Origin of the sequence: Sulfurimonas sp. (genome assembly GCF_023228785.1) — a bacterium.
Taxonomy (GTDB): Bacteria; Campylobacterota; Campylobacteria; order Campylobacterales; family Sulfurimonadaceae; genus Sulfurimonas.
The window spans coordinates 1-57,671 of sequence record NZ_JALOAN010000010.1; the positions used below are offsets into that span (position 1 = coordinate 1).

54 protein-coding genes, 4 tRNA genes and 1 pseudogene (1 of these 59 running past the window's edge) are annotated in these 57,671 nt (G+C 34.8%); 23 read left to right on the forward strand and 36 right to left on the reverse strand.

Going from position 1 to position 57,671, the window contains the following annotated elements; genetic code table 11:
- Positions 1–175 precede the first annotated feature (175 nt).
- The 6 genes from M0Q24_RS03775 to M0Q24_RS03800 all read right to left on the reverse strand — a co-directional run bounded on the left by M0Q24_RS03775 (position 176) and on the right by M0Q24_RS03800 (position 6,392).
- On the reverse strand, positions 176–709 hold the full coding sequence (locus M0Q24_RS03775) for a transposase (RefSeq protein ID WP_295047496.1): 534 nt from the start codon (positions 707–709) through the stop codon (positions 176–178).
- A 370-nt stretch (positions 710–1,079) separates the two neighbouring features.
- On the reverse strand, positions 1,080–1,511 hold the full coding sequence (locus M0Q24_RS03780) for a glycine zipper 2TM domain-containing protein (protein WP_295047498.1): 432 nt from the start codon (positions 1,509–1,511) through the stop codon (positions 1,080–1,082).
- A 156-nt stretch (positions 1,512–1,667) separates the two neighbouring features.
- Positions 1,668–2,150, reverse strand: a complete 483-nt coding sequence (locus M0Q24_RS03785; RefSeq protein ID WP_295047500.1) for a hypothetical protein — start codon at positions 2,148–2,150, stop codon at positions 1,668–1,670.
- 39 nt (positions 2,151–2,189) lie between these two features.
- Entirely contained in the window at positions 2,190–2,819 is a 630-nt protein-coding gene (locus tag M0Q24_RS03790; RefSeq protein WP_295047504.1) for an NAD(P)H-dependent oxidoreductase, read from the reverse strand.
- Between the two features lie 9 nt (positions 2,820–2,828).
- Entirely contained in the window at positions 2,829–5,651 is a 2,823-nt protein-coding gene (gene uvrA, locus M0Q24_RS03795) for an excinuclease ABC subunit UvrA (protein ID WP_295047507.1), read from the reverse strand.
- Between the two features lie 9 nt (positions 5,652–5,660).
- Complete coding sequence (locus tag M0Q24_RS03800; protein ID WP_295047510.1) at positions 5,661–6,392, reverse strand: sulfite exporter TauE/SafE family protein; 732 nt, start codon at positions 6,390–6,392, stop codon at positions 5,661–5,663.
- 122 nt (positions 6,393–6,514) lie between these two features.
- Between M0Q24_RS03800 and M0Q24_RS03805 the strand changes: the two genes are divergently transcribed.
- The 3 genes from M0Q24_RS03805 to M0Q24_RS03815 are packed head-to-tail and all read left to right on the forward strand — an operon-like array spanning position 6,515 to position 8,152.
- Complete coding sequence (locus M0Q24_RS03805) at positions 6,515–6,934, forward strand: chemotaxis protein CheX (protein ID WP_295047513.1); 420 nt, start codon at positions 6,515–6,517, stop codon at positions 6,932–6,934.
- 1 nt (position 6,935) lies between these two features.
- Entirely contained in the window at positions 6,936–7,277 is a 342-nt protein-coding gene (gene fliN / locus M0Q24_RS03810; protein WP_295047516.1) for a flagellar motor switch protein FliN, read from the forward strand.
- Positions 7,274–8,152: a hypothetical protein gene (locus M0Q24_RS03815; protein ID WP_295047518.1), complete on the forward strand. Its 879-nt coding sequence runs from the start codon at positions 7,274–7,276 to the stop codon at positions 8,150–8,152. Before fliN ends, M0Q24_RS03815 begins: the two co-directional genes overlap by 4 nt.
- A gap of 7 nt (positions 8,153–8,159) precedes the next feature.
- Here the strand turns inward: M0Q24_RS03815 and M0Q24_RS03820 are convergent, their stop codons facing one another.
- The 9 genes from M0Q24_RS03820 to gltB form a co-directional block, all read right to left on the reverse strand.
- Positions 8,160–9,302 carry a hypothetical protein gene (locus M0Q24_RS03820; protein WP_295047521.1) on the reverse strand — a complete coding sequence of 381 codons (1,143 nt, stop codon included), beginning with the start codon at positions 9,300–9,302 and terminating at the stop codon, positions 8,160–8,162.
- Between the two features lie 10 nt (positions 9,303–9,312).
- Positions 9,313–10,266 carry a tRNA dihydrouridine synthase DusB gene (gene dusB, locus M0Q24_RS03825; protein ID WP_295047524.1) on the reverse strand — a complete coding sequence of 318 codons (954 nt, stop codon included), beginning with the start codon at positions 10,264–10,266 and terminating at the stop codon, positions 9,313–9,315.
- Entirely contained in the window at positions 10,266–11,282 is a 1,017-nt protein-coding gene (locus M0Q24_RS03830; RefSeq protein ID WP_295047526.1) for a hypothetical protein, read from the reverse strand. The genes dusB and M0Q24_RS03830 overlap by 1 nt, the downstream gene beginning before the upstream one ends.
- 17 nt (positions 11,283–11,299) lie before the next feature.
- The gene (gene dksA, locus M0Q24_RS03835; RefSeq protein WP_295047529.1) at positions 11,300–11,650 is read right to left on the reverse strand and encodes an RNA polymerase-binding protein DksA; all 351 of its coding nucleotides are present in this window, start codon (positions 11,648–11,650) and stop codon (positions 11,300–11,302) included.
- An 11-nt stretch (positions 11,651–11,661) separates the two neighbouring features.
- Complete coding sequence (locus tag M0Q24_RS03840) at positions 11,662–12,120, reverse strand: 23S rRNA (pseudouridine(1915)-N(3))-methyltransferase RlmH (RefSeq protein WP_295047532.1); 459 nt, start codon at positions 12,118–12,120, stop codon at positions 11,662–11,664.
- Positions 12,121–12,678: a thiamine phosphate synthase gene (locus tag M0Q24_RS03845; RefSeq protein ID WP_295047535.1), complete on the reverse strand. Its 558-nt coding sequence runs from the start codon at positions 12,676–12,678 to the stop codon at positions 12,121–12,123.
- On the reverse strand, positions 12,678–13,523 hold the full coding sequence (gene accD / locus M0Q24_RS03850; RefSeq protein ID WP_295047538.1) for an acetyl-CoA carboxylase, carboxyltransferase subunit beta: 846 nt from the start codon (positions 13,521–13,523) through the stop codon (positions 12,678–12,680). The genes M0Q24_RS03845 and accD overlap by 1 nt, the downstream gene beginning before the upstream one ends.
- Before the next feature lie 169 nt (positions 13,524–13,692).
- Entirely contained in the window at positions 13,693–15,075 is a 1,383-nt protein-coding gene (locus M0Q24_RS03855; protein WP_295047541.1) for a glutamate synthase subunit beta, read from the reverse strand.
- A 2-nt stretch (positions 15,076–15,077) separates the two neighbouring features.
- Positions 15,078–19,517 (reverse strand): glutamate synthase large subunit, encoded by a 4,440-nt coding sequence (gene gltB / locus M0Q24_RS03860; protein ID WP_295047544.1) that lies wholly within the window; start codon positions 19,515–19,517, stop codon positions 15,078–15,080.
- Positions 19,518–19,692: 175 nt separating this feature from the next.
- Here gltB and recO point away from each other — a divergent pair, with 175 nt between their 5' ends.
- Positions 19,693–20,313 (forward strand): recombination protein RecO, encoded by a 621-nt coding sequence (gene recO, locus M0Q24_RS03865; protein WP_295047546.1) that lies wholly within the window; start codon positions 19,693–19,695, stop codon positions 20,311–20,313.
- Here the strand turns inward: recO and M0Q24_RS03870 are convergent.
- From M0Q24_RS03870 to M0Q24_RS03910, 9 genes are all read right to left on the reverse strand, one after another.
- Positions 20,310–20,864 (reverse strand): methyltransferase domain-containing protein, encoded by a 555-nt coding sequence (locus M0Q24_RS03870; protein WP_295047549.1) that lies wholly within the window; start codon positions 20,862–20,864, stop codon positions 20,310–20,312. The two genes, recO and M0Q24_RS03870, sit on opposite strands and share 4 nt — an antisense overlap.
- Before the next feature lie 3 nt (positions 20,865–20,867).
- The gene (locus M0Q24_RS03875) at positions 20,868–23,144 is read right to left on the reverse strand and encodes an EAL domain-containing protein (protein ID WP_295047551.1); all 2,277 of its coding nucleotides are present in this window, start codon (positions 23,142–23,144) and stop codon (positions 20,868–20,870) included.
- 45 nt (positions 23,145–23,189) lie between these two features.
- Positions 23,190–24,320 carry a carboxynorspermidine decarboxylase gene (nspC, locus tag M0Q24_RS03880; RefSeq protein WP_295047554.1) on the reverse strand — a complete coding sequence of 377 codons (1,131 nt, stop codon included), beginning with the start codon at positions 24,318–24,320 and terminating at the stop codon, positions 23,190–23,192.
- Positions 24,321–24,324: 4 nt separating this feature from the next.
- Positions 24,325–25,509 carry a saccharopine dehydrogenase family protein gene (locus M0Q24_RS03885; protein WP_295047555.1) on the reverse strand — a complete coding sequence of 395 codons (1,185 nt, stop codon included), beginning with the start codon at positions 25,507–25,509 and terminating at the stop codon, positions 24,325–24,327.
- Between the two features lie 90 nt (positions 25,510–25,599).
- Entirely contained in the window at positions 25,600–25,971 is a 372-nt protein-coding gene (locus M0Q24_RS03890) for a diacylglycerol kinase (RefSeq protein ID WP_295047558.1), read from the reverse strand.
- Positions 25,952–27,772, reverse strand: a complete 1,821-nt coding sequence (locus tag M0Q24_RS03895) for an MFS transporter (RefSeq protein WP_295047678.1) — start codon at positions 27,770–27,772, stop codon at positions 25,952–25,954. Before M0Q24_RS03895 ends, M0Q24_RS03890 begins: the two co-directional genes overlap by 20 nt.
- A 12-nt stretch (positions 27,773–27,784) precedes the next feature.
- Positions 27,785–28,495: a DUF695 domain-containing protein gene (locus M0Q24_RS03900; protein ID WP_295047561.1), complete on the reverse strand. Its 711-nt coding sequence runs from the start codon at positions 28,493–28,495 to the stop codon at positions 27,785–27,787.
- 56 nt (positions 28,496–28,551) lie between these two features.
- Positions 28,552–30,222, reverse strand: a complete 1,671-nt coding sequence (locus tag M0Q24_RS03905) for a response regulator (RefSeq protein ID WP_295047563.1) — start codon at positions 30,220–30,222, stop codon at positions 28,552–28,554.
- Between the two features lie 23 nt (positions 30,223–30,245).
- Entirely contained in the window at positions 30,246–31,274 is a 1,029-nt protein-coding gene (locus M0Q24_RS03910) for a bifunctional 3,4-dihydroxy-2-butanone 4-phosphate synthase/GTP cyclohydrolase II (protein WP_295047566.1), read from the reverse strand.
- A 210-nt stretch (positions 31,275–31,484) separates the two neighbouring features.
- On the opposite strand from M0Q24_RS03910, the gene M0Q24_RS03915 reads away from it, so the two are divergent.
- From M0Q24_RS03915 to proB, 4 genes are all read left to right on the forward strand, one after another.
- Positions 31,485–31,561: transfer RNA gene (locus M0Q24_RS03915), tRNA-Met, on the forward strand.
- 18 nt (positions 31,562–31,579) lie between these two features.
- Positions 31,580–31,654 (forward strand) — tRNA-Gln (locus tag M0Q24_RS03920).
- Positions 31,655–31,677: 23 nt separating this feature from the next.
- A tRNA-Met gene (locus M0Q24_RS03925) sits at positions 31,678–31,754 on the forward strand.
- A 239-nt stretch (positions 31,755–31,993) separates the two neighbouring features.
- Positions 31,994–32,776 (forward strand): glutamate 5-kinase, encoded by a 783-nt coding sequence (gene proB / locus M0Q24_RS03930; protein WP_295047569.1) that lies wholly within the window; start codon positions 31,994–31,996, stop codon positions 32,774–32,776.
- 17 nt (positions 32,777–32,793) lie between these two features.
- Here proB and M0Q24_RS03935 read toward each other — a convergent pair whose 3' ends face one another.
- Complete coding sequence (locus tag M0Q24_RS03935; protein WP_295047571.1) at positions 32,794–33,933, reverse strand: hypothetical protein; 1,140 nt, start codon at positions 33,931–33,933, stop codon at positions 32,794–32,796.
- Positions 33,934–34,057: 124 nt separating this feature from the next.
- Here M0Q24_RS03935 and M0Q24_RS03940 point away from each other — a divergent pair.
- Positions 34,058–34,132: transfer RNA gene (locus M0Q24_RS03940), tRNA-Gln, on the forward strand.
- 145 nt (positions 34,133–34,277) lie between these two features.
- On the opposite strand, the gene M0Q24_RS03945 is transcribed toward M0Q24_RS03940, so the two are convergent.
- The 9 genes and pseudogenes from M0Q24_RS03945 to M0Q24_RS03985 form a co-directional block, all read right to left on the reverse strand.
- A complete protein-coding gene (locus tag M0Q24_RS03945) occupies positions 34,278–34,775 on the reverse strand; it encodes an HIT domain-containing protein (protein ID WP_295047574.1) in 498 nt (165 codons plus the stop codon).
- A gap of 332 nt (positions 34,776–35,107) precedes the next feature.
- Positions 35,108–36,390, reverse strand: a pseudogene (locus M0Q24_RS03950) (TRAP transporter large permease subunit).
- Positions 36,387–36,878 (reverse strand): TRAP transporter small permease subunit, encoded by a 492-nt coding sequence (locus M0Q24_RS03955; protein WP_295047577.1) that lies wholly within the window; start codon positions 36,876–36,878, stop codon positions 36,387–36,389. Before M0Q24_RS03955 ends, M0Q24_RS03950 begins: the two are co-directional and overlap by 4 nt.
- 2 nt (positions 36,879–36,880) lie before the next feature.
- Positions 36,881–38,326, reverse strand: a complete 1,446-nt coding sequence (gene murF, locus M0Q24_RS03960) for a UDP-N-acetylmuramoyl-tripeptide--D-alanyl-D-alanine ligase (RefSeq protein ID WP_295047681.1) — start codon at positions 38,324–38,326, stop codon at positions 36,881–36,883.
- The gene (locus M0Q24_RS03965) at positions 38,323–39,060 is read right to left on the reverse strand and encodes an alpha/beta hydrolase (protein WP_295047580.1); all 738 of its coding nucleotides are present in this window, start codon (positions 39,058–39,060) and stop codon (positions 38,323–38,325) included. The genes murF and M0Q24_RS03965 overlap by 4 nt, the downstream gene beginning before the upstream one ends.
- On the reverse strand, positions 39,060–40,097 hold the full coding sequence (locus tag M0Q24_RS03970) for a D-alanine--D-alanine ligase (RefSeq protein ID WP_295047583.1): 1,038 nt from the start codon (positions 40,095–40,097) through the stop codon (positions 39,060–39,062). Before M0Q24_RS03970 ends, M0Q24_RS03965 begins: the two co-directional genes overlap by 1 nt.
- Complete coding sequence (locus M0Q24_RS03975; protein WP_295047586.1) at positions 40,094–40,429, reverse strand: arsenate reductase family protein; 336 nt, start codon at positions 40,427–40,429, stop codon at positions 40,094–40,096. The genes M0Q24_RS03970 and M0Q24_RS03975 overlap by 4 nt, the downstream gene beginning before the upstream one ends.
- 37 nt (positions 40,430–40,466) lie before the next feature.
- On the reverse strand, positions 40,467–41,033 hold the full coding sequence (ruvA, locus tag M0Q24_RS03980) for a Holliday junction branch migration protein RuvA (protein ID WP_295047589.1): 567 nt from the start codon (positions 41,031–41,033) through the stop codon (positions 40,467–40,469).
- On the reverse strand, positions 41,034–42,941 hold the full coding sequence (locus M0Q24_RS03985) for a flagellar assembly protein A (RefSeq protein WP_295047592.1): 1,908 nt from the start codon (positions 42,939–42,941) through the stop codon (positions 41,034–41,036).
- Between the two features lie 115 nt (positions 42,942–43,056).
- Between M0Q24_RS03985 and murJ the strand changes: the two genes are divergently transcribed.
- Complete coding sequence (gene murJ, locus M0Q24_RS03990) at positions 43,057–44,457, forward strand: murein biosynthesis integral membrane protein MurJ (RefSeq protein ID WP_295047594.1); 1,401 nt, start codon at positions 43,057–43,059, stop codon at positions 44,455–44,457.
- Between the two features lie 743 nt (positions 44,458–45,200).
- Positions 45,201–46,601 carry a cysteine--tRNA ligase gene (gene cysS, locus M0Q24_RS03995; RefSeq protein WP_295047597.1) on the forward strand — a complete coding sequence of 467 codons (1,401 nt, stop codon included), beginning with the start codon at positions 45,201–45,203 and terminating at the stop codon, positions 46,599–46,601.
- Positions 46,602–46,634: 33 nt separating this feature from the next.
- Here the strand turns inward: cysS and M0Q24_RS04000 are convergent, their stop codons facing one another.
- Together M0Q24_RS04000 and M0Q24_RS04005 are read right to left on the reverse strand one after the other, a co-directional pair.
- A complete protein-coding gene (locus M0Q24_RS04000; protein ID WP_295047600.1) occupies positions 46,635–47,549 on the reverse strand; it encodes an aldolase/citrate lyase family protein in 915 nt (304 codons plus the stop codon).
- Positions 47,539–47,877 (reverse strand): c-type cytochrome, encoded by a 339-nt coding sequence (locus tag M0Q24_RS04005; protein WP_295047603.1) that lies wholly within the window; start codon positions 47,875–47,877, stop codon positions 47,539–47,541. Before M0Q24_RS04005 ends, M0Q24_RS04000 begins: the two co-directional genes overlap by 11 nt.
- A gap of 59 nt (positions 47,878–47,936) precedes the next feature.
- Here M0Q24_RS04005 and folD point away from each other — a divergent pair, with 59 nt between their 5' ends.
- The 12 genes from folD to ychF all read left to right on the forward strand — a co-directional run.
- Complete coding sequence (gene folD / locus M0Q24_RS04010) at positions 47,937–48,806, forward strand: bifunctional methylenetetrahydrofolate dehydrogenase/methenyltetrahydrofolate cyclohydrolase FolD (RefSeq protein WP_295047606.1); 870 nt, start codon at positions 47,937–47,939, stop codon at positions 48,804–48,806.
- The gene (lepB, locus tag M0Q24_RS04015; protein ID WP_295047610.1) at positions 48,806–49,615 is read left to right on the forward strand and encodes a signal peptidase I; all 810 of its coding nucleotides are present in this window, start codon (positions 48,806–48,808) and stop codon (positions 49,613–49,615) included. The genes folD and lepB overlap by 1 nt, the downstream gene beginning before the upstream one ends.
- The gene (locus tag M0Q24_RS04020; RefSeq protein WP_295047612.1) at positions 49,602–50,276 is read left to right on the forward strand and encodes a site-2 protease family protein; all 675 of its coding nucleotides are present in this window, start codon (positions 49,602–49,604) and stop codon (positions 50,274–50,276) included. Before lepB ends, M0Q24_RS04020 begins: the two co-directional genes overlap by 14 nt.
- Before the next feature lie 9 nt (positions 50,277–50,285).
- Complete coding sequence (rpiB, locus tag M0Q24_RS04025) at positions 50,286–50,717, forward strand: ribose 5-phosphate isomerase B (RefSeq protein WP_295047615.1); 432 nt, start codon at positions 50,286–50,288, stop codon at positions 50,715–50,717.
- 129 nt (positions 50,718–50,846) lie between these two features.
- A complete protein-coding gene (locus M0Q24_RS04030) occupies positions 50,847–51,179 on the forward strand; it encodes a hypothetical protein (protein WP_295047617.1) in 333 nt (110 codons plus the stop codon).
- Between the two features lie 12 nt (positions 51,180–51,191).
- Positions 51,192–51,740, forward strand: a complete 549-nt coding sequence (locus tag M0Q24_RS04035; RefSeq protein ID WP_295047683.1) for an adenine phosphoribosyltransferase — start codon at positions 51,192–51,194, stop codon at positions 51,738–51,740.
- Positions 51,740–52,939 (forward strand): tryptophan synthase subunit beta, encoded by a 1,200-nt coding sequence (trpB, locus tag M0Q24_RS04040; RefSeq protein ID WP_295047620.1) that lies wholly within the window; start codon positions 51,740–51,742, stop codon positions 52,937–52,939. The genes M0Q24_RS04035 and trpB overlap by 1 nt, the downstream gene beginning before the upstream one ends.
- A 58-nt stretch (positions 52,940–52,997) precedes the next feature.
- Entirely contained in the window at positions 52,998–53,600 is a 603-nt protein-coding gene (locus M0Q24_RS04045) for an STAS/SEC14 domain-containing protein (protein WP_295047623.1), read from the forward strand.
- A gap of 42 nt (positions 53,601–53,642) precedes the next feature.
- Positions 53,643–55,055 (forward strand): leucyl aminopeptidase, encoded by a 1,413-nt coding sequence (locus tag M0Q24_RS04050; RefSeq protein ID WP_295047626.1) that lies wholly within the window; start codon positions 53,643–53,645, stop codon positions 55,053–55,055.
- Positions 55,052–55,927 carry a DMT family transporter gene (locus M0Q24_RS04055; RefSeq protein WP_295047629.1) on the forward strand — a complete coding sequence of 292 codons (876 nt, stop codon included), beginning with the start codon at positions 55,052–55,054 and terminating at the stop codon, positions 55,925–55,927. Before M0Q24_RS04050 ends, M0Q24_RS04055 begins: the two co-directional genes overlap by 4 nt.
- Positions 55,928–56,428: an RNase H family protein gene (locus M0Q24_RS04060; protein ID WP_295047632.1), complete on the forward strand. Its 501-nt coding sequence runs from the start codon at positions 55,928–55,930 to the stop codon at positions 56,426–56,428.
- Positions 56,429–56,573: 145 nt separating this feature from the next.
- Positions 56,574–57,671, forward strand: the 5' portion of a protein-coding gene (gene ychF / locus M0Q24_RS04065) for a redox-regulated ATPase YchF (RefSeq protein ID WP_295047635.1). It continues 3 nt past the right edge of the window; only the first 1,098 of its 1,101 coding nucleotides appear in the window; its start codon is at positions 56,574–56,576; the stop codon falls past the right edge of the window.

The following is a 57,671-nucleotide window of genomic DNA, read 5'->3' on the forward strand; positions in this document are numbered from 1 at the left end:
ATATCACCAATAGTATGCAATATACGGTCTTTATTTTCAATAAAAATATCATATACAGATTTAGAAATAATTGTCTTATTTATTTAGAAAAATGAGACTGCAAAGAAGAAGTTCTTTCACAGTCTCAAAACTTGGGAACGAGAGGAAACTTGGGAACGAGAGGACACGCATAGACTCACCAAAGCCTACAAACATCAATCAATCCCTCAACACCTTCATAATCCCTAGCACTAGAATATCGCCAGAACTTAGATTCATCTATATAACCTCTTTTTACAGGATTTTGATGTATATAGTTAATCCTCTCAACCATCATTTTCTCATCTTTTATAAGCTTAGGCTGTATTCCTTCTTCCCACAATTGATATGTTGTCTCTTTTTTGTGCGCCTTTTTATAAAAAGCCAACTGATCAAGTATAGTTTTTACATCTCTTTCTTGAAGTAGTTTTAAAATCTCTTTTGCTGTATGTGCTTTAAATTTTTTCATGCTCTTACCTATGTCGTCACTGCTTACAATCAAATGTAAATGGTTCTCAAGTATCACATAAGCATATAGTTTTAGGTTATCTGTGTGTTGAAGATGCTTTAAACTATCAAATATAATAGTTGTAGTCTCTATTCTTGTAAATATAGGTATCCAGTGAAGGATGGTACATGTAACAAAGTGCGGATGAGTTGGCTCATATATCTTATATCTACTTCTTCCCATTAAGTTGCCTTTTTACTAAATGATATCAGATGGTTTTATGATATGTAACTTTAATGCATATTGTCATTTTTTCTAGTTTTCAATTAAAGAGACTGTGAAATAACTATAATTTTTCTTATTCCCTTGCCACCTAGCTCTCATGCTGTGCCCACCCATCTCGCTCCCTCTCGCTCCCATGCTGTGCTTGGGAGTGTATACATTCCTGTATGTTTTATCTGTATGCATTCCCAAGTAAAATTTGGGAACGAGAAAAGATAGAAAGAGGTGAGCCTGGAAGTCTCTCCGTAAAGACACTTGATATTATACTCTCAAGCTTAGGGTATGAAATATATATAAATTTAAGTAGTGGATATGGAATCCCTACTCTATCTTAAATTTTATCAACTTGTGCTACTTTGTTGCCATCTTTAATGATTCTAACACGATCACCTAAGTCTATAAGTTCTTGACCTTTTACAACAACTATAACCATCTCACCACTATCTAGTTCAACACTAAGTTCCTCTCCATTTGCCTTTCCTACTTCACTTCCAGCATATCCACCAGCCAAACCACCGCCAAGCATTGCTAAAGAGGTTCCATGTCCTCTACCCACCGTTGAGCCCAAAACTGTACCTATTATAGCTCCCAAAAATGTCCCAGTGCCATTATCACTAATAACCACAGGTCTTTGTGCTATAACTGTTCCTATCTCATATCTCTTGATTTGTTTGTAACTATTACCATCATACTCCGGACCATTATTTGTCGCACATCCTCCAAGCAAAAAAAGACTCAAAACCGATATATAAAATATTTTCATTACTATACTCCTCTGTTTTATTTACACCTTATTTATACACCTTTAGAACTTAAAAAGAATCATATCAAAATTTAGAAATAAGAAAAATCCAATATTCATATTAGTCTAGTATACACTACAAAATAAAACCTAAGGAGTTAGAAGAAGTATAAATTATCACATATTGGAATTAACTTTTTCATCAATTATTTCTGGTGTAAGAAAGCCTGTTTCAAAATCTTTAAATGCTGAAGCAAAACCATTTGGTTCTCTTTTGCATAATACTTTTTTATTTCCAACACTTTTACCAGTATATAATAAATAATCTTGGCTAGCTATATCCCAGTATTTACCTTCCATCCATGAAGTAAATCCATAACCCATATCCTCAAATTTATATCTTAATTTGAAAGAATTTTCTTCGTTAATCTCATTATCATATATATAACATAATGCTACAGTTGAACCAAGCATACCTAGACCATCTACTCGGTATTTATTCTTTGTATTTACTGTAATACTGTCTTCTTTAAGCATCGATGTTGGTACAAAAAGCTTTGGAAAAGATGCAATGTTAATGCTATTTCCCTGTCCACTACATCCATTCATAAGTAAAATGGTTATGAATGATAATATAAGCGTAATTATTTTAAATTTCAATTTTAACTTTCCTTTTATTTGAAAAATATTATATCATTTCTAGTTTATATACTCAACAACTTCATCGAAGCTAAGTCTTTGCTGTGAAGATTGTTCGTTAATTCTGTAACCTAGTGGAAGAAGCATAGAGAGTCTAAACTTACTCTTATCAAGATCTAAAAGAGCCTCAAGCGCATCTTTGTCATAACCCTCTATAGGGCAAGAATCAATACCTAAAACTGCTGCTGCACTCATCATATTTGCAGCTGCAAATGCAGTCTGCTTAGCAGTCCAAGCATAAATATTCTCATCACTACTAAGTGTCTCTTTTAGATGCTCTGCATAAAGATTAAGATAAAAGTCTAGTTTATCTTCTGGCATCTCTCGTCTTGCAAATCTCTTTTTTGGTATACCAGACTCTACTTTTACAGACTCAATTCCAGCTAAAACAACAACTAGATGCGAACAAGAAGTTATTTGAGCTTGGTTCCAGCAAAGCGGTCTTAGCTTAGCTTTTAACTCTTCATTTGTTATAACTAAAAACTTCCAAGCCTCCATACCAAAAGAAGATGGAGCACGCCTTCCTGCATCTAGTATAAATTCTAAATCTTTTTGTGCTATCTTTTTTGACTCATCAAAAACCTTACAAGCGTGTCTAAATCCTAGTGATTCTTCAAATGTTTTGTCCATAATCTTCTCCTAATTTTCTTCTAACTCTTTTATCAAATACTCAGCGGTATAGCTATTGGTCTCTTTATAGTTTTTTATCAAATCCTCAGGCGAGCCCTCTGCGATGATGAGTCCACCGCCAGATCCGCCCTCAGGTCCCATATCTATGATCCAGTCAGCATTTTTAATCATATCTAAGTTGTGTTCTATAATCAAAACACTATTTCCAAGTTCTACAAAGTGATGAAGAACCTTTGTAAGTCTGTCCACATCTGCAAAGTGAAGCCCTGTTGTAGGTTCATCTAAGATGTAGAGCGTTTGACCTGTATCTTTACGACTTAGCTCTTTACTAAGTTTGATCCGTTGAGCCTCTCCACCTGAGAGAGTTACTGCGTTTTGTCCTAGAGTAATATAGCCAAGTCCAACATCGCTTAGTGTTTTCATCTTTTGATGGATCTTAGGTATTGGTTTGAAAAACTCAAAAGCTTCATCAACGCTCATCTTTAGTACATCAGAAATAGTCTTTCCTTTATAAAAGACCTCTAAAGTCTGTTGGTTGTATCTAGTTCCATTACATGTATCACACTTGACCATGATGTCTGGTAAGAAGTGCATCTCTATCTTTATCTCACCCTCACCTTGACACTTCTCACATCTTCCACCCTTAACATTAAAACTAAACCTTGAAGTTGTATATCCACGGATCTGAGACTCTTTTGTTTGAGAAAAAAGGTTTCTGATCTCATCCATAACACCTGTGTAAGTTGCAGGATTTGAGCGTGGAGTTCTACCAATTGGGCTTTGATCTAGATATATAACCTTATCAACATGTTCTAAGCCTGTGATCTCAACACCCGCGACTTTGTTCACTTTTCTTGCATGATTTAAAAGCTCTCTTGCTGTTGGAAGAAGAGTTTGAAGCATCAAAGAACTCTTTCCACTCCCACTCACACCAGTTATACAGACAAAGTTATTTAGTGGAATCCTTGCACTTAGATCTTTGATATTATTTAGCGTGACATTTTTTATCTCTATAAACTTATCTTGAGGGCGTCTATAGAAGTACTCTATTTTTTTTCTTCCATATAGATAGTCTGAAGTAAGAGTTTTAGCTTTTTTTAGTTTATCTAGCGTTCCACTAAATACAACCTCTCCACCAAAGTTTCCAGCGCCTGGACCAATATCTACAATATAGTCAGCATTTTCAATAGTTTCTTTGTCATGTTCGACCACAATAACGCTATTACCCTTTTCTTGAAGACTTCGAAGTGTTCTTATGAGTTTTTTTGTATCTCTCTCATGAAGCCCAATACTCGGCTCATCTAAGACATATAAAACCCCTGTCAATCCACTTCCGATCTGCGATGCAATACGGATCCTTTGAGCCTCTCCGCCACTAATAGTTCTAGCATCTCGCCCTAGTGTTATGTAACCAAGTCCAACATCGTGCAAGAAGTAGAGTCTCTCCCTTATCTCATTTAGTATTGGCTGAGCCACTTGAGTATCTTGAGTATCAAAGTGTTCAAAGTTTGTTGTATCTGCAAACCACTCATAAGTCTTAGAGATCGGCATATCTAAAATCTCTGCAATACCTTTATCCCCTACTCTAACAGCTAAAGATTCTTGTTTTAGTCTATGAGAGTTACAGATATTACAAGTCTTCTCACTCATATAGTCAGCTAACTCTTTTTCATCTTTGAACATATCGTAAGCTATTTTTACGATTCCAGGCCACATTCTTTTTACTGGATGGTTTTTCCAAAGAAATGTAACTTCATCGATTCCACCATGGAGTATCGCTTTTTTCTGATGATCTGGAAGATCTGAGTATGGCACAGTTATATCTATATCGTTATGCGCACAAAAGCCTTTTAAAAATGTAAAGTAGTAACCTTTGTTAAAACCATAAACAATTTTTACCGCCCCTTTTTCAACGCTTAGATCTACATCTATGATCTTCTCATAATCAAGTGCGTAACGAAGTCCTAAACCATCACACTCTGTACAAGCGCCTTTTGGCGAGTTAAATGAAAAAGAGAGTGGTTCAAGTGGATCAAAACTTATCTTACAGTCAAAACAAGCGTTATGTTCACTATAGTGAATATTGCTATGCTTTAAGCCAAGCTCTTCATAGTTTAGTATGTCTATCTCAAGCTCTCCGTAACTCTCTTTTAAAGCCTTCTCAACATCAGAAGCTATTCTCTCTTTGTTCTCAACTTTTACTACAACTCTGTCTATGACAACTTTTATGGTGTGTTTTTTAGTCTTACTAAGTTCGATCTCTTCATCGAGTCTAACCATAACGCCATCTATCATCGCTCTTACATAACCTTTATGAACTAAAGACTCAAGCAAATCTGCGTATGAACCTTTTTTCTCACGAACAAGTGGAGCCAAAAGAGCTAGTTTCGCACCCTCTGGAAGTTTTGCAACCTCGGCTATTATGTCAGCTGCTGACATCTGTGAGATAATTTTATTACATTTATGGCAGTGCTGCACGCCAACTCTTGCATATAGAAGTCTAAAATAGTCATAGATCTCAGTAATAGTTCCAACTGTAGATCTAGGGTTCTTTGAAGTTGTTTTTTGATCAATGGCGATGGCTGGAGTTAGCCCTTCAATTTTGTCAACATCAGGTTTTCCAACACGGTCTAAAAACTGTCTTGCATAAGATGACAAAGACTCCATATATCTTCTTTGTCCCTCAGCATAAAGAGTATCAAAAGCTAGAGTTGACTTACCACTTCCACTTATACCTGTCATTACAACAAGTGAATTTTTCGGGATCTCTAAGTTAATATTTTTTAAATTATTTTCTCTTGCACCAGTTATTGTTATAAAATCTTTTTTCATTTTAAATTCCTAAATAAATATTCTTTGTATTAAATATGCCACTACTAAAAAGTAAAAGATGACCAAAAGTCTTTTTTGTATCACTACGCCTACTTTGTCTTTTAAATGGATGCCAAGATAGACTCCAAATAGAGATGCCAAGCCTATGATAGCACCAGTCTCAAAATCAACATGACCTATCTTTGCGTGAGAGATAAGTCCAGCTATGGATGAAAAAACCACAAAAAAGAGACCTGCTGATATCGCTTTTTTTAGTGGTACATGTAAAAAGCCAACTAAAATTGGAACGAGCAAAATACTACCACCAACACCAATTGTCATGCTAATAGCGCCCAAAGCAAAACCTATAACAAATAGTACTACTTTGTTTACTTTTCTTTGAGTCAACTCTTCTTTTGTCTTAAAAAAGAGTCTCAAAAGTGCAAATATAGCAAAGAGTAAAAATATTACCTCTAATGTTTCATCATCAAAACTAGATGCGATGCCTCCACTAAGCAATGCTCCTATAAAACCACCGACACCGATAACACCAATCATTGCACTATCTAGTGTACCTTTTTTATGGTTTAGATAACTCCCATAAACAGAACTAAAGACCATCTGCACAACTGCTATACCAATAGCCACCTTTGTCTCATAGCCTATTATTAAGAGAAGTGGCACCAAAATAGTTCCACCCCCTATACCAAAAAAGCCAGAGAGGATTCCAACAGTGGTGCCAAGAAAGACTAACTCAATCATTTATCGCCATTAAACTTTTTTCGAATTATACACCTAGTAGGCTTTATCGTTGTTTTATTATCTTGAGTTTAATTTTGCTTTGAGATTGGATGAAGTATAATCAAGTTCAATAAAGGGCATAAATGTTAAAAACAATAATAAAAGCTTCAGAAAATTTTTGTATTCACCAGATTCGAGATCCGCACACTCTTAGTGATGTTATATCTAAAAAGAGAACACTTATTGCTTACATAGATATACAAACAACAGAACCTAGAAAATTTAGAGTCTATTTAGCATCAGATCTAGGATTTATGCAAAGAGTCTCAAAGGTGTTTTTAGAAGAAGATGAGAGTGATGAAGAGACTCTTATAGATATGACGTTAGAGACTGCAAACCTTATTATAGGAAGTGCTAAAGTTTTAGCTCAAGGAGTTGATGCGTCTTACACCATAGCAACACCTTGCTTTGAAAAAGTAGCTGTGTTTGACTTTGAGTTTGATGAAGCAAAAACTATTAAGATAGATAGTGATGAGATGGTAGTAGCCATCAAGGAGATATAAAGTGGCTAAAAAGAGCAAATACTATTATGGAGAGCCGCAAGCTCCTTATAATGCAGACAAAGAACTTTCATGGATGAACTATGGTGGGCTTTTAGATATGGAAGTAGAGTTCATAGCTGATTTAGGAGAGACTGAGAAGACTATAGCTGAGATATTAGATCTTAAAAAAGATGCTATTATTGACCTTAAAAAACCAGCTGGAGAGAGTGTTGAGACATATGTAAATGGTCGTATTTTAGGAAAAGGAGAGGTTATGGTTTATGAAAAAAATCTCGCTATTCGTATAAATGAGATCCTAGATTCAAGTGCAGTTTTATATCATCTCTCCAAAGAGAGACTATGATTAGACTTCTGCTTATCGCTCTTCTTCCTCTAGTTTTAAATGCATCAAAAATTTTAAGCTATAACATCTACGATAGAACAGATAGAGCAGATGTTATGATAACTTTTGACACTCCTTATGAAGGTGTTATAAAACAGAGTGTTTCTAACTCTATCATCACCATAAAACTAACAGATGCAAATATAGAGTCATTTAAAACAAAAAAACTCTCTTCAAAATTTTTGCACTCTCTTAGCATAACACCTATGTCTGGATATACACAAATAGTTGCATCTGTAGCTCCATCAGTAGAGTTGCAAGCTTCAAAAACATCTGATTCATATGGACTTAGACTACGATTTCACCTAAATTCTCCAACATCATCTACTCAAACAAAAGCGCCAATTCCAACTAATAACCCCTTAGCACTCCTGCCGACTAAACAAGATTCTGGAATGAGTCAGAGCTACTATATTGTTATCGCTATTTTAATAATCGGCATTTTGATTTTAATATATCTAAAGAAAAAAATGGCACCAAAAGAGACTAAACAAAATAAATGGGCATACAACTCTTCAACATCAAATAGCACTAAGATGCAAGAAACGCCAAAGTTTGATGAAAATGTATCTATTAGATTTCAAAAAAGTATTGATAACTCAAGTAGTGTAGTTATGCTTGATTTTGGTGAGCAAAGCTATTTAGTTCTTATGGGTTCAAACAATATTTTACTTGATAAGTTTACAGATAACAAGCCAGCTACCCAAGATGAATTTGAATCGATTTTGAGAAATAGACAAGAAGATTTAGAAAGACTTTTAAGTCCAAGAAAAGAGTCTAAAGAACCTCTACAAGCCTATAAAGAAAGAGCTGCTTCTATATCCTACGAGGCTTAAGAAGTAGTTACTTTTTTGAGTCTACTTCAAACCTTGTTTTTAGAAGTTGTTTAATCTTCTTTAGGTTAGGCAAATTTAGTTTATAACTATCATCCATCATCTTATTTATATGAAAGACTTCTGTTACAGTTATCCCATATGGATCTTTTTTCTCTTTAATAACTTTACCAGCGTCACTAAAAGAGTATAGATAGAGGTTTTTACGATTTCTCTGCACGTAGTAAGTTAGAACTATCTCATCACTGTATTTTTTTTCAATAGCTACTATAACCCTTTGATCTTCTTGATACTCACCTTGTAGATCTAGAAGTTCTTTAGCTTCAGCTATATCTATGTAACCTATGTAAAACTTGTTATATAGATCATGGTATCTTTGCACTGTATCTTTATATAAAAAGTTCATATCTAGCGCAAATTTTTTATGAGATCTTAGAGTTTTTGTAATCCATGACATAGTGTTGTAATATCTAAACTGATAGAGTTTAAGTGAGTGAGCTTCAATCATCTTTGTAGAGCAGACTCTTGAGATTTTAGATAGCTCTCTTGAGTCAGGATTTTGAATGTACTCTAGCACATCTTTTGCAGTAAATTCTTTTGTAAACCAAACTGTACAGTAGTCTGGAAACTGTCTAGTTCCAGTTGCACCTTCGTTTAAAATAATAAGTGCTTTTATCTCATAATCTGGGAAGATAGTCTCTAGGAGTGCTTTTTTCTTTCTAAGTCTTTTTCGCAGTTTTAAAACTGACTTTACAAGCGTCATCTCTACAAAATAGAGCTCTTTATCTTTTGTAATAAACATAGCATCAAACTCGCTAATCTCTCTGCTTTTTGTTCTATAAACGATCTGTTGCTTTTCACTTATGGAGAGAGTATTTGCATGTGCTTTTTGTCTTCTTTGATGAAAACCTTTAAGTATAAACTTATCTATATTATCATTCTCTTGGGCATATCTTAGGAGTTTTTCATAGATAAAATTTTCAAAAACTTCACCTTCAAATGAGCGGTATGAACTTAAATATAGTGTATCTTCTTTATCTATTCCAGAAGCTATGAGTGAGAGTAGATGATTAACATTATAATCATAATGAAAGATATTATCACCTATGTCAATATCATCTAATTTTTTTATCGATTTGCTTATCTCTAACATATATAAACCATTAATTAACCTGTTGATTGTTTTTGAAAAATTCATCTAAAACATCACGATACTCATTAATGTCAGATATATTATTTACACTATTTCTTAGCACTGATGCACCTTGATAGCCTTTTGAGTAAGTGTGTGTATGTTTTCTAAACATTGCTACACCATGACTTCCATAAAACTCTATCATCTTGTCAAAATGCTCCATGATTATCTCATGTTTGACACTATTTTCTATATCTTTACTTCCATTTTTAAGTTGATGAAAGATCCAAGGAGCACCAATGGCACCACGACCAATCATAATACCGTCACAGCCAGTATGCTCTAGTACCCATTTTGCCTTCTCGTATGAGTCAATATCGCCATTTGCTATAACGGGGATAGATAGTGCTTCTTTTATCTCTTTAATGGCATCATAATCAACTTCAGACTTAAACTTCCCTGCTCTAGTTCTGCCATGAACGGCTATAAAGTCGGCACCACTCGCCTCAACCATTTTTGCTATCTCTATATGATTTTTTTTCTCAAAGCCTAATCTAATTTTTACGCTAGTTAAGCTCTTATTTGAAGTATCTTTCATAGTTCTAATAATATCTCCCATTAGAGGAAGATTTAGAAGCAATGAACTACCACTTCCATGCCCTACAACCTTAGGAACAGGGCAACCACAATTTAGATCTAGTATATCTATACCATCTTGCTCATTTAAAATCTCAACTGCAGATCTCACAACATCTACATCTGAACCTGAAATTTGAACTGAGTAAGGATCTTCAATGCTTGCTTTTTTTAACATGTGAAGTGTTTTTTGTGAGCCATGAGAGAGCGCATTTGAGCTTATCATCTCACTCACAGTTAGATCTGCTCCAAATTTTTTTGCAACACTTCTAAAAGGTAGATCAGTATACCCAGCCAAAGGGGCTAGAACATAGATAGGTTTAGCAAAGGATAGTTTATCAAGCATTAGATAAAAAGATTAATATTAAAGTTTTTACCACACTCTTTTAGTGCACTATATGCTTTGAAATTTTGATATTCATGTTCTTGAGTATTTAGTAGCAACTCATTAGCAGGAGCTATCATTTCTAAATCATAAAGAGTAAATATATAAGCTTCAAAGCCATCTTCTCTCTTCTCGCCTAGTATCTCAAAGAGTTTCATTCTTTGTTCTGGGACCATATTAGTAGCAAGTGCAGTTGATATCTCTATAAGATCTTTTGCATCTAACTCAAGAGCATTTATTAAGGATATGAGAGCATCATTGTCAATATCTAAAGAGTTTTTAGAAGCATTGATTCTTGATAAAACTACTAAAAGTCCATCTTTTGTTAAAAATTGCTTATGTTGTTCTATTAGAGTTATTGGAGCAGTCTCAAGCATATCTAGATATGCTTCTTTAACTAAAGAGTCATCATAGTTTGCTATATGACTTAAAATATTTTCTGCTGTAATGTTACCTTTTTTATAACGATTTTTATCATTTTGTATAACTAGCGGATTTTGTGGTTTTAATGCATACTTTTTAAGATCTACCACTTCACCATTTTGAATATTTTCTATAAGTGTTAATACGTTTTGAAGCTTTTCATTTTCAACTCCGCTTTTTAGTAGAGTTGCTGGAAAAAGAGTCGAATTGTCTATAACAAAACCTAGCAACTTAAATCTTGGAGTTTTGTAACTATGTTCTCTTTTTTCTTTTGCTAAATATGCCTCAGCTATTGCATCTACAATGTTTTCATAGTCTTTATCATATTTACGAAGTTTAAAACTTGATAATATTGAATAAAATGACATATGAAAAACACTAGCAATGTATAGTACTAAAACAGGTACAATCACCCAAATAGCAGTCGGCATGGCTGGTAAAGTAGTACCAAACACATTTAATGTCATGATTTCTTGGGAGACATATGAATAAACATACCATCCCACTAAAGCAATCAGAATTAGTGATGCTATTGTGTATCTTTTTATATACATAACTCGCTCCTTAAAATTTAACTAGACTTCTCTACTATCTCTCTACAATCTATACAGTATATCGCATGAGGCTTAACTTTTAGTCTTTGAAAACCTATTGGGTCTTCGCACATCTCACAGATACCATAATCACCTTTAACAATTTTCGCCAAAGTTACATCTATCTCTCTTAGCTCTCTTTGTTGCTGACTTACGATCGCGCTCTCTACCATAGAGTTGTTATTCATAGCTGCATGGTCAGCCTCATCATTTAATTCTAAAGAACTTAATTGGGCCAACTCAGCATTAACGCCTGATATATTTTTTATAATTTGCTCTTTTCTACTCTCTAATATCTCTTTAAAGTAGTTTAATTCACTCTCTTGCACTTACACATTCCTTACTTATGATATGGATGATTACTTAGTATTGAAAAACCTCTATAAATCTGCTCTAGCAAAACGACCTTTGCTATCTTGTGACTCATTGTGAGATTACTTAAACTTATGACTGCATCACTTTGTTTTAAAAAGTCTTCTTGCAATCCATAAGCACCGCCTATGAAAAATTTAACGGACATTCTATCATTTAATAGCTTACTAAATTCAAAACTATCGATTACTTTGCCCTCCGGATGCAAACTTACGCAAAAACTACCACCCATATAGGGAGCAAAAGCTCTTGTATACGCTTCTTTTGAGGCATCTGATGAGATAGTGTGTGCTTTTGTTACATCTTTTGAAAAAAGTTCTATATCTTTAACTTTTGCAAAACGAGATATCATTTTTGCAAGATCTTTATATAGTGGGTCATAAGTAGAGCGTTCTTTTTTTGCTATGCTAATAATCTCAATATCCACTTATAAAAGCCCGCTTCCTATAACTTTGTAAGTAACATGATTAAATTCATCATCAAGCTTTACTCCACCAATAGCAGCGACTAGATGCTTTGACTTAGCCGCAATGGAGTCTAACTCTTTACCTAAGATAGTAGTTATATTTGATTTTGTAGAAGTATCTCTATATGCGCCGAGTCCGATGTAGTTCAAATCCATCTCATTTGCAAGAAGAACTTCTTCTTCATTGTGCGCTGATATACCAATAAGTTTCTCTTTAACAACACTTCTAAGGATTTTTACAGCTTTAAGAGCGTCTTCATCTATGGCTTTTAAATCCTCTTGTCCTACATGAACGCCATCGCAAAATTCTATAAGCTCATAAGCGTCATTTACTATCAAAAAGCCATCGTAGATTTTTCTAATTGCAATGAGTTGTTGTTTTATAAAGGCTATATCTGCATTTTTATTTCTATACTGAATAATCTCTGCATTATTGGCTTTTGCAAGAGCTACAAACTCTTCTAAAGAGAGCTCATTCCTATCTATCAGTTCTTGATCACATAGAGCGTAGAGTCGCATTAAGAAGCTTTTAGGAGTGTTAGCATATCAGAGAGAGTTTTTTTAAGCTCATTTCTATTTACTATCATATCAATAGAACCCTTCTCAAGCAAAAACTCAGCTCTTTGAAAACCATCAGGAAGAGCTGAACCTATGGTTTGCTCTATTACTCTCTGTCCAGCAAAGCCTATCAAAGCACCAGGTTCTGCGATGATAATGTCTCCTAAAGTTGCAAATGAAGCACTCACTCCACCCATAGTTGGATCTGTTAGGACTGAGATATATGGGACATTGTGCCTAGCAAGTCTTGCAAGTGCAGCTGAAGTTTTACTCATTTGTAAAAGTGAGAATGTACTCTCTTGCATCCTTGCACCTCCACTAGCACTCAGTATTACTAAGCCTTGTCTTTTCTCAATAGAGCGGTTTACCGCTCTTACTATTTTCTCACCCTCAACAGAGCCTAGAGATCCACCCATAAAAGCAAAGTCAAAGATTACGATTTGAGCTGCTACACCATTCATAACTATCTCGCCACTCACAACCGAAGACTTTCTTCCAGTCTTAGCAAAGCCTTCCTCTATCCTTTTTGTATATGCTTTAGAGTCAACAAATTTTATAGGATCAACTGGATGAAGATTTGCATCGTATTCTACAAATGAGCCTTCATCTTCTAAGAGTTTTATTCTCTCATTTACGCCGATACGAAGATGAAAACCACACTTTGGACAGACATAGTTTTGATTTTCTACCTCTTTGTAGTACATCAAAGAGTGACAAGATTTACACTTTACCCAGTGCGAAGATGATTCGTTTTTAATTACTTGTTTTTTGTTTGAGTTAAAAGAAAAAATGCTTAAGAGGTTCAAAGAGTATCCTTTTGATATATAAAATTGCGAGCGATTATATCGTATTTATACTTTAAACTAGAAATAATCATATAAATTATAATAAATATTATTTAATGTTTCATATATTCTAAGGGCGTAGACTTATGAGAGAGTTTACACTAAGTTACGCCTCCAAATACTTTAAAAACTAAAGCAAATTTCTAACTATACTTTTAGCTGCTTCTCTTCCATCATATGCAGCGCTTACAACTAGATCTGCACCTCTATAACAGTCCCCTCCTGCATATATTCCAGCTGTAGTAGTCTCATGTGTTTCTTCATTTATTACGATCCCACCCCAACTATTTATCTCGATACCATTTTCGTGCAAAAAAGATGGAATTTCTGTATCAAAACCTAAAGACATAATAATAATATCTGCATTTATCTTCATCTCGCTTCCTTTTACAAACTCCATCTTTTGGCGACCACTCTCATCTTTTGCACTAAGAGTAGTCTTTATTACTTTTACAGCTAGAGCCTTTCCTTCATCATTTAAAATAATCTCTTTTGGAGCTACATTAAACATAAATTCAACACCTTCTTCCATCGCATTTTTATACTCTTTTTTACTTCCTGGCATATTTTGTGCATCTCTTCTATACAAACATCTAACTCTTTTTGCATCTTCTCTTTTTGCAGTTCTTAAGCAGTCCATAGCAGTATCTCCACCACCAATAACTACTACATTTAGATCTTTAAAATCAAACTTTTTATCATAAGAGAGTTTAAAGTTTTTTCTCTGCATCGCTGTTAAATACTCCATCGCATCGTAAACATTAGGTGCACCTTCACCTACAAGTGATGCTTTTTTTGCTTTAGTTGCACCGATACCTACAAACATCGCATCATGTGAGTTAGCTATCTCTTCAAAAGAGATATCTTTACCAACTTCACAATTTAGGATTAGTTTTAATCCCGCTTCTTCTAAAAGTCTTACACGCCTCTCAACTATCTTTTTATCTAACTTAAAATTAGGGATACCATAAGTCAAAAGTCCACCTGCTCTATCACTTCTTTCATACATACTTACAGCTATTCCTGAGCGAAGAAGATATGTAGCAGCAGAGAGTCCAGCAGGGCCACTTCCTATGATAGCTACACTTTTATTTGTAGTTATACCAGGAAAAGCAGGCTTGTATCCAGCTTTAAATCCCTCTTCTGTTATGTGTGTTTCAACTGAGCCAATCGTGATAGCACCATGACCATCATTTAGCGTACAGTCTCCCTCACAAAGTCTGTCATGAGGACATACTCTTCCCATCACTTCTGGAAAAGGCGATGGCTCATTTGAGAGCTTAAATGCAAACTCCAAATCACTCTGCGCTACAGCTTTTAGCCATTGCGGTATATAGTTGTGAAGTGGACATTTATTTAGACAAAAGGGATCACCACACTGTATGCATCTCTCGCTTTGAGTTGAAGCCTCTTTTTCATCAAGTAGCTCATATATCTCGCCAAAATCTTTTGTTCTCTCAACTACATCTCTTTTTTTTGCTTCTATTCTTTGGGTTGTTAAGTACTCTTTCATGGTTAGTCTCCTTTGTCCGCACTAAGAGGAAGTTTTGTTAAGTTTTTAGGTTTTACTAGCCAAAAGTTTCTTACCTCTACTCTGTAGTTATCTAGTAAATCTTTAGCCTTAGCACTTTGAGTCTCAACAAGATAGTTCTTTAGCAATTTTTTAAGTAAATGCCTTGCATCTGCGCTCTCATCAGTATCGATACGAATAGCCTCAACTAGCTCACGATTTACATTCTCAACAAAAGTATGGTCTTTGTCATAAACAAAGCTAATCCCACCAGTCATACCAGCTCCAAAGTTTATTCCAGTTCTGCCTAGAATAACTACGATACCACCCGTCATATACTCACAAGCATTATCCCCAGATCCTTCAACTATAGCCAAAGCTCCTGAGTTACGAACTGCAAATCTCTCTCCAACTGAGCCAGTTATATAGAGCTTTCCAGATGTAGCACCATAGAGACAAGTGTTTCCTCCTGCAGTAAAATCTTCGCCCTCATTTTTAGAAGTGATTATAATTTTACCGCCATGCATTCCTTTACCGATGTAGTCATTTGCCTCACCCTCTAAATACAAAGAGACTCCATGAATCAAAAATGCACCAAAAGCTTGACCAGCGATACCTTGTAATTTTATCTTGATAGTATCACTCTTAAGTCCCCCGTCTCCATAATATTGTGCTATCTCTCCTGAGATTAGAGCACCAAAACTTCTATTGGTATTTCTTATCTCTCTTGTTAGGCGAATAGGATGTTCTGGGTGTTTTATAGCTACCATTGCTTCTTTTAAGAGATCTTTTTCAAAAGCATTATCATCAAAAGGAAAATTTGACTCTTGCTGATGAGTATTTATTCCCTCTTCTTGATGTAAGATGGAACTAAAGTCAAACTTTTTTGCAAAGTCATTGTCCATAACCTTAAGTAAATCAACACGACCTACCATCTCCTCCATAGTTTTATAACCAAGCTCAGCCATGATACTTCTAATATCTTCGGCTAAAAGTGTAAAGTAGTTGACAACTTGATCTACATGACCTTTGAAAAATTCCGCTCTAAGCTTTTCATTTTGAGTTGCAATTCCCACTGTACACTTGTTTACATGACAAATGCGAAGCATTTTACAGCCCACTATCGTTAAAACTCCAGTACCAAAAGCGTAAGATTCAGCACCTAAAAGTGCAGCTTTTACAACATCAAGACCAGATTTTAGTCCGCCATCTGCTTGAAGCTCAACAAGTGAGCGAAGATTGTTAGCTTTTAATGCGTTATGAGCTTCACTTAAACCTATCTCCCATGGATTTCCAGCAAACTTTATAGAGCTAAGTGGTGCAGCTCCTGTTCCACCATCTCCACCTGAGATGATAATTTTATCTGCATAAGATTTTGCAACACCTGCGGCAATTGTTCCAACTCCTATGGCTGAGACGAGCTTAACAGCAACTCTAGCCTTAGGATTTACTTGTTTTATATCAAAGATAAGTTGTGCTAAATCTTCTATAGAATAGATATCATGATGTGGTGGTGGTGAAATGAGAGTAACACCAGGTACAGTATGACGAAGTTTCGCTATAAGAGGGGTTACTTTGTGACCAGGAAGCTGTCCACCTTCTCCAGGTTTTGCACCCTGAGCTACTTTTATCTGAATCTCCTGGGCACTTCTAAGATAAGCAGGAGTCACACCAAATCTACCAGATGCAACTTGTTTTATCTTAGAGTTTCTATCACTCTCAAACCTCACAGCATCTTCTCCACCCTCTCCAGAGTTTGACTGAGCGCCTATTTTATTCATAGCCATAGCAATGGTCTCATGTGCTTCTGGCGAAATAGAGCCTAAACTCATAGCAGCAGATGCAAATCTTTTAAAGATCTCCTCTTTTGGCTCAACCTCAGAGATATCTATAGGTTTTCTATCAGATTTAAGCTCAAAAAAGTCACGAATAAACTTTAAGTCTCTTTTGTTTACTAAATCTCTTAGCTTGTTGTAGTCCTCTTTTTTACCACTTTGTGCCACAGCATGAATAGCATGGATGACACTAGGTCCAAAGTCATGATGTTCTTGTCCATTATAAAACTTATAAAAACCACCAACATTTAGTGGAAAGATTGTATTAAATCCACCTTCTATGAAAGCTTCTTTGTGGTACTTTGAAATCCTTGCGTCTATATCATCATAACCTAGTCCACCAAGTTCTGAATGCGAGCTTCTAAAGCACTCATCGACTATCTCATCATTTAGTCCTAAAATGTCAAAAAGCCCAGCATTACGATAAGAAGCAATAGTAGAGATCCCCATCTTAGAAATAATTTTTAAAAGTCCTCCATTTAAAGCACTATGAATAGACTTTAGTGCTTCAATACACTCCATATCAATAGCTTTTGAAGACTCTAGTTTATCTATCACAATAGCAAAAAGAAGATTTGGATATATTGCACTCGCTCCATAGCCAATGAGCACAGCCGCACTATGGGCATCTATCACTTCACCTGTTATACAGACTATAGAAGTGAGATGACGAACACGAGATTCAAGAAGTGCAAAGCTTAAGCGACCAACCACCATAGCCATAGGGATGATTTTATTATCTTTACTAAACTCATAATCATCTAGTATGATTATCCTTGTTCCGTCTTCTTGTACGCTTGTGACTATCTTTTTTATAAGTACATCTAATGAGTCTTTTAAAGAACCTTGATATGCAGTTGAAAATGTTTCATTTTGATAAAAAGCTTGATAACGAGGCGATTTTTTATCTCCAAAAGATTTTAAAACATCTAGTTTTTCACGAGTTATAATAGGCGAGATAGACTTTAAGCGATGTGCATGAGAAGGTATTTCATCTAAGATGTTATGAACCTCTCCAAAACCAGCGTTAAGGCTCATTACAACTCTCTCACGAATTGGGTCTATCGGAGGGTTTGTAACTTGAGCAAATTTTTGTTTAAAAAAGTCTGTAAAGTTTCTTTGTTTGTTTGAAAATGCAGCTAAAGGTGTGTCATCTCCCATAGAACCAACCGCTTCTTTAGCATCAATTATCATAGGCTCTATAATCTGTTCAACTACCTCTTGAGTTACATTAAAATATCTTTGTCTTTTTACAAGATCTTGCATCTCAAAGTCACACTTATTAGTGTACTGCACTTCTACATGCTCTTGAAGATAGATCATATGTTCATTTAACCACTTCATGTAAGGATTTGAACTCTTTAGGTAGTCATTTATTTGATCATTTTTTAAAAGCTTTCCAAATTTCAAGTCAAGCCCTATCATCTCACCAGATTGAAGACGACCTCTCTCTTTTATATTTTCTTGTGGTATATCTATAACACCATATTCACTTGCTATAAGAAAGTTATCATCTTTAGTTACTATATATTTTGCAGGACGAAGACCATTTCTATCTAAAGTACAGCCGATATAACGACCATCAGTTACACAAAAAGCAGCTGGGCCATCCCACGCTTCAAAAACTGTTGATTGATACTCATAAAAAGCACGAAGCTCTGGATCCATATGCGGAGCATTTTGCCAGGCCGATGGAATAACAGCACGAACGGCTTTAAAGAAGTCCATATCATTTGCTATTAGAAACTCAAAAAAATTATCAGCAGATGCACTATCAGATGAGTCTAATTGAAGTATTGGAAGTATTCTTTGTATCTCTTCATCGCTAAATACTTCACTATTTATGGATTCAGACTTTATTTCAACATTTATACGATTACCCTCTACAGAGTTTATCTCTCCATTGTGCGCAACTGCACGAAATGGCTGAGCTAATCTCCACTCTGGTAGTGTGTTAGTTGAGAATCTTTGATGAAATAGTGAAAAAGAGATTTTAAAATTTTTATCTTGCAGGTCTTTATAGAACTCTTTTATATGCGTTGGCATAATAAGTCCTTTATAAGAGAGTACTTTTGAACTCATAGATGAGATATAAAACTCTTTTTGCTCTACTAAAGCGTGTTCTATCTCTTTTCTACTAAGATATAAAAGTGCCTCAAATCTTTTTGTAGCCATTATTGAATTTGGTGTTATAAAGAGGTGTACGATATTTGGCAGTGTTTTTAAAGCTTGATTTCCCAATGCTTTTGTATCTATAGGTACTTCACGGCTTAAGACTATTTTTAAGTCATTACTTGCACAGATTTTTGTAGCAAGATCTAAATGTTTTTTCTCTTTATAAAAGATAGATGCTACTGCAAAAAGCTTTGGAAGTTCGACTCCACTTTTAGATGCTTCTTGTCTTAAAAATTCATCAGGCATTGAAAAAAGCAATCCACTACCATCCCCTGTTTTCCCATCAGCCGCAACTGCTCCACGGTGCATCATTCTCTCTAGTGCTGTGATTGCATCATTTAAAACCTTATGAGATGCTATATTTTTTATGTTTGCAATAAGACCAAAACCACAGTTGTCTTTAAATGATCTTAGTAAATCATAGTGTTTTGCCATATTTTCTCCTTTTTTTTAACATTCTTACAAATATTTGATTTTTTTAACCTCTTTTTAAACATACTTAGTATATTTAGAGATAAGCAGTGCATTATACTATTTAAAGTTTTAAAAAAGTATAATAGACTTAAAATTTTATTAGTAAATTAAAAAATTGTGTAAATAAGAAGCAAAAATGCAAGGTTATATCATAAAACTTAACAAGGTTAAGGACGAAGACTTAATAGTTACCATAATAACAAAGGGTAGCTTAGATACGCTTTACAGGTTTTATGGAGCAAGACATGGAGTTATAAATCTTGGTTTTAAGATAGATTATGAGAGAGAAGATAGTGCAAAGTCAACTATCTCAAGACTAAAAGATGTCATCCATATAGGTTTTACTTGGATCAATAACTATAAGCTCTTAAAGCTATGGCAAGACTTTATAGCACTCTTTTATAAGCATCTTCAAGATGCACAGGAGTTGGATAATTTTTACTTTGAGCTAATAGATAAAGCATCAAAAAAGTGGAGTGAACAAAACCCTAAGAGAGTAGCTGTAGAGTCTTATGTTAAGCTACTAGAACATGAAGGAAGACTTCACTCAGATCTTGTTTGTTTTTTATGTTCTACCAAGATAAAAGATGATGAAATATCGCTCATTCGAGCATATCTGCCAACTCATAGATCTTGTTCTCACACTCTTGGTATTAGTAAAAAAGGGCTTATTGAGCTATTTGAGGCAAAGTCTTCTATCTTTTTAAGTGATAAAGAGATAGATAGACTATGGATAGTTTTACTTGAAGGGCTTTAAGATTTTTTAGCAACTATAGATGCTATTTTTACTCTCTCGCCATTTGGATTTACATCTATACGCTCTTCATAGTAGATAACATCAAGAGCTATAAAGGAGTGAAGTAACTCATTTTTGCGTAAAAGATAGTCAAGATTCATAGTTGGAATCTTAAAATCTCCATGGGCAAGTAAATATGTCTCAAATATGATTACTCCACCTTTTTTTAACCCATCTTTCATTTGAGAGACTATACGTCTATTTAGATAGTTCACATTTACGATCAGATCATACTTATTTGGCGTGATATTATACTTATCCAAATCAGCTTCTATTTTATTTATAGTAGGTCGCTTAGCTATCTTATCTAGTGCTACGTTTGAGATATCTACTGCATCTACTTCAAAGCCTTTTTGAGCTAAAAAGTTAGTATTTCTACCAGTTCCGCAAGCGACATCAAGCGCAATGCCAACATTTGCATGGCTTACATATTCCTCTAATATAAGAGAGACATTTTCTTGTGCTTCCTTTTGTGAATATTTTTCATTCCATCTTTTTTTATCTTCTAACATAATTTATCCTTTTCTTAAAAATTTTATCAAATCCTCTCTAGAGAGTGGTTTTGAATAGTAGTAACCTTGAAATATATCACAATTACTTCTCTTGAGCTCATCTATTTGCTCAATGCTTTCAACTCCCTCAGCTAAGGTTTTCATGTGAAAATTTTTCCCTATGTTTATTATACTATCTACTAGGTTTTTTTCACTTTCATCATACAAGATCTTATCAATAAAGCTTTTATCTATCTTTAACTCATCAATAGGTAACTCTCTTAAAATACTAAGAGATGAGTAACCAGTTCCAAAGTCATCTAAAGATATCTTTATATCATGTTCTTGTATATCGTACAAAATAGGCAAAACATCATCCAGACTCTCTATAGACAAAGACTCTGTAATCTCAAGCGTCAGAGAGCTTCTATTGAAGTTCTCTAGCGCTATTGCTTTTAGTAAATTTGGTAAAAAATCAGCTTCCATTAGTTGAACAACTGAGATATTTATAGAGAGATTAAAAGTGAGGCTTAACTCTTCTTGAACCATTTTTATCTCTCTTAGAGAAGTTTGTATGATAAACTCTCCAAGCTCTTTCATAAGCCCACTCTCTTCAGCTACATATATAAACTTATCAGGAGCGACAAACCCTAACTTTTTGTTTTGCCATCTAACAAGAGCTTCAACACCATAAAGTGTCTCATCGGAGTTTATCTGTGGCTGATAAGCCATCCAAAGCTCACGAGCTTCTATAGCGCCTCTTAGTTCATGTTCTACCTCTGTTCTAAAAGCATTTAGTGATCGCATCTCTTCCGAGAAGAATGAGTATGAATTTTTAATTTTTTTAGCTTGATACATCGCAGTATCAGCAAGGCTTAAAAGCTCTTCTATGTTTTTTGCATCTTTTGGACATTCAGCAATTCCTATACTAACCCCTATCCTAAAATCTCTCTTTCCTATATGATAGACCTTAGATATATAGTTTATAAGATCTTGAATTTTTAACTCTATCTCTTTCCTATTAATATTGTTAGCAAAAACTATAAACTCATCACCACCCTGTCTTATAATCATTTCATCTTTAGTAAAAAACATATTTAGTCTATTTGCAACTTCGATTAAGATATCATCTCCGGCAATATGTCCAAACTTATCATTTATATTTTTAAAATTATCCAGATCTAGATATAGAACAAAGTACTTATTGTTATATAACTTTCTATAGTTTTGTATGTTTTCATACATATAAATTCTATTTGGTAAATTTGTTAAAGTGTCGTGTTGAACCTGACGAATAAGCTCTAAATCTTTTCTCTTCTCAGATACAGCTACACTTTTAAAGAGAATAAAAAATATTATAAAAGTCAAAATAAACATCGTTATGTAGAGGATTACTTCTCTAGAAAACTCCTCTTTTATCTCTTGTACACTTCCTCCAACAGATATCCAAAGCTTGTATTTTTTAACATAATTCAAACCTACTATATTATCGCCTATCTGATCACTATTTATAAAAAGACTAATTGTTTTTGGTCTCTTTCTTAACTCTTTTATGGAGTATTTGTACTTTGAGTAAAAGATCTCTTTAACATGAGAGAGTAACTCTTTTTTTATAGGTTTTTCATATAGATCTATCTGAGAAGAGTTTTGTTGGCTATAGTATAGTTTATATAAATTGCCTTTATCATCTAGATCTTTTAAGATGACTACTATTTTATTTTTTGAAAGTTCAAATGCATCAAGATAGTTACTGTTTTTAGAATTTTTTATACCAGCTATTACAACACCTAAGATATTCCCATCATCATCTCGTATAGCCTTCCTAAGTGGAATAATCCACTCATTAATAGCATCAAAATAGTATGTTCTTGAAACTACCATATGATCAGAGCTAAGAGATCTTTTAAAATCATAACTAGTTTTATCATTAGTCATAAGATTTATATCTTTTTTTTCTACGTTTGAGCTAGATACTAGAACTTGACCATTCTTATCAGCTAAACCAAGAGTAACTAGGGAAGGATTGTGTTTTAGTATAAGACTAAACAGTTCTTCTGTTTTGGCTTTAGAACTACTTTTGCACTCTTTAAAGATGCTCTCTCCAACAACACTTAAGAGCATATCTTTTTGCATAAAATCTGCTTCTATTGATTGTGCCACTATTTGAGTGTAGTACTCTACTTGGGTAGTGTACCTCTCTTTTATCCCTTTATAATTAAAATAAAGAAGAGTTACTAAAAACAGTGTAGCAACGATTGACAATAAATAAAATATCTTCCATATATTGTTTTTTAGTATCATTCAACTATCATACCAAAAATCCGCTCTATATAATATTTTTTTATACTATGAGAGTCTGTTCTTGTAATTTTCATAACCAAAATCTTTTACGATCTCTATCTTGCCATCTCTTCTTTTAAGAGCTAAAGATGGGAGTTTAATGCCATTAAATGTTGTACTTTTGACAAACGTATAGTGGATCTGATCTTCAAATATAACCCTATCTCCAACTTCAAGCGCTTTATCAAATGAGTAATCACCCATAATGTCACCTGCTAAACAAGTATTTCCTGCAAGTCTATAAGTTAACTCTTTTTTCTCTGCCTCAGCTGCACCTCTAACTTCAGCACGATAAGGCATAGCCATAGTATCTGGCATATGAGCCTCAGCAGAAGCATCTAGTATTGCTATTTTCATACCATTGTCAACCACATCTAAAACACTGCTTATTAGATATCCACACTCCCAACCAACGGCTTCACCAGGTTCAAGATATACTTCTACGCTGTATTTTTCTCTAAAATCTTTGATGATTTTTATAAGCTTCTCAACATCATAACCCTCTTTAGTTATGTGATGTCCTCCGCCAAAGTTGATGTATTTTAAACCTTTAAAGTACTTAGAAAACTTACTCTCAAAAGCTTTTAAAACACCCTCTAGTGCATCTACATTTTGTTCACAAAGAGCGTGAAAGTTTAGTCCATCTACATATTTTAAGACTCTCTCATCAAAGTTTGCTTTAGTTGTGCCTAAGCGGCTGTAGATCCCACAAGGGTTGTAGATCTCTTTTGGAGACTGCGAATACTCCGGGTTTATTCTAAGTGAGATCTCTATCTTAGGATTTACTTCTTTTACTCTTTTTGCATACTTAAAGAGTTGGTTTACAGAGTTAAAGACTATGTGATCTGAGATGGTAGCTATCTCATCTATCTCTTCATCTTTAAATGCTGGTGAGTAGGTGTGAACTTCTTTGCCAAACTCCTCGTAAGCTAGTTTTGCCTCATGAAGTCCACTAGCTGTACATCCGTGAAGATATCTCTTAACCTGCTCAAAAGTGCTCCACATTGCAAAACCTTTAAGAGCTAAAATAACCTTAGCTCCACTTCTTTTTTGCACATCATCTAAGATAAGAAGATTCCTCTCTAAAAGCTCTTCTTCACAGACATAACATGGAGTTGGGATATCTTCTATCTTCATCTTTTTATACTTCCATCTCTTTTATTTGCCAAGGAAGACCTTGAGTATTCATCTCATCCATAAACGGATCTGGGTCAAGTTGCTCTAGGTTAAAAACACCCTCCCCGCTCCACTTTCCTTGTAGCATTAGTTTCGCACCTATCATCGCTGGAACTCCAGTTGAGTAAGAAACACCTTGAGAGTTTGTCTCTGCAAAACACTCTTCATGATCTTTTACTTGGTAGATGTAGATCTTTCTTTTCTTGCCATCTTTTATGCCCTCTACTAAAACACCGATATTTGTCTTGCCAGTTGTTCTAGGACCAAGTGAAGCTGGATCTGGAAGAAGTGTCTTTAAAAACTCCATAGGAACTATCTTCATCCCCTTATGTTCTACCTCTTTAATACCAAGCATTCCTACATTTTCCAAGCACTTCATATGCGTGAGGTAACTCTGTCCAAAAGTCATAAAAAATCTTATGCGTTTTAAACCTTTTATGTTTTTAACAAGTGACTCTAACTCTTCATGGTAGAGCAAGTAAGAGTCTTTTGAACCAACCTCAGGATAGTCCCAAACCTGCATAATCTCCATAGGCTCAGTCTCGATCCACTCTCCATTTTCCCAGTAACGACCTTTTGAACTAACTTCTCTTAGGTTTATCTCAGGGTTAAAGTTTGTAGCAAAAGCATAACCGTGATCTCCAGCGTTACAGTCAAGTATGTCTATGGTGTGGATCTCATCAAAGTAGTGTTTCGCAGCATAAGCACAAAAAACATTTGTAGCACCTGGATCAAAACCACTCCCTAAAACTCCCATGATCCCAGCTTTTTTAAATGCCACATCTCTCTCCCACTGAAGTTTATACTCAAACTTAGCCTCATCTGGATGCTCATAGTTTGCAGTATCAAGATACGCTGTCTTTGTAGCAATACACGCATCCATAATGGTTAGATCTTGATATGGAAGTGCAACATTTATAACGATGTCCGCATTAACTTCTTTTATGAGCTTTATAAGCTCCTCTGTATTGTCCGCATCTACGCTTTTTGTTACTATATCTGCATCTGGCAGGTCGCTCTTTATAAGATCGCATCTTGCAATAGTTCTACTTGCTAAGACTATACGACCAAATACATCTGCATTTTGTACACATTTGTGCACGACTACACGACTGACTCCGCCAGCACCAATTATCAAAGTTGTTTTCATTTTTTCTCCTAAATACTATTTTTATAGTGATCTTTTTTTGACTCTATTTTACTAGTGTGATTATAGCAGTTCTCTAATTTTTTACTAACCTTATATCAACTCAAAAGCCACAATAAGAGTAAAGATCCATACAAGTGCTGTAACTATCAGACTCATAAGAACTAGCGTAGCTCCAACATCTTTTGCTTGCTTTGCCAAGATGTGGTAGTCACTAGTTACAAGATCTACAACTCTCTCTATGGAACTATTTGTAATCTCCGCTAAAAGAGGTAGAAAAAGAGAGATAAAGAGGATGCTTGAGAATCCAAAACCAATTGGTAAGATCCACGCTACAAAACCCATCACGCAAAGAAGTAGAAGCTGCCACTTAAACGATGTCTCATTTTTTGTAATATCTACAAAACCCTCTAAAGCGTAGATGCCATTCTTAAAAAGCGAATGTTTAGGCTTGTTTAGTTTCATGTTCATCCTTTAAATTCTTAATGATATCTTTTACTTCTTGGACTTTTGTATCTCTAGATATTGGCTTTGAGAAGTAAACTACTACATCTCTTTTTGTAGAAAATTTAAACTCTTTTTTTTTAGAAAATATACTGCCTTGCATACCATCTATAAAAAAGGTACAAATAGATCCATCATAATCACTAGAGATAAATTCATAGCCCTTGTAAAACTCTCCAAGCTCTCCATCAGGACTTATTTTACCCTCTGGAAACAGAGCCACAATTTTACCATTTTTCAGTCTCATGGATGCCTCTTTAAACGAGCCATTTGAAGCTTTTTTTGAGATAGGAATAAGCTCACCTTTTTTTAGTATAGTGTTAAAAAGTCTATTATTGTAGATCTCTTTATCTATCATAAAGTTGATGCGTTTTTTTATAGGGATCTGTATAATCGCCCAATCAATCCAGCTAACATGATTACCTAAAAGTAAAACGCCACCTTTTTCTGGAATATTTTCAAGTCCTTCGTAACGAAACCTATATCTTATCTTTAGAAGCATCTCTACTAGTGCCCAAAAAGAGATAACAAAATATCTCTTTAAAAGAATAAAAGAGAGATAAACGCCAACTAACCCCATAAGATAAAAGAGTGCAACAGCGCTTGTTCCAAAGAATGCAAAGAGAGTGGTTAGAAGTAAAAAAGAGACCATAAAGATGTTTTGTACAAAGTTGTTTCCAGCTAGTATGATACCAAGATGAACTCTAGGGGCTTTTAGCTGTATAAGAGAGTTTAGTGGCACCATAATAAAGCCTGAAAAGATTCCAAAAAGAGCAAATAGCAAGACTAGAGTTAGCATTGATTCACAAGATGGAATAATCAAAACTACAATAGTTATCCCAATAGCTCCAATAGTCGCAATTCCACTATTTACATAGTATTTTGAAAGAGATGCTGCAAGAAATGAGCCTGCAATAATGCCAAAACCAGCCATTGCCATAGCTCCTTGAACATATATAGCATTAGTGATGCCTAGTTCTCCCTTTGCAAATTCTCCAAATATAGCAAGCACAACTTGAGAGATAGACCAAAAAAGACTAAGAGCCAAAATGGCATCAAATATCTCTCTATTTCTCTTAAGAGTTTTTATATTTTTCTGAAGATACTCTGCTCTTAAATATCTCTTAAAACTAAATCTTTTTTCGCTGATCCCTACCATCATATTTGGAAGATTTGATGCTAAAAACCACTCAATAACTGAACCTAAAACTAAAAGCCAACCAAGAGGAGCTATAGCCTTTAAAACATCCTCTTTAGTCTCAAAATTATCCGCTAAAGAGATCTCAAACAACACTGTATAAAAAATTATTCCACTTAGTATCGCTACAGTTGTAACTGCTTGAACTGCACCATTTCCAAGGCTTATAAACTTTAGTCCTACTAACTCTTTTATATATCCATACTTTGCAGGACTATAGATAGCACTTTGAAGAGCAAGCATAAAAGTCATAAAAAATGCAGTATAAAACCAACCCTCATAGTAAGAGTAAGTAATGAGAAGTGTAATAACAACCGCTAAGGCTGAGGAGTGTTTCATGATGGTACTCTTAGCAAATCTATCAGCTAAAAATCCAGAAGGCGAAAAGAGCAGTATAAAAGGTAGAAGTATCAAAGCGTTTACGATGGCAGTTAAGACAATCTGCATCTCACCATCATAAACTTTAAAAATAGTGTTTTGTATAATGATCTTATGTCCTAAGTCTGTAAAAGCGTTTAAAAATACCACTATAAGGTAGTTTATAACTCCTACAATCTTAAACATATCTCTCAAGGGCTACTCTTTTCCTGCTAGAGTCGTACTCCAACCCTCATAATATCCGCCAAATTCTTTTACTTTTTCGTAGAGTTCATTTACAACTTCGCTAACTTCTTCTTGAGTGGGCGCGTGAACTTTAACAAGTGCGATGCCATTATCAAACTCATCACTACTTATCTCATCTTTAAATCTCACACCCTCAAGATCTAGATTTTCTAAAAATCTATCTTTTTGTGATGGAGTCTCAAACGAGAGATAGTGTTCAACATCTCTTTTGATACTTAGATCATCTTCCTCTTCTTCGAGCATAAAGATGATTTTATCACTCTCTATGTGGCAAAATTCTAACTCACTAGGATAGAGTTCTTTTTCATAAAAATTCCACTTTGTATCTCTTACAACATTACTTTCATAAACATATGAAGATGGAGTGAGTATCTTTGAAGTGATGGCATCTAGTTGTTTTGAATCCATAGCATAAAAGTAAAATTCAGCCCAACCTTCATAGAGTCTACTTCCTACAAAAACTGCTCTATCATAATGTTCTAGTGCAATTATTAGTGACTCTTTTGTCTCTAAAAACTCTTCATATTTCTCATCTGTAGTAGCATCTTGCTTTAAAAATACACTAAATAACCAAGGGTTCATATCTTTTGCATCAGACGCTTCAATATTTGTCTCTATAACCATCTCACAAGAGTCTTGGACTCTTTTAAATATCTCTCTCATTTGACTCTTTTATATTTTTACCAAATTATATCTCATTAATAATAAAAGATATGAAATCAGTCGTATATCAAAACCTCAAAAACATCTTTAAAGGCAATCGGATAAGCTATATTTGCAAACTTTAGTTCATCTCTATACTCTTTAATCTCTTCTTGTCTTTGCTCTTTTGTTATAAAGTAAATTCCATTTACAACAGCTTCATTTTTTAACTCAGGATACTTTTTATATAAAAGATTTAAAAACTCAACTCCATTTTTAAAGCCTGATCCCATATAGTCATAATCTATGACTATTTTATTTGGCTTATTACTGCCCAACCACGCTTCTAAAATCGTACTTTTTGCGAAACAAAAAACACCCCAATTTTTAAAAGTATCACCCATAGTTATTTTAAAAAACTCAAGTGTTTTTAACTCTGCTGATATTACTACGAGCTTTTGCATCTCATATGGCGCATAATCTCTTAACTCTTTAGTGGTTATCTTACCCTTAAAATGCAAAAACGTAGAGCTACAAGGTATTGCTTTTGGCATATTTTTCTTAAAAAATCTATGTATTTCGCTTGAACTCTTAACTCTTTTAAATATATAAAACTCAAGGCTTGAACAGTAGTGTTTGTTTAGAGCATAAGTTATCTTTAGTATTTTACTCAAACGATTTTTTATCTCAATCCCCAAAGCTCTTGAGAGGCTTGCTGCTTTTATACTTTTAAAAACTTCTTTGTTTTTTAAAAAATCATATAAAAACTCTGAAAATTCAGATATTTCTTTAAATTCAGACATAAGTTTTAAAAGTTTTTCATCTTCAAACTCACAATCTATCTTGGTAAGTTCTTTTATTGTGTACTCAAAATGTGGTGCGAAAAGTTTATTATCTACTCGTGGAAACTTTTTTACATGGCTTGTTGTCATAGATAGTGTGTCAAAAGTATTTGATATGAGTGCAGTTACTATCTCTGTTGGGCGTAAATTTTTAGAATTTACATAGTCTAACTCTTTTTTAAAATCATCCATAAGCCCTATATGGTACTTTTTTACATTTGGGGCATTTTCTTTTCGCTTTAGTATGCACTTGATTCTTTTATGACTTACAATATGATCAACTTGTGTCTCAAAAAGGTAGATGCTAAGTATGGAGTAAAGAAGTTCAGGATACTCTTCTTTTGTAATTTGTGCGTTGGAAAATGATTCATCTATGATTAGATCTAGACTATCTGTAACAGAGTCTATACCTATATCTACAAGATACAAGAAACACATCTTTTCTATAAACTCTTTTTTTTCTACCTGCTCTATTTTTATATTTTGAAGTTCTATGTTTTGCAGTAATTTTCGCTTTTGTAGAGATTTAAACTCTTCTGCAAAACTCTCATATCTAAACGGTTTGTAGATAATACCTAAGATGCTATCTTCTATCTCGCTCTTTAGGATCAGATGCGTACTTGAGGATGTTACAAAAACAACTTCAAGATTGGATAGTTTGCCCGTATCTTTTAATATCTCTATAAACTCATCACCATTTAAATATGGCATATTTATATCAGTTACAATAAGCTTTATATCATAAGCCCTACCCATAACTTCGAAAGCTTCCATACCATCAGATGCACTATAGATAGAGTCGTCTGCAAAATGATATCCATCTATAGTGTTTGTTAGTAGTGATCTTTTTATAATCTTGACAATCATGGGACTATCATCAACTATAAGTGCTGGAGTAACTCTCATGGTTTATATTGCATTTAAATTTCTTAGATGCTTATAGTTTCATTTACTTCAAGTCCAAAACCGCCAAGTCCTACAAACTCAGCTTGTTTTAGCGAAGTTAAAAGGTTCATTTTTGAGACTCCTAGAGATTTGAGTATCTGTGCACCGGTTCCTATCTCTTTCATAGCAGCATTATCTTGATGGTTAGTTTTATTTATAAAAACTAAGACACCGCTATTTTTTTTAAGATATTCTATGGAGTTTATAAGGTTGTTGTATTTTTTTTGATTTAGTAGAAGTTCTATATCAGGGATAACATTGTGAACTCTTACATTTGAGATCTCTGATGCAGAGTAAAAGACTATAGCAGTATGTTCTATTTTGTCATGATCTTCAAACTTATGTTGCTTTACTTTTACACCAAAAAACTCGATCTCTTGGACACTCACTTCTTTTACTAGTCTCTCATTTGCTAAGCGATACTCAACTATATCAGAGATAAAAACTGTCTTTAGATTGTGTGTTTCTCCAAAGATATCTAGATCATCTCGTCTAGCCATTGTTCCATCTTCTTTGATAATCTCACAAATAACAGCAGAGTCACTTAGACCTGCTAAACGACATAGATCTACTGAACCCTCTGTATGTCCAGTTCTAACAAGAGTTCCACCATCTTTAGCAATAAGTGGAAAAATATGCCCCGGTTTTACCAACTCATCTGCTCTTGAGATTGGATTTGCAAGGATCTTGATAGTATCATCTCTCTCACCCGCTGAAATACCAGTTAGTGCATCTCTTGCATCTACAGAAACAGTAAATGCCGTCTCATATGATGATGTGTTTGAACTTACCATTGGGTTAAGTTCTAGTCTTGATGCTATAGGCTTGCTAATAGCAACACAAATGAGTCCTCTTGCGTGTGTAGCCATGAAATTTACATGCTTAGGTGTAGAAAAAGCTGATGCATAAACTAAATCGCCCTCATTTTCTCTATCTTCATCATCCACCATGATGACCATATTTCCCTTTTTTATCTCGTCTATCGCTTGAAGTACTCTTTGTGTAGGTGTCATTAACTCTTCTTTTTTATGGTATATTTTATAAGAATTATACACAAGATAGTTTAATCTCAACTATCATCAGAGATTTAAGTTTTGTATAAAAAAGACTATTTATTCACAAAAAGTTATGTTTTACATATTTTTCTTAAAATCACTTGACAAAGCCAACTCTTTTGCCTATAATTTCGCTCCAACAAACATATTAGACTTGTTTGTTAACACCGCGGAATAGAGCAGTTCGGTAGCTCGTCGGGCTCATAACCCGAAGGTCACAGGTTCAAATCCTGTTTCCGCAACCAATTTCTACATTTAAATGATGGGGTATCGCCAAGCGGTAAGGCATCAGCTTTTGGTGCTGACATTCGGGGGTTCGAATCCCTCTACCCCATCCACAAACTCCTATTTATAGGCATATCGCGGAATAGAGCAGTTCGGTAGCTCGTCGGGCTCATAACCCGAAGGTCACAGGTTCAAATCCTGTTTCCGCAACCAATACATACTTCAACCAAAATCATCTTTTTTTACTAAAATAAACAAAAGTTTAAATATATACAATATTTCAAAGTATTTAAATTGTCAACTAAATATTAATTTTTTTAATATATTAACTGTTTTTATGTTAGTGTGACTATTTAGAATTTACATGATTGGATAACAATAAATAGTTGCTGTTTGCATTATCAATCTGCATAAACAGCTTGAAATTACTATAAAAGAGAAAGAGGGAAAAAATGAAAAGAATAGTTATTAAAGTTGGAAGCAGTGTTTTAACAGAGACCACAAATATAGCAGAAGAGAGGATGTTACGTCTTGTCTCTTTAATTACTGAAGCTAGAAAAAAATATGAAGTCATCTTAGTCTCATCTGGCGCTGTTTCGGCTGGATATACGGCAGTTAAGTTAAATAGAACTATACCTACAAGTAAAAAAGTTTTAGCTTCTGTTGGGCAGTCTATTTTGATGAGTTCTTACAAAAATATGTTTGATATTTATGATGTAACTATTTCTCAAATACTCTTAACAGAGGAAGATTTTGACTCAAAAGTACATACTAGAATTTTTCAAGATATTATAGACAGAACATTAAAGCATGATATCTTGCCTATTGTAAACGAAAATGACATCTCAACAACTCCAGATCAGCTATTTGGAGACAACGACCAGCTATCCGCGCATGTTGCTTACTATACAGGAGCTGATATTCTTGTCATATTAAGCGATATTGACGGTTATTACGACTCTAACCCCAAAGATAATCCTAAAGCGCAAATAAGAAAATTTGTAACCCAATTAAACGAAAGTGAGTTAAATCAGGAGCACACACCAAATTCTCAATTTGCAACAGGTGGAATTGTCACAAAATTAAAAGCGGCCGAGTATCTTATGAATAAGGATAGAAAGATGTTTTTATGTAATGGCTATGATTTAACATCTGCTAGAGAGTTTTTGATAGAAGGCATTCATAACAAAGGTACTCTCTTTAGTAAGAAAAAAGAAGAAAAAAAAGATAAATAAGAGCACCTTTAAAAGGTTTAAGCATTTAAAAGTGAAAGCATCTGAGTTGTGAGCACTCCTATTTGTGTTTCAATAGATGTTTTTTCACCCTCTTTGGCGTGAAAGAGTTTTGATTCAAGAGTTCTTATCTTCTTTTGTAGTTTAGTCAAAACATCGTCATCTTCACTCTCTTTGTCTACTTTATTTTGATTATCTACATAGATTTTATTCATCTTAAGTAAAGAAGAGTTTTTTTGTAAAGTTTCAAACACATTTAAGTTTTTCTGTGTCTCTACAGCTAGATCTATATGAGAAATAACTCCAGCTCTACCGCTCTCAAAAAGAACTATACCACTCTTTCTCATCTCGCCTAAAAGCTCATTAGAACTAGACTTCAGACTAAAAGGAGTCTCGGTATTTCCCAAAAATATTGCCCCAATACCTACTTCACCCAAAGCTAAGAGTTCATCTTTGTTGTCAGTTTTTTGCCAGATCCTAAGTTTGTCAAAGATCTTGTCATTTGCATCTATCCAACCGTTATTGTCATCATCATATTTGCTCAAATCTGCAAAACCATCTCCACTCTTGGTTCCAAAAAGCTCGCTTCCATTATCTATGCGACCATTGTTGTTTTTGTCAAGTGCTAAAAAACCACTCCCATCTTTTAGTAGCGATATTTGATCACTTCTTCCATCGCTATCTATATCAAATGAAAATTGCTTTGAACTAAGGTTTGGCATGAGTCCATCAAGAGAGATGACTAGAGGATCTTTTAGTGACTTACTTACTAACTCAGCACTTATTTGTGTTTTTTCTATAAAACTTCTTGAGAGAAGCAGGTCCATAGAGATCTCAAACTCTCTACCATTTGCTACAACTTTTGCTTCAACTGAGAAGTTTAGTGCTTGTGACTCCATGGTTGTTCTACTTATGACAAATTTATCTTTAACAATTTTTGCAGATTCTGAGTTGATATTTTTTAAAATCGCTTTAGAGAGTTCTATGGAGAGTTCTTTGTTTGTCTCTAACTCTTTAGAATCTTGTTTTATAGCAGATACATTTACAGAGTTGTCTTTTTCAAAAGTCTGATTATCTTTTACTATGTTAGCTTCGGTTGATTGGTACTGCAAGTTGTAATATTGTGAGCTCATACTCACTGAGTAACTATCTATTCTCATGAATGATCCTCTTAACACTTTATATATAGAGTATCGACAAAAATAGTAAACCGCTTAATCTCAAATAACTTGCACTTTTAGACAATTCTAAGTTTCGTATGATAAAATTTTGCCATCATTTTATTGGGGTATCGCCAAGCGGTAAGGCCGTGGCTTTTGGTGCCACTATTCGGGGGTTCGAATCCCTCTACCCCATCCACATAAACGCACAAACTAAACAATCAAAAATCATTTAAAAGGTCAAATATGGAAGAGTTAGACGCAACGACCATTATAGTTAGATCCCTAGTTCTTATTGTCATACTAGCAATCTTTTTCTTTGTTTTAAAAAGTAAGAAAAAAGATTAGTCTTTTATATATTTAGCAGTTAGTTTTTTGATCTTTTTATAGATCTTCTCAAAGTCAGTTGAGTAAATTCTTGTATTTGCTAAGGCTGTTATAAAGTTTGTATCCCTACTCCACCTTGGAACTAGATGCATATGAATATGTTCAGCTATCCCTGCACCACCTGCTTTTCCTAAGTTCATACCTATGTTTACACCCTTTGCACCCAAGCCCTCTTTTAAAAGCCTAACACCCTTTTGAGCTAAAAGACTCATATGTAACCATGTTGCCTCATCTAGATCTTCTAGTTTGTCAGTATGTTTGTGAGGGATGATCATAAAATGCCCTGGAGTGTATGGGTATATATTCATAACCATAAAACAGTGTTCGTCTCTGTAAAGAACATGAGACTTTTTGTCCTCTTTTTTATGAGTGCTTATGTGACAAAAAACACAGCCCTCTATCTTTTTACCAGCAATATAATCATCTCTCCATGGAGCATATAAAATATCTTTCATCTTTATCTCTTTTTTTTAATATTGAATGCTCTGAAAAATTATCAAATTGGATCCTGAATCAAGTTCAGGATGACGATTTTTTGGTTTAGCATGACGGTTTTTGGTTCAAGATGGCGGTTTTTTTGCTCAGGATGACACGTGCTGTCATTTCGTACTTAATAACGTGTTCCATCATTCCGTGCTTGACACACTCCATCATTCCGTGCTTGACACACTCCATCATTCCGTGCTTGACACACTCCGTCATTCCGTGCTTGACACACTCCGTCATTCCGTGCTTGACACGGAATCTAGCTTATAAATTAATCAGAAAGTTCTGTTATGTATTTTACCTAAACAAAAGCAAAAACCAAGTCTGGAAATAGCATAACAAGACCTATAGCCAAGAGTTGTAAAAGTATAAACGGGACAATTCCCCTGTAGATCTCACTTGAACTCACACTATCTCCAGCCACACCTTTTAAAAAGAACAGTGAAAGTCCAAATGGAGGTGTAAGAAACGAAGCTTGTAAATTTAGTGCAATGAGGATCGCAAACCAGAGAGGATCTATGCCAAAACCCATCATAACAGGAACTAAAATTGGCACGATGATAAATGAGATCTCTATAAAGTCTATAAAAAAACCAACCACAAAGATGATGAGCATCGAAATTGCTATAAAAAACCAAACATTTCCAATGTCTTCATGAAAAAACTCAACTATAGCGTCAGTCCCTCCAAGTTCGTTAAAAACAAGAGAAAAGGCAGTAGATGCTATGAGTATCATAAATATCATACCGCTAAGTTTTACACTTCCTAGCGATGCATATTTTAACATCTCAAAATTTAGTGACTTGTTTATAAGACTTAAAATTATCGCCCCTATAACACCAAAAGCGGCTGACTCTGTAGGAGATGCAATACCTGCGAAGATACTCCCCAAAACGGAGAACATTAAAAGAAGTGGTGGACTATAGAAAGAGTTATCTCTTTTGCTGAGACATTTTGAACTTCTTTTGGGATCGGAGCTAGATCTGGCGAAAAATATGAACGGATCAATATATATGCGATATAAAGACAAACTAAAAGTGCTCCTGGCAAGACTGCTCCCATAAAGAGGTCACCAACACTAACACTCATAACATCGCCTAAAATAATGAGAATAATGGAGGGCGGTATGATCTGTCCAAGCGTTCCAGAAGCCACAACAGTTCCTGATGCCAAAGACTTGTCATATCCAGCTTTTAACATAAGAGGAAGTGCTATAACACTCATCATAACTACAGAGGCGGAGACTATGCCAGTTGAAGCTGCGAGCATCGCGCCGACTAAAACCACACTAACAGCCAAACCTCCACGAACTCCACGAAACAAAGCACTCATAGAGATCAAAAGTCTCTCAGCCATTTTTGACTTCTCTAAAATAAGCCCCATGGCAATAAAGAGCGGAACTGCCATAAGCGTTGAATTGCTCATGATCCCATAGATCCGAAGAGCCAAAATATCGAAGATTCCAAAACCTAGCTCTGGTATGAAAAAAGCAAAAACTATAGCCACACTTCCAAAAACAAAAGCTACTGGAATACCCACAAGTAAAAGTGCTAAGACAACTACAAATATAAAAATAGCCATCATAGCGTTACAGCTTCTTCTTTTAAGCTTTTTATATTTTTGTACGCATCGTTAATTGCCACAAGAGCCAAAAAAGCAAATGAGATTGGAAGAAGTGACTTCACTAAAAACCTATATTCCAAGCCTCCAGGATTTGAAGAAGCTTCATTTTGAGCAAAACTAAGAGCTACAAAATCAACTCCTATATAGACTATCATACAAGAAAAAGGAAGCACAAAAAAGATTGAAGAGATGATGTTTATAATGGTTTTTTTCTTCTTTGAGTAAGAGGCGTAAAATATATCTACTCGAACATGAGCATTCTCTTTTAAAGTGTAGGCGATTCCAAAGAGAATAACCACATCAAAAAGATGCCACTCCAACTCTTGAAGTGCTACAGATCCACCTGAGAAAATATAGCGAGCAGTAGCATCATAGACTATAAGTAGCACCAAGATAGCCAAGATAGAAGCCGTAAAATACCCTAAATACTTTATGCTTTTATCTATCATTTTTATATAAAATTAGGTGCATCATTAGCAAAAAGTATGATGTCTCCTGACGCAGTTTGAGATGCTAATAGATCTTGGATCTTTGACTTGTCGCTTAGCATGATTTTCTTTTTAACATTTATGTTTTTCTCAAAGAGTTTTGCGTTTAGTGCGCCTGTGACAATGACTATGTCAAAAACTCTGTTTATCTCTTTAATTAGCTCTAAATTCAACTCTTCACTGCTCTCAACAAGACCTGGAGTTACTATAACTTTTCTTCCGCTATGAAGTGAACATAGTCTGATGCTTTCTTTCATTCCATCTATGTTTCCATTATATCCATCATCTAGGATGATTTTTCCGCCTGCTACTATCTTTTGTAGTCTATGTTGTACTGGATCTAGCTTTGCTACAGCTTTAACTATCTCTTCTTGACTTAGTCCAAAAGTCTTAGCAATTTGTACAGCTACTTCTATGTTGTTTGCTTGAAATGATCCTAGTACATTAGTGTGAAGTTTTAAGACTTCATCATCTAATTTCATCCGAAATGTAGTTCCTTCAAGAGTTGCCTCCACCTTTGAGATCCCATCACCAAAAAAAGTGACTCTCTCATGTGGTTCATCTGTTACAGAGTTGTGTATGTAAGCCTTTTTAAGTCTAGGAGATTGCATGATCTCAAGCTTAGTAGCTATAATGTTTTTTAAAGATTTAAAGTACTCTATATGAGCTTCTCCAACTTTGCCAACAACTACAACTTGAGGCTCTAAAAAGCTTGTTATCTCAAAGATATCCCCAATCTCTCTAGCTCCAGCTTCACAGATATAAACTTCTGTATCATCTGGTAGTGACTCATTTACATCACGCATGATGCCACCTATTGTATTTACACTTCTTGGAGTTGCATGGACTCTATACTTTTGTGAGAGTATCTGAGTTACAAAGTTTTTTATGCTTGTTTTTCCATAACTTCCCGTAATACAAATAACTTCTAGATCTTTTATAGAGTTTAACTTCTTTTTTGCTTCTTTATAAAATGCCATAAAAAGAAACTTCTCTATCACGACACTACCGATATAAGCAAGTGCTAAAGGCATAATAACGCCATAAACTTCACAAGCGTCTTTTAGTGTACAAAGTACATTTTGAAAAAGAGTCAAAGAGACCAATAGTATAAGAAATCTTTTAACGCGCCATGTAAGAACAAGCTGTTTATCTAACTTTTTATGCCAAACAAATGTTGCAGGAAGAAGTGCGAAATAAAAGAAGATTGGGAAAAACTGAGCTGTTGTATAGTAAGCAATAAATGGAACTAAAAAGTAGATAATATGCCAGTGTGGTTTGTGATGTTTGAGTACTACTCTTGAGAGTTTATAATCATACCATTGCAGGTTTGTTATAAGATACCAACCCAAAGTTGTAACAAGCAAAACATTTGTGACAAAGGTTAAAAGTAACATAAAGTCCATTATTTATGCTCCAAAGTTTGTAAAAAAACATTTTCAATCTCTTGTGATACTTCTTTTGCATGTTTCATAAAAAAGTAGTGATCACCATCATATATTTTTAGAGTTGAATCACTTAATAGCTTTTGCATTGTGTGAGCAATACTAAGTGGAGTAGCTGTGTCTTTATCTCCCCAACATAGAAGTGTCTTTGCATTACTAGATCTAAAGTCATCACTTAGATCTTCGTCTACTACATTTTTAAAAGTCTGATACATCGGCTCACTAAGACTCTTTGCATCCTCAGCCACAAAAAGTGATCGAAGCTTTTTAAGTCCTAAGAGTTTAAAGAGTTTATATATAGCAATCTTTGCTTGTATCTTTAATGGTTTAGCTACTCTAATCCCAGTGCTTCCAACAAGAACAAGAACCTTAGGCTCAAGCAAAAGTGCTACCTTTCCACCAAAAGAGTGACCTAATATGATATCTTTTGAAGCGTTTATATGAATCATAAAAAGTTCAACTATTCTTGCATAGTCTTTAGTTTCAAGTGCAACACTAGAGGTACTCTTACCAAATCCTGGCAGATCTATATAGATATGACGAAAGGTGTCCATATAAGGTGCAAATGAGCCTTTCATTAGCTCTTTATTACTCCCCCAACCAGGTAAGATTATCAAATCAATTGGTGCTTCAGGGTTAAGTATCTCATAACTTATATCAAAAGTGTGCTGATTGTACTGCAAGGACTTTAGAGCCATTATTTACCTTTTGCCTTAGATATGGAATGAATATAATCGTAGTTTGTTTTTGCTCTTCTTTGAGTTGGAAGTGATGAGGCAAGAAGTTCTAGTGAGGCTTCAAAATCATTAAAAAGGTAGTTAGCCATAGATCCTGGAATTGGGTTTATCTCGTTTAAATATACTTCTGAGTTTAAAACAAAAAAGTCACATCTAATAAGCGCACCCTCAAAAAGGTTTTTGTAGATCTTCTCAAAAGTTGATTTTAATTTCATCTCAATATTTGAGTTAAGTTCTGCTTTTGATACACTCTCTGAGCGAGAAAAATCCATATATTTTTTCTCAAAATCTAAAAATTCATTTTTTTGAGGTTCTTCTATTATAGAGAAATGGAACTCTCCTTTTGCCATAAAACCAGCTAAGTTATACTCTTTTATACCACACATAAAAGGTTCGATAATAACTGACTTATCAAATTCAAAAGCGACATCTAAAGCGTAGTCTAACTCGCTCTCTTCTTTTACAATACTAACACCGATGGAGCTTCCAAGTCTTGCTGGTTTTACGATGATTGGGTAACTCATATTTATGTTTTTATGTTCATTTGATGAGAGGACTTCATACTCTATAGTTTTTATCTTTTTAGCTGCACAAAGCCATTTTGTGTATCTCTTATCATAAGAAAAAACACTTGAATCTACTCTAGGACCAATATATTTTATATCATAAAAATCAAGCAAAGAAGCGATAGTTCCATCTTCTCCATCAGCTCCATGGATAAGGTTTAAAACAACACCGGCATGCTTAGTTGAACCAAACATACTCTTTTGTTCAAAATAGCCATTTGTAAGACTTACTTGTGGCATATTTTTATGTTCACCTTTAGAAAATGTGTTAGCCTTCATCTTTGATGAATCTATGAGATAAAACTTATGATCTTGATCACAAAATATAAAACTTAACTCATAAGTTGATAGTTTTTCTCTTAAAGTTATAGCACTTACTATGCTAATTTCATGTTCAAAACTAGCCCCGCCAAATAATATTGTTAATTTCAAAATATTTCCTTGTATTTTTCTTCATCCCAGCCAACAATAACACCATCTTTATACTCGATGATAGGTCTTTTAAAAAGCATATTTTCTTTACAAAGCCACTCTCTTTTTGCATCTGCATCAAGATTTAGATCTTTAAGTTTTAGGGTTCTATATTTTGTACCACGGCTGTTAAAAAGTGTATCAATATCTTCGTGTTTAAGCCAATAATCTAGCTCTTTGCAGCCTACAGAAACTTTTTTAAAATCAACAAATTCTACTTCAATATCGTTGTCTTTAAAGAACTTTCTCGCACTTCTAACACTACCACAAGTTGGTATGCCATATAGTTTCATAGTTATAAATCCTTGTTTTAAAACCCGAATTATAGCATTAAATAGTTTGAAGTAGTTTTAGAGCTTCTTTAACAAGTAGTGAAGTATCTTCGCTAGAGCATGAACTAAGTGCTTTGGAGATTTTATCTTTTTTAAATCCTAGCGCTTGGAGTGCCTCACTAGCTTCATTGAAGGCTTTAGTTTTTGGAACTTGTTCTGATGACATAAGTTCTGCATCAAATCCACTAAGCTCTACTAAAATACGCCCTGCACTCTTAGGTCCAATGCCCGGGACTTTTTTTACGCCATTTATATCTTTGTTGTTTACAAGAGTTGCAAATTGATTTGGAGTGTAGGTTGAACAGATCGCAGTTGCGACTTTAGGTCCAACTCCGCTTATTTTTATAAGCCTTTCAAACATCTTCTTCTCTGCCATATCTAAAAATCCAAAAAGAAGTTGTGCATCTTCACGAACTATGTGTCTTGTAAATAGTTTTGTTTCATCATTACCTATTGCTGAGAAAGTGTGAAGAGAGATAAAAACTTCATAAACTACTCCGCCTACATCGATATGAACCAAACTCGGCTCTTTATGTACGATACTTCCGCTTAAACCTACTATCATCTACTCTTTTACCGCCTCTATTTTATATATTCCATCGTCTGATTCTACTATTGCAAATATTTTATCAGGTGAGCCCTCAGCTGGTTTAAAAGCAACTTCTATTGGTGGATCTACTAACCTAAATATAATCTCATTGTGTCCCACCCATCTGTCTCTGTTTATAATTCTTGCATTAAAAATATTATCTTGAAAAGATGCAGTTTTTGTTGTTAAGAGAGCTAAATAATCTTTTTTGGATGAGTATTCTTTTTTGATCTTAACTAGATGTTCTTTTGCTTTTTTAAACTTGTTATACTGTTTTACGAAAGAAGATGGCATCTTTACATTGTTCTTTTTATAATGAACAAGTCGTCGTCTTACATCATCAAAACTGGCTTTATTCTTTTGAACTACCTCTGTATATTGTTCTATCTCTTGCTTTATGCTTTTTACATTTTTTTCTAACTTTGAAATATCTTCTTTATTTTGCTTAAGACCTTCTTTAACAGACCCCTTAAGCAGTGGATCTATCGTAAAAATATTTTCACTACCTTGAAGTTTTTTAATCTCTATAAATCTTGATGCAGTCGCATTAACATAAGAGCCACAACTTTGTATAGTTATCTCTTTTGCTCTTATGTTTCCGCCTACACTTTGAACAATATCAACAACTTCTGCATCAACTTCTCCATGTTCTAGTCTTGTTATATAAACTTTTTTACCAAAAGCCTTTCCCTTATGAACATTTATGCGTAGGTCATCTGCTTTTACACTCGCAGTTTTGTGGGTTTGTCCACCAACTCTTGCCTTTACTGCTATAACTTGAGCGTTTGGTCCAACATTTCCTTCTATCTCTATCTCACTGACTTCAACTTTCATACCAGTTCCAATAGCATCTTTCATAACATCACTCTCTGTAACACTAATGCTTACATCAGAGTCAAGACCAGCTGAGATATTACCAGTAGATTTAAAACTAATCTCATCTACATCTATGTCAGATTTTATAGTATAAGAATTTCCATCCAAAACAACATATCCATTCTCAACAGCTTTATATTCTATTTTAGAATCACTATTTATTACTTCAATGGTATTGTCCGTGCTGAAATTTGGAGTGTTTGATTCTAGAGGTTCTCTTGGGTCTAAAAACTCACCTCTACAGTTTCGTCCAGCTTTTCCTTTTTTTGCTTTTATATACTCTATAAGAAGTTCACCTTTTTTAACACTCTTTATAAAGCCTCTATTTGCGTAGTTTACCTTCTCTTGTTCACCGACTTTTTGTTTTTTTTCATAATGAAGTATCAAAGCATCATTTTGTGTAAGTATAGGTTCATAAGACTCTGCCACAAGGTGCATTTCACTTTTTTCATACTTTGCACTTTCTTGAACTCTAACATAAGCTGCTATTTTTGAGACAACATTTTCAACCATAGAATCAAAAACTTTTATAAGAATGTTTGCACGAACTTTACTCTTGTCTATAAGAGTACGCAGATCTTGTTCAAGATTTTTGTTATATGAGAGTTGTGAGTCTTCTTTTATGCTTAGATAAACTTTACACTTAGTAGCATTAGCACCTATTGCTAGATGAAAATCTTGGTATGGATCGTTTGGTAGTTTAGAAAAAACTTCGATCTCGTACATCTGTTTTATACCAAAGTATTTGTTGAGTAGGTTTTTTTCAGTTAGTAGAGTTTCTAGTTCGCCATCAGTAGCTTCTTCCCAATCAACTTCTTCATTCTCTTTGTTTACTCTTGTGTATGTTTGAACATCTAACACATTAAAATCAATAGAGTGAATATTTACATCATTACTTTTTGCAATAGAGATGAGCTCTTTTGCAACGTTTTGTGTTCGCACAACGGTTGGGCGAATTTTAGTTTGTGATGATTGAGTATCTTTTTTGCCTAAAGCAAAGATTGCCATAACTACCTACCAAATAATTTTTATAATATATTTTAATCTAATCTTTGTTAAACTTTCGTAAATTTAACACAATATCGGCAAATTTGCGACAATTTTGAGACAAAGTAGACTTTTTATGTTTAAATCCATTTTTACAAATAGCTTTGGAATACTCTTCTCTAGAATATTAGGTTTTTTAAGAGACTTGCTTACTGCATCCACTTTAGGTGCGAGTGTATATAGCGATATTTTCTTTATAGCATTTAAGCTACCAAACCTTTTTCGCAGAATTTTTGCAGAAGGTGCATTTACTCAAGTCTTCATTCCAGCCTATGCCAATTCAAAGCATAGATCTATATTTTCAGCAAATATATTTCTGATTTTTTTATCAATAATTCTTATAATAACTTTACTTGTAAACATCTTACCATCTCTTGCCACTCAAACCATAGCAATAGGTTTTGATGATGATACCATAAAGCTTGCTTCACCTTTTGTAGCTATAAACTTTTGGTATCTTCCTATTATCTTTATAGTCACTTTTTTAAGCACGATGCTTCAATACAAAAAACATTTTGCAACAACAGCATTTTCAACTGCACTGCTAAATATTTCTCTTATATTAGCTCTATATCTATCACAAGACAAATCTCAACTAGAGATAGTTTACTACCTTAGTTTTGGTGTAGTTATAGGCGGAATATTACAGCTAATCGCTCACTTTATAGCTATGCATAAACTTGGTCTACTTAAACCTTTGTATGGTGGATTTAAGTATATAAAACTAAAGTCACATCATATAAAAGAAGAGTCCAAAAAGTTTAAAAAACAATTTTTTCCTGCGATGTGGGGTAATTCTACACCACAAGTTAGTGCTTTTTTAGACACTATCTTGGCATCATTTTTAGTAACTGGATCTATTAGTTATCTCTACTATGCAAACCGAATCTTTCAACTCCCACTAGCTCTCTTTGCGATTGCTACTTCTATAGCACTCTTTCCAAGTGTGGCTAGATATATAAAAAACAAGCAAAACCGTGAAGCTAGAGCTTATATGAAAAAGGCTTTTTGGTTTTTAACATTTTTACTAAGTGCTAGTACCATAGGCGGAATCATACTCTCTCATGAAATCGTTTGGCTCTTGTTTGAGAGAGGTTCATTTAATGCACAAGACACCATAAACTCAAGTCTTGTTTTACAAATGTATATGATAGGACTCTTACCTCTTGGACTCCAAAAACTCTTTTTACTTTGGTTATATGCAAATGAGCAACAACTTCACGCCGCTAAAATAGCAACATTTTCACTTCTTTTCTACATCGTATTTGCATTAACACTTATAACTCCAATGGGAGCTGCAGGCTTAGCTCTTGCTGGAACGATAAGCGGTTTTGTAGGATTTACTCTAACCATAAAAGCTTTTGGCACAAAAGACTTCTTAGCAATGCTAGGCTTAAAAAACATCCTCTATCTTATATCTGGATCTATAGTTTTTGGTCTCCTACTTTTAACTTTGAAGAGTTTTATAAACTTGTAAAACCCTTCCTCACACCAACCACTTCACCACTTCACCACTTCACCACTTCACCACTTCACCACTTCACCACTTCACCACTTCACCACTTCACCACTTCACCACTTCACCACTTCACCACTTCCCATTGCAACCACCACTTCGTAACTCCATTCAACACTACGTCATTCCGTCAACACTACGTCATTCCGTGCTTGACACGGAATCTCATAAGGCTTTTAAAGCCTACTTAACTTTCTAAAACACATGAGATCCTGAATCAAGTTCAGGATGACGAAGACGCACGAGATCCTGAATCAAGTTCAGGATGACGAAGAGACATGAGATCTTCAGGATGACGAAGAACACCAACCCCTACGTCATTCCGTGCTTGACACGGAATCTCATAAGGCTTTTAAAGCCTACTTAACTTTCTAAAGCACACGAGATCCTGAATCAAGTTCAGGATGGCGAAGACGCATGAGATCCTGAATCAAGTTCAGGATGACGAAGAGACATGAGATCTTCAGGATGACGAAGACACATGAGATCCTGAATCAAGTTCAGGATGACGAAGACGCACGAGATCCTGAATCAAGTTCAGGATGACGAAAGGCATCAGATCTTCAGGATGACGAAGAACACCAACCCCTACGTCATTCCGTGCTTGACACGGAATCTCATAAGGGCTTAAAAAATATTCCTACTCTTAAATCACTATGTCTATGTGCTATAATTCAACACAACTTAAACAAAAAGATTTTTATATGAAAATTTACGATTCACAACAAAAAACAAAACGAGAATTTATTCCTCAAGAAAAAAACAATGTAACACTATATGTTTGCGGTCCAACAGTTTATGATGATGCTCACTTAGGTCATGCAAAGAGTGCTTTAGTTTTTGATCTCCTTTGTAGAGTTTTGCGTGCAAATGGCTACGAGGTTACTTATGCTAGAAACATCACCGATATTGATGATAAGATCATCAAAAAAGCACAAGAACAAAACAAAACCATAAAAGAGATAACAGAGTTTTATACCTCGGCTTATCATGAAGAAATGGCTGAGCTTGGAGTTATGAGACCAGATATAGAGCCAAAAGCAACAGAATCAATAGATACGATGATAGAGTTTATCCAAAAACTCATAGATAAAAATCACGCTTATAAAACAGAAGATGGCGATGTCTATTTTGACACTTCAAGCGATAAAGAGTACCTAAGTCTCTCAAAAAGAGTTCAAGAAGAAGATGACAAACAACATAGAGTTGAGAGTTCATCACAAAAGAGAAATAGTTCTGATTTTGCCCTTTGGAAGAGCGTAAAAGATGGAAGCGTTACATTTGACTCTCCATATGGTAAAGGTCGTCCAGGTTGGCATCTTGAGTGTTCGGCTATGATAGAAAAGCATCTTATGAAGCCTAACTTAGAATTTAGTGTAGATATTCACGGTGGTGGAGCAGATCTACTATTTCCTCACCATGAAAACGAAGCTGCTCAGACTAGATGTGCAACAGATCACACACTAGCCGCTTACTGGATGCACAATGGTTTTGTAAACATAGATGGACAGAAGATGTCAAAAAGTTTAGGCAATAGCTTTTTTCTCAAAGATGCACTAAAAGAGTACGATGGAGAAGTTCTTCGTTTTTATCTTTTAAGCACCCACTACAGAAGTAATTTCAACTTTAACACGCAAGATCTAGATCTTGCAAAAAAAAGACTTGACAAGATCTACAGACTAAAAAAACGACTCTTTGGATTAAGCCAAGCAAACGATAAAAGTGAGTTTAAAGATGCTCTACTACAGGCTCTAAGCGATGATATGAACATCTCTTTGGCACTAAGTTTAATAGATGAGATGATCTCAAATACAAACGAGACTCTTGATAGTGCTGGTAAACATAAAGAACTAAAAAAAGAGGCTATGTCAAACCTTACTTTCATTGAAGAGATCTTAGGTTTTGGAGTTAAAAACCCTTACGAATATTTCCAATATGGATTAGATGGAACAACTAAAGAGAAACTCTCAGTCCTTATCGCAAAAAGAGATGAGGCAAAAAAAGCAAAAGATTTTGCAACTTCAGACCAGATAAGAGACGAGATCTTAGCCTTTGGAGTAAACATAATGGACACCCCACAAGGTACATTTTGGGAGAAAGTTTAAAGCTTTATTATGGTGGAAAATAATATGGCTTTGCTACATTAAAAGTGCTAACGCACCTTTATATATTGGCTCGTCTATAAAACCATACTCTGGATGAGTAAAGCCAGTAATGCCTTTATCTCTTTGTATCTCAAAGAGTTTTACTATCTCTTTTGCTCTATTTATCTCAATTTTGCCATGAGCAAAAGCTTCGTTTACTAAAGCAACTTGCGCTGGAGAAATACAAACTTTTGCATCATAGCCTAAAGATTTCTCAAACTCTATCCATTGTGAAAATTCATCTAATTTTTCATACTCTTGATAGACAAAAGATACAGCTTTAACTCCCATAGCTCTTGAGCTTACTAAAAAGTGCGTAAGTATGTAGTTTATCGTAGGATTATCTATCTTTACTAGATTTTGAGGAAGTTTTATATCTGCTAGAAGATCTAAGATACCGAGATAAAAAGTAGTAACCCTTTGGCTAACTCTTAGAGTTGCTAGATTGTGCCACGCCTCTGATGTCTCTATGGATAGATGAAGTTCTATATCTTCATCTAAAAGAGCCAAAATATTCTCTACCTCTTTTTTTGTTTTTATTTTTGAGACTCTTATGGCATCTGGCATAAACTGGTTTAGGTAAGCTATCTCATCATAACCGCCCTCATCAAGTGCATTTACTCTAACAACAAGCTTCTTACTACACTCTTTGTGTTTTACTAGATATATTGCACAAAGAGCCAATGCTAAAGCTTTATCTTCTTTACTGACTCCATCTTCAAGATTTAAAATAATGCAGTCTGCTTCAAGCTCGTCAATCTTTTCTAAGTGTTTAATTTTATTACACGAGAGCATCAATGCTGATGTAAAATCATCTCTAGTGTTAAGAACTCTAAATGTAGGCTCAACCATAGCATCTAAAGTTTCTACATCTCTATTTTTAAAAGCCTCAAGGATTTTATTTAACATTTTTTTTCGCCTCTTGTAGGTAGAGATAGAGTGCTTGAATCTCTTTTTTGGTTAAAAAGTATCTTGGCATGCCATCTTTTCGTTTGTTAAGTGAGTTAAAAAAGTACTCAAAATCTAGCTCGTTTATAACTGGTCCACTAAAGTTTTTTTGTTTTTTCTTATCTATATAACTTGCAACAATTTTTCCTTCACCTTTGTCTCCATGACAGTTATGGCAACCTATACCTCTTGGATTTTTGTAAAGTTGGGATGCGTATTCTAGTGGTGTTATGAAAGTACTAGCTGCAAAAAGGTAAAAGGGAAAGATTAAAATCAATATATTTTTCATAAAGCGCCCTATTATTATTGGAGTGATATAATAACGAAAAAATAATTTATGGGGTTTAAATGCAGTTATTAGATGGCAAAGCACTCTCAAAAAAGATAGAAGAAAAAGTAACTAGCGATACAAAAGAGTTAAAGTCGATTTGCGGGTGTACTCCTGGTTTAGCTGTTGTCTTAGTTGGAAAAGATCCAGCGAGCCAAGCTTATGTAAACATGAAGAAAAAAGCTTGCGATAGAGTTGGTTTTTACTCCATAACTCACGAGATGCCAGAGACGATCTCTCAAGAGGCAATTGAGAAAAGCATAGTTAAGATGAATAACGATTCAAGCATAGATGGCATACTCATTCAACTTCCACTTCCCTCACATATAGACACAACTAGACTTTTAGAGCTTGTAGATCCAGCAAAAGATGTAGATGGTTTTCATCCCTTTAATGTTGGAAGACTAACAACTGGACTTGATGGTTTTGTACCATGTACACCGCTTGGAGTTATGCACCTGCTTAAAGAGTATAACATCGATGTAAAGGGCAAAAACTGCGTTGTAGTTGGAGCTTCAAACATAGTTGGAAAACCAATGGCTTCACTTTTGTTAAATGCAGATGCTACAGTTGAGATCTGTCATATTTTTACAGATGACCTTAAAAAACACACACTAAAAGCAGACATGATCTTTGTAGGTGTTGGAGTAATAGATCTTATAAAAGAAGATATGGTAAAAGATGGAGCTGTTGTTGTAGATATTGGGATCAACCGTGCTCAGAATGGAAAACTAGTTGGTGATGTTGACTTTGCTAATGTTAGTAAAAAATGCTCTTACATCACTCCAGTTCCAGGTGGAGTTGGTCCTATGACAATTGCAATGCTTCTTAGTAACACTCTTAAAGCTGCTAAAGATAACGCTCGTAAATTAAAAGAGGCACAAGCTTAATGAAAGAGTTTTTATACAAAACTTACAAATTTTCAAACTCATGGACTGGAACTATAGTCATAGTTCTTTTTGTTATTTTCTTTATAGCTCAAGCCTTTAGAATCCCCTCTGGATCTATGAAAGACTCACTTCTTATAGGTGACCATCTTTTTGCTAAAAAGTTTGCTTATGGTATCTCTATGCCACACATTCCTTTTCTAGAGATGTCTATCATGCCATGGAGCGATAGACTTCGTTTAGTAGATGGAGATAAGCCAGAGAGAGGTGATATCGTTATCTTTAGACCACCACACAACCCTAAGCAACACTATGTAAAAAGATGTGTAGCTCTTCCTGGAGACGAACTTTTTGTTAGCGATAAAAATCTATATGTTCACCATAGCGAAGGCGATGAGTGGATAAAAGAGAACTTTAAAGATTATGAGATCATTATCTATGCTGATAAACTATGGGTTAAAAACCCTTATATGAAAGAACATCCTGGCATACATCACGATGAGAAGATCCAAAACAATGGAAGATATCATATGGAGCTTTTTGAATTTGCTCCAATTCGCATAGATAAAGACCACTATTTTATGATGGGAGATAATAGAGATCACTCAAATGACAGCCGTTTTTGGGGAGCAGTGCCATATGAAAACATAGAAGGATCTCCTTGGTTTATCTACTTCTCAGTGGGTGAAAACTGGGAAATCAGATGGGATCGAATAGGAAAAACTCCTACAGATATAGAGCAAAAAAGTCATCTAGATCTTGCAATAAGTGAAAGACTAAGAGAAGATAAAGACGATCATGGAATCTATTGATATACTAAAAATAGCAGCTGCTGTTATAGCCCTAGCAATTGCCATTATCGGGCATGAGATCATGCATGGTTGGGTGGCTTTCATGTATGGCGATACAACTGCTAAAAATGCTGGTAGACTCTCTATAAATCCTCTTATTCACGTAGATCTAGTTGGTACTATTATAGTTCCTGCTACTATGTACTTTTTACCGATGTTACTCGGTGGTGAGAGTGGATTTTTATTTGGTTGGGCAAAACCAGTACCTATAAACACAGGTACAGTTGTGAGAAATGGTGGCTACAACGCTGCTATGCAAGTAGATCTAGCCGGAATTGCTTACAACTTTACACTAGCAACTATCGCCTCTATTGTACTCGTAACAATGAGCCAACCTACCACTGCAGATAGCATAGTTTATATCTTTGCCTATATGTTAGTTTTTCAACTACTCATCATAAATGTAGTATTAGGAGTCTTTAACCTGCTCCCGATTCCTCAATTTGATGGAGCACACTTTTTGATGCATTTAGCACTAAAGTACAAAGTAAACTCCGTTGCAGAGTTTTTTTACAAAAATGAGAGATATGGGATCATTATAGTTCTTATAATTTTGATGACACCCATTAAAGACTATGTCTTACTTTTACCTGTTCAAACCATATTATTACTATTAACATAAAGGATTATCATGAAATTTTACATCGCTACAGATCATGCAGGAGTCGATTTAAAAGATTTTACTGTAGAATTGTTAAAGCAAAAGGGTCATGATGTTATAGATCTAGGTCCTTTTTCAAAGACAAGAGTAGATTATCCAGACTTTGCTATCAAAGTTTGTGAGGCTGTTTTAGCAGACAAAGGCTCTCAAGGAGTCCTAATCTGTGGATCTGGCATAGGAATGAGCATGGCAGCAAATCGCCATAGTGGCATTAGAGCTGCACTTTGTCATGATGCATATACTGCCATGGTTGCTAGAGGACACAACGACGCAAATGTTCTATGTTTTGGCGAGAGAGTTGTAGGTCAAGGGGTAGCAGAATCCATAATAGACTCATGGCTAAGCTCAACTTTTGAGGGTGGAAGACACTGCGGTCGTGTTGAGAAAATAGAGGCTATTTGATATTTGCTTTTTCTTCTCGTCACACCTCTCCTGAGGTGTGATGTATCTGTGTTGATCGGTATTCGTTCCACCTCAGGAGAGATGGAACGAGAAATGATAAATAGACAATAAACTAAGGGAGTATATACTATGTTTTGGGAATGGTCACTTTTAACAATTTTATCAATACTCTGCGTATATCTCTTTGTAAAGATGTACTATTTTAAGAGCATTACTAGTAAAGAACAAAGAGGAAATGACCTTATGAAGCTAACACTTCAAGAGGCTGAGATCCTTATTAGAAAGTATCAAATACAACTCCAAAGAGCTTTGGGAAATGTTGATATTTTAAGTGAAGAGCTTACAAAACTTAGAAATGAGCTAAAAGTTCTAAAACAAAGAAACACTAAACATAGACAAGAAACAGATCGTCTAAATGGTAAGATCAAAGCACTAGAGGGTCGTATTGACGCTTTACTATAAGGAGAAAAAGTGATTGTACTTAGTAAAACAGAAAGAAAAATTATTGAAGAAGCTATCAGAGATGTAAAAGATTTTCCCAAACCTGGGATTGTCTTTAAGGATATAACAACAATCCTAAATGATAAACACGCTTTTGGTGTTTTGATGAATCATCTCTACCAAAGATATAAAGAGTATAACCTAGACTATATAGTTGGCATTGATGCGAGAGGGTTTATCTTCGGAGCAGCTTTAGCTCAGATGCTAAGTATTGGCTTTGTTCCTATCCGTAAGCACGGAAAACTTCCATATACTACTATTAGTGAGAAGTACTCACTGGAATATGGAGTAGATGAAGTTGAGATTCATATAGACGCTTTTAGAGGTCAAAAAGATGCAAGAGTTCTTCTTATAGATGACTTAATTGCTACTGGAGGAACTGCAACTGCTGCAGCTACTCTTATAAAACAGGCTGGAGCTGAGTGTGTTGAAGCTTGTTTTGTTGTTACTCTTACATCTTTAGATGGTTATAAAAACTTAGAAGAAAAAACTCCTGTTTATTCTCTTATAGAGGTGAAATAATGTATATCCCAAAAGCTTCAAAATTTGATCCAGATGAAGATGGTCACTTTGGTATTTTTGGTGGCAGATTTGTACCTGAAACACTTATGCCAGCACTTTTAAAACTTAAAGATGAGTATGACTTAATCCGCTTCGATGAGAGTTTTTGGAAGGAAGTTGATTACTACCTCAAAGACTATGTAGGTCGCCCTTCTCCACTCTACTATGCTAAAAATATCTCAGATGAGTTGGGTGCAAAGATCTACCTAAAAAGGGAAGATCTAAACCATACGGGTGCACATAAAGTTAACAATGTTATAGCTCAAGGGCTTATGGCTAAAAGACTTGGCTATAAAAAAATCATAGCTGAGACAGGTGCAGGTCAACACGGTGTTGCAACTGCTACGATCTGCGCACTTCTAGATCTTGAGTGTGAAGTTTTTATGGGTGCAAAAGACGCTGCTCGTCAAGAGTTAAATGTTTTTCGCATGAAGCTTCTTGGTGCTAAAGTAAATGCAGTGGAGAGTGGCTCAAAAACACTAAAAGATGCTATGAATGAGGCTATAAGACACTGGGTTACAAACACTAGAGATACTTTTTACATCATAGGAACAGTAGCGGGTCCGCATCCATATCCTATGATGGTAAGAGATTTTCAATCCATCATCGGTTATGAAGCAAGAGCTCAGATCCTTGAAAAAGAAAACCGCTTACCAGACTATGTAATAGCTTGTATTGGCGGTGGTTCAAACGCTATAGGAACATTTCAACACTTCTTAGAAGATGAAGAAGTTGAGTGTATTGGCATTGAAGCAGGTGGGCTTGGCTTAGAGACACAAAAACATGGTTGCTCTTTAAAAAAAGGTCGCCCTGGTGTCTTGCATGGTCAGATGAGCTATATACTCCAAGATGAAGATGGGCAGATCAAAGAGGCACACTCAATCTCTGCCGGACTAGACTATCCTGGTATTGGTCCTGAACACTCTTTTCACTGTGACAATAAATCTGTAAGCTATGACAATGCAACAGATGAAGAGGCTCTTGAAGCTTTTGTATGGCTCTCTCAAAAAGAGGGAATTATCCCAGCTTTTGAGAGTGCTCATGCTATTGCTTATCTTAAAAAAATAAAAGATATAAAAGGTAAACTAATCATCGTAAACCTCTCTGGAAGAGGCGATAAAGACATGATCCAAGCAAAGGAAATCTTACATTTCGACTAGTCCAAGGGTTTTTTTTCTTTAGCTACAATAGAGATAAATTTTTCTCAAGGAGTTTGTTGTGGAGTATATAGAACACGGAATTTCTATAGGTGTAAACCGAGTAGATGATTTTTTCTTTATCAAGATGAAGATAGTTGGTAAGTTAACACATAATGACTATGCAAGTATGACTCCAATGCTAGAGAGTTCACTTGAAGGGGCAAAAGATCTTAAAGTAAAAATGCTTTTAGATGCTACTGAGTTTGATGGCTGGGAACTAAGAGCTGCCTGGGATGACTTTAAATTTGGAATGAAGTATAAAGATCTCTTTAGCAAGATCGCCATTGTTGGAGCTAGTACTACTGATGAGTATTTAGCAAAAGTTGGAAGTTGGTTTATAAGTGGTGAGATGGAGTTTTTTAGCTCACTTGATAGTGCTTATGCATGGCTAAGTAGAGAAGAGGTAAAACCTGTAACTCCTGTGCAAAAAGATATGCACTCAAGAAAGCAAACTATACAAGACGATTTAGAATCACTCTTTAGATCGAACCTTAGAGTGACCGGCTACAATGTCCCAGAGCCAAATGGACAAAATGCATCTGAAATTTTACTTGAAATCTTTGAAGAGAAATTAAGAAGCATACAAGATGATGTAAAAGCTAAAAAGTACATGAACTATTAGAGATCTAGTAAAAATCTCACAAAAATAAACTATGGATAAACAATGAATATAAAACTAATAAATAAAAATATTGCTGATATAAAAGCAGACATTAAAGTTGAGTTTTTAACTCCTGATGAACTTAAAAAACATAAAGAGTTTAAGCTTTTAAATTTAACTGGATTTAAAGCAGAGCAAGACTCTATCTGTTTTTTACATGAAAAAGGTTTGCTTTTTTGTGGTGTTGATAGCAAAAAAAGTGATGATATAAGAAGTGCAACTACTAGCATGATCAAAGCGTTAAAATCTTCAAACTATGAAAGTGCCGTTTTTGGTGCGTTAAAAGCCAACTCACTTGCTGCTATGGTTGAGGGTGTTGTTCTTGGTGGATATGAGTTTAATGATTACAAATCAAAACCTAAAGAAAATAAGTTAGAAAATATCTTCATTGCATCTAACGAGCTTGATTATAAAAAACTTAAAACTATCTTTAAAGATGCACTCATTATTTCTAATGCTACTTGCTTCACTAGAGATATAGTAAATACTGCTCCACAAGAGCTTAATCCTCTATCACTTGCATACTTAGCACAAAGATTAGCTGATGAAAATTCTTTAGAGTGTGAGATTTTTGCAGAAGATGAGCTAAAAAAACAAAACATGAACGCAATGCTTGCAGTTGGTCGTGCATCTATCCACCAAAGCCAACTTATCCACTTAGCTTATAAGCCAAAAAAAGCCAAAAAGATCATCTCTCTTGTTGGAAAAGGCCTAACTTATGATAGTGGTGGACTTAGCTTAAAGCCCTCAACTTCAATGGTAACTATGAAGATGGATAAAGCTGGAGCTTGTTCAGTTTTAGGCATCATTAAAGCTGTTAGTGAGTTAAAGCTAGATATTGAAGTTCACGCTTTTATAGGTGCAGTTGAGAACATGGTTGGTGGGGATGCTTACAAACCAGATGATGTCTTAGTTTCAAGAAGTGGAACCACTATAGAAGTTAGAAACACAGATGCTGAGGGTCGTTTAGTCTTAGCAGATGTCCTAGACTATGCACAAGAGAAGGTAGATGCAGATGCAATCTTTGACTTTGCAACTCTAACTGGTGCTTGTATGGTTGCCCTTGGTCAATATACAACTGGAGTTATGGGACACTCTCATAAGCTAAAGCATGAGATCTCAAAAGCCGCTACTGCTTCTGGTGAACTAACTGGTTCTTTGCCGTTTAACAAACATCTTAAAAAGCTTATAAAGAGTGAAATAGCTGATATTTCAAATGTCTCTTCAAAGCCTTATGGTGGAGCTATCACAGCAGGCTTGTTTTTAGATAACTTTATAAAAGATGAAAATAAAGATAAGTGGTTACATTTTGACATAGCAGGTTCAGCATACACAGAGACTCCTTGGGATTGTAATGTTTATGGGGCAACTGGTGCAAGTGTCCGTTTTATGAGTGAATACTTAAAAAATATATGACAAAAGAGCGCGAAGGCGAACTTTTAATGTCAGGACTCTCCATCTTGGAGAGTTGGTTTCCGATACTCTCAATAGTAGCCATTTCACACATCGGAGCACTTCATACTTATGCTTTTTCTCTATTTATTTCTTTATTCTTTTTTATATTTTTGATGCTAAAAAAAGATCTCTTTAGTGAGTTAAAAAATAGAGCCGCATATAGAGATCTACTACTTACAAGTTTTTGGATCACTACTCTTTTTGCCCTAGTTTTTATCGGTATGCAGTTTACTACAGCTGGCAATATGTCGGTGATAATATTTACTCAACTATTTTTCTCTTACCTCTATTTTAATGTTTTTGGCAAAGAAAAAATAGACTTAATTCATGCTCTTGGAGCTTTATTTATGGGTATAGGAGCTATTATCATACTTATTCCAGATGATTTGACTCTTAACAAGGGAGATCTTATAATCTTTGCAGCAGCAGCTATCGCTCCTATTGCAAATTTTTACTCAAAACGTGCGAGAAAATACTGCTCATCAGTGACAATACTTGGTTTTAGAACAATCATAGCACTTCCAGTTATAGCCCTTTTAGCTTGGATAATAGAGCCTAAAATTAGCCTAAATGAATTAGAAAATGCACTTCCTTATATCATACTTATCGGTTTAGTTATCTTTGGCATCTCTAAGATTTTATGGATGGAAGCACTTCATAGGATCTCTATCACAAAGGTAAGTGCTATGATTGCTTTTGTACCTCCTTTAACACTTTTTTTTGCTTTTGTATATTTAAATGAAGTGCCAGAATTTCGTCAAATGTTAGGGATAATTCCCATTCTTATTGGTGGATATCTATTAACAAAACCAATAAAAAGAATCTCTATATAGATGCAAACAAACACTAAAAAGCCAAATCTATACTTATTTACAGATGGTAGTGCCAATCCTCAAAAAAAGTTTGGTTTTGGTGCTTATCTACTTCTAAATGAAGATGAACTACACTCTATTACTCTCTCTAAAGAAGATGTCTTTACTAAAAAATTTGAAGATACTAGCTCATCTAAACTTGAACTAGAAGCCTTGCTTTGGGCACTAAATAAGATAAGTGTAAAAGAGAGAAAAGTTATTATTTTTACAGATTGTCAAAATATTATTGGGCTTTATGATAGGCGTAAAAAGTTTGAAAAAAACAACTATATGACCAGTAAAAAAACTCTTATAAAAAACTATGAACTATACAAAGAATTTTACAGACTTACAGATAATATAGAGTGTGATTTTGTAAAAGTTAAAGGTCATAAAAAAGATAAAGACAAAAACATGATTGACAAGATCTTTACTCTAGTAGACAAAGCAGCGAGAGATGCTCTAAGAGAAGAAGTTTTATAAACTCAAAGACCTTTCTCAAATTATCATATTTTTATCCCTCAATCACTTGAAAGTATTGTAAGAGTATAATGCCATTTATCTTAACTGTCTCATCATTAAACAGTATTAAAGAAACAAACAAATATAAATATATATCGGAGAAGAAATGGGTGTAAGTATAGGTCTAGTAGGACTTCCAAATGTCGGTAAATCAACAACATTTAATGCATTAACAAAAGCGCAAAACGCAGAGGCTGCAAACTATCCATTTTGTACCATAGAGCCAAACAAGGCTGTTGTTCCTGTTCCAGATAAAAGATTAACAGAACTTGCAAAGATAGTAAACCCCCAGAGAATTCAGTACTCTACACTTGATTTCGTAGATATCGCAGGTCTAGTAAAAGGTGCTTCAAAAGGTGAAGGACTTGGAAACAAGTTTCTCTCAAACATACGCGAAACTGAGGTCATCCTTCAAATAGTAAGATGTTTTGATGATGAAAACATTGTTCATAACGAGGGTAGCATAGATCCACTTCGCGATGTTGAGATTATCGAAGGTGAGCTTATTCTTGCTGATATTGAAGTTTTATCTAACCGTATTGATAGACTAAAAAAACAAGCAAAAGCAGATAAGAGTGCAAAAGAGATGCTAGATATGGCAGAAGAGTTGATGGAGTTTTTAGCTGAGGGTGAATTAGCAAGAAATTTCAAAGATGTTGATAGTGAAATATATAAGCAGCTAAATTCAGAAGTTAGATTTTTAACTAACAAAGAGATTATGTATGGAGCTAATACTGATGAAGATGGTCTTTTACAAGACAATGATTATGTAATAGCACTTAGAGATCATGCTACTAAAAACAATTGCGAACTCATCAAGCTATGTGCGAAGATTGAAGAAGAACTTATCGGTCTTGAAGATGATGAAGCGCAAGAATTTTTAACAGATCTAGGTGTAGAAGAGTCAGGACTAGAACAGATCATACAAAAAGGTTTTGATAAGTTAGGGCTTATGAGTTACTTTACTGCAGGCGTTAAAGAGGTTCGTTCTTGGACTATTAGAAAAAACTCAACTGCACCAAAAGCAGCAGCTGCCATTCACAATGACTTTGAGAAAGGTTTCATTCGTGCGGAGGTCATTTCTTATGAAGACTTTATAACTTATGGCGGAGAAGCAAAGGCAAAAGAAGCTGGAAAGATGAGACTAGAAGGTAAAGAGTACATCGTACAAGATGGCGATGTTATGCATTTTAGATTTAATGTA

What these genes read in the sequence shown, in the direction of transcription:
- ruvA (WP_295047589.1), bottom strand. Translation starts at nt 41,033, where the DNA reads ATGATAGTAGGTTTAAGCGGAAGTATCGTACATAAAGAGCCGAGTTTG.
- recO (WP_295047546.1), top strand. Translation starts at nt 19,693, where the DNA reads ATGCAAGGTTATATCATAAAACTTAACAAGGTTAAGGACGAAGACTTA.
- M0Q24_RS03875 (WP_295047551.1), bottom strand. Translation starts at nt 23,144, where the DNA reads ATGATACTAAAAAACAATATATGGAAGATATTTTATTTATTGTCAATC.
- murJ (WP_295047594.1), top strand. Translation starts at nt 43,057, where the DNA reads ATGTTTAAATCCATTTTTACAAATAGCTTTGGAATACTCTTCTCTAGA.
- M0Q24_RS03780 (WP_295047498.1), bottom strand. Translation starts at nt 1,511, where the DNA reads ATGAAAATATTTTATATATCGGTTTTGAGTCTTTTTTTGCTTGGAGGA.
- gltB (WP_295047544.1), bottom strand. Translation starts at nt 19,517, where the DNA reads ATGGCAAAACACTATGATTTACTAAGATCATTTAAAGACAACTGTGGT.
- M0Q24_RS04030 (WP_295047617.1), top strand. Translation starts at nt 50,847, where the DNA reads ATGTTTTGGGAATGGTCACTTTTAACAATTTTATCAATACTCTGCGTA.
- proB (WP_295047569.1), top strand. Translation starts at nt 31,994, where the DNA reads ATGAAAAGAATAGTTATTAAAGTTGGAAGCAGTGTTTTAACAGAGACC.
- M0Q24_RS03830 (WP_295047526.1), bottom strand. Translation starts at nt 11,282, where the DNA reads ATGTATATAAAAAGATACACAATAGCATCACTAATTCTGATTGCTTTA.
- M0Q24_RS03985 (WP_295047592.1), bottom strand. Translation starts at nt 42,941, where the DNA reads ATGGCAATCTTTGCTTTAGGCAAAAAAGATACTCAATCATCACAAACT.
- uvrA (WP_295047507.1), bottom strand. Translation starts at nt 5,651, where the DNA reads ATGAAAAAAGATTTTATAACAATAACTGGTGCAAGAGAAAATAATTTA.
- cysS (WP_295047597.1), top strand. Translation starts at nt 45,201, where the DNA reads ATGAAAATTTACGATTCACAACAAAAAACAAAACGAGAATTTATTCCT.
- M0Q24_RS03890 (WP_295047558.1), bottom strand. Translation starts at nt 25,971, where the DNA reads ATGAAACTAAACAAGCCTAAACATTCGCTTTTTAAGAATGGCATCTAC.
- M0Q24_RS03775 (WP_295047496.1), bottom strand. Translation starts at nt 709, where the DNA reads ATGGGAAGAAGTAGATATAAGATATATGAGCCAACTCATCCGCACTTT.
- M0Q24_RS03815 (WP_295047518.1), top strand. Translation starts at nt 7,274, where the DNA reads ATGATTAGACTTCTGCTTATCGCTCTTCTTCCTCTAGTTTTAAATGCA.
- M0Q24_RS03895 (WP_295047678.1), bottom strand. Translation starts at nt 27,772, where the DNA reads ATGTTTAAGATTGTAGGAGTTATAAACTACCTTATAGTGGTATTTTTA.
- M0Q24_RS04005 (WP_295047603.1), bottom strand. Translation starts at nt 47,877, where the DNA reads ATGAAAAATATATTGATTTTAATCTTTCCCTTTTACCTTTTTGCAGCT.
- M0Q24_RS04055 (WP_295047629.1), top strand. Translation starts at nt 55,052, where the DNA reads ATGACAAAAGAGCGCGAAGGCGAACTTTTAATGTCAGGACTCTCCATC.
- M0Q24_RS03800 (WP_295047510.1), bottom strand. Translation starts at nt 6,392, where the DNA reads ATGATTGAGTTAGTCTTTCTTGGCACCACTGTTGGAATCCTCTCTGGC.
- M0Q24_RS04000 (WP_295047600.1), bottom strand. Translation starts at nt 47,549, where the DNA reads ATGTTAAATAAAATCCTTGAGGCTTTTAAAAATAGAGATGTAGAAACT.
- M0Q24_RS03900 (WP_295047561.1), bottom strand. Translation starts at nt 28,495, where the DNA reads ATGAGAGAGATATTTAAAAGAGTCCAAGACTCTTGTGAGATGGTTATA.
- M0Q24_RS03845 (WP_295047535.1), bottom strand. Translation starts at nt 12,678, where the DNA reads ATGCGACTCTACGCTCTATGTGATCAAGAACTGATAGATAGGAATGAG.
- trpB (WP_295047620.1), top strand. Translation starts at nt 51,740, where the DNA reads ATGTATATCCCAAAAGCTTCAAAATTTGATCCAGATGAAGATGGTCAC.
- M0Q24_RS03965 (WP_295047580.1), bottom strand. Translation starts at nt 39,060, where the DNA reads ATGGCTCTAAAGTCCTTGCAGTACAATCAGCACACTTTTGATATAAGT.
- M0Q24_RS03820 (WP_295047521.1), bottom strand. Translation starts at nt 9,302, where the DNA reads ATGTTAGAGATAAGCAAATCGATAAAAAAATTAGATGATATTGACATA.
- M0Q24_RS04050 (WP_295047626.1), top strand. Translation starts at nt 53,643, where the DNA reads ATGAATATAAAACTAATAAATAAAAATATTGCTGATATAAAAGCAGAC.
- M0Q24_RS04020 (WP_295047612.1), top strand. Translation starts at nt 49,602, where the DNA reads ATGGAATCTATTGATATACTAAAAATAGCAGCTGCTGTTATAGCCCTA.
- M0Q24_RS03975 (WP_295047586.1), bottom strand. Translation starts at nt 40,429, where the DNA reads ATGAAACTATATGGCATACCAACTTGTGGTAGTGTTAGAAGTGCGAGA.
- rpiB (WP_295047615.1), top strand. Translation starts at nt 50,286, where the DNA reads ATGAAATTTTACATCGCTACAGATCATGCAGGAGTCGATTTAAAAGAT.
- M0Q24_RS03905 (WP_295047563.1), bottom strand. Translation starts at nt 30,222, where the DNA reads ATGAGAGTTACTCCAGCACTTATAGTTGATGATAGTCCCATGATTGTC.
- M0Q24_RS03805 (WP_295047513.1), top strand. Translation starts at nt 6,515, where the DNA reads ATGTTAAAAACAATAATAAAAGCTTCAGAAAATTTTTGTATTCACCAG.
- folD (WP_295047606.1), top strand. Translation starts at nt 47,937, where the DNA reads ATGCAGTTATTAGATGGCAAAGCACTCTCAAAAAAGATAGAAGAAAAA.
- M0Q24_RS03910 (WP_295047566.1), bottom strand. Translation starts at nt 31,274, where the DNA reads ATGACACCTACACAAAGAGTACTTCAAGCGATAGACGAGATAAAAAAG.
- M0Q24_RS03855 (WP_295047541.1), bottom strand. Translation starts at nt 15,075, where the DNA reads ATGAAAGAGTACTTAACAACCCAAAGAATAGAAGCAAAAAAAAGAGAT.
- M0Q24_RS04060 (WP_295047632.1), top strand. Translation starts at nt 55,928, where the DNA reads ATGCAAACAAACACTAAAAAGCCAAATCTATACTTATTTACAGATGGT.
- M0Q24_RS03870 (WP_295047549.1), bottom strand. Translation starts at nt 20,864, where the DNA reads ATGTTAGAAGATAAAAAAAGATGGAATGAAAAATATTCACAAAAGGAA.
- M0Q24_RS03885 (WP_295047555.1), bottom strand. Translation starts at nt 25,509, where the DNA reads ATGAAAACAACTTTGATAATTGGTGCTGGCGGAGTCAGTCGTGTAGTC.
- M0Q24_RS03790 (WP_295047504.1), bottom strand. Translation starts at nt 2,819, where the DNA reads ATGGACAAAACATTTGAAGAATCACTAGGATTTAGACACGCTTGTAAG.
- M0Q24_RS03935 (WP_295047571.1), bottom strand. Translation starts at nt 33,933, where the DNA reads ATGAGAATAGATAGTTACTCAGTGAGTATGAGCTCACAATATTACAAC.
- dusB (WP_295047524.1), bottom strand. Translation starts at nt 10,266, where the DNA reads ATGCTTGATAAACTATCCTTTGCTAAACCTATCTATGTTCTAGCCCCT.
- lepB (WP_295047610.1), top strand. Translation starts at nt 48,806, where the DNA reads ATGAAAGAGTTTTTATACAAAACTTACAAATTTTCAAACTCATGGACT.
- M0Q24_RS03955 (WP_295047577.1), bottom strand. Translation starts at nt 36,878, where the DNA reads ATGATAGATAAAAGCATAAAGTATTTAGGGTATTTTACGGCTTCTATC.
- nspC (WP_295047554.1), bottom strand. Translation starts at nt 24,320, where the DNA reads ATGAAGATAGAAGATATCCCAACTCCATGTTATGTCTGTGAAGAAGAG.
- M0Q24_RS03945 (WP_295047574.1), bottom strand. Translation starts at nt 34,775, where the DNA reads ATGAAAGATATTTTATATGCTCCATGGAGAGATGATTATATTGCTGGT.